The organism is Cellulomonas sp. NPDC058312, from assembly GCF_042880135.1.
Classification (GTDB): domain Bacteria; phylum Actinomycetota; class Actinomycetes; order Actinomycetales; family Cellulomonadaceae; genus Cellulomonas.
Genome location: NZ_JBHVZE010000003.1, coordinates 507,034 through 563,960, shown reverse-complemented (window position 1 = coordinate 563,960; position 56,927 = coordinate 507,034). Strand labels below are relative to the sequence as shown.

At 75.8% G+C, this 56,927-nt stretch carries 46 protein-coding genes (2 of these 46 only partly in view); 18 read left to right on the top strand and 28 right to left on the bottom strand.

What is annotated here, in order from left to right:
* Both ACFVXN_RS11550 and ACFVXN_RS11545 read left to right on the top strand, forming a co-directional pair.
* Positions 1-474, top strand: partial view of a sensor histidine kinase gene (locus tag ACFVXN_RS11550; RefSeq protein ID WP_389232014.1) — the final stretch only. Its footprint begins 495 nt before the window's first position; only the last 474 of its 969 coding nucleotides appear in the window; its start codon lies off the left edge, out of view; it ends in the stop codon at positions 472-474.
* A gap of 221 nt (positions 475-695) precedes the next feature.
* Entirely contained in the window at positions 696-1,232 is a 537-nt protein-coding gene (locus ACFVXN_RS11545; RefSeq protein WP_389232011.1) for a hypothetical protein, read from the top strand.
* Between the two features lie 15 nt (positions 1,233-1,247).
* On the opposite strand, the gene ACFVXN_RS11540 is transcribed toward ACFVXN_RS11545, so the two are convergent.
* Both ACFVXN_RS11540 and ACFVXN_RS11535 read right to left on the bottom strand, forming a co-directional pair.
* A complete protein-coding gene (locus ACFVXN_RS11540; RefSeq protein ID WP_389232008.1) occupies positions 1,248-2,012 on the bottom strand; it encodes a hypothetical protein in 765 nt (254 codons plus the stop codon).
* 735 nt (positions 2,013-2,747) lie between these two features.
* Entirely contained in the window at positions 2,748-3,773 is a 1,026-nt protein-coding gene (locus ACFVXN_RS11535) for a LacI family DNA-binding transcriptional regulator (protein ID WP_389232005.1), read from the bottom strand.
* A gap of 157 nt (positions 3,774-3,930) precedes the next feature.
* Here ACFVXN_RS11535 and ACFVXN_RS11530 point away from each other — a divergent pair, with 157 nt between their 5' ends.
* From ACFVXN_RS11530 to ACFVXN_RS11515, 4 genes are read left to right on the top strand one after another with little or no spacing between them, the layout of a single operon-like run.
* Positions 3,931-5,250: an ABC transporter substrate-binding protein gene (locus tag ACFVXN_RS11530; protein ID WP_389232002.1), complete on the top strand. Its 1,320-nt coding sequence runs from the start codon at positions 3,931-3,933 to the stop codon at positions 5,248-5,250.
* Positions 5,247-6,206 (top strand): carbohydrate ABC transporter permease, encoded by a 960-nt coding sequence (locus tag ACFVXN_RS11525; protein WP_389231999.1) that lies wholly within the window; start codon positions 5,247-5,249, stop codon positions 6,204-6,206. Before ACFVXN_RS11530 ends, ACFVXN_RS11525 begins: the two co-directional genes overlap by 4 nt.
* 5 nt (positions 6,207-6,211) lie before the next feature.
* A complete protein-coding gene (locus tag ACFVXN_RS11520; RefSeq protein WP_389231996.1) occupies positions 6,212-7,036 on the top strand; it encodes a carbohydrate ABC transporter permease in 825 nt (274 codons plus the stop codon).
* Positions 7,033-8,943: a glycoside hydrolase family 127 protein gene (locus ACFVXN_RS11515; protein ID WP_389231993.1), complete on the top strand. Its 1,911-nt coding sequence runs from the start codon at positions 7,033-7,035 to the stop codon at positions 8,941-8,943. The genes ACFVXN_RS11520 and ACFVXN_RS11515 overlap by 4 nt, the downstream gene beginning before the upstream one ends.
* Positions 8,944-9,082: 139 nt before the next feature.
* On the opposite strand, the gene ACFVXN_RS11510 is transcribed toward ACFVXN_RS11515, so the two are convergent.
* The 4 genes from ACFVXN_RS11510 to ACFVXN_RS11495 all read right to left on the bottom strand — a co-directional run bounded on the left by ACFVXN_RS11510 (position 9,083) and on the right by ACFVXN_RS11495 (position 14,247).
* Positions 9,083-11,566, bottom strand: a complete 2,484-nt coding sequence (locus ACFVXN_RS11510) for an MMPL family transporter (RefSeq protein ID WP_389231990.1) — start codon at positions 11,564-11,566, stop codon at positions 9,083-9,085.
* 38 nt (positions 11,567-11,604) lie between these two features.
* Entirely contained in the window at positions 11,605-12,252 is a 648-nt protein-coding gene (locus ACFVXN_RS11505) for a TetR/AcrR family transcriptional regulator (protein WP_389231987.1), read from the bottom strand.
* Positions 12,253-12,322: 70 nt separating this feature from the next.
* Complete coding sequence (locus ACFVXN_RS11500; RefSeq protein WP_389231984.1) at positions 12,323-12,979, bottom strand: response regulator; 657 nt, start codon at positions 12,977-12,979, stop codon at positions 12,323-12,325.
* Positions 12,976-14,247, bottom strand: a complete 1,272-nt coding sequence (locus ACFVXN_RS11495; protein ID WP_389231981.1) for a sensor histidine kinase — start codon at positions 14,245-14,247, stop codon at positions 12,976-12,978. Before ACFVXN_RS11495 ends, ACFVXN_RS11500 begins: the two co-directional genes overlap by 4 nt.
* Before the next feature lie 116 nt (positions 14,248-14,363).
* On the opposite strand from ACFVXN_RS11495, the gene ACFVXN_RS11490 reads away from it, so the two are divergent.
* Positions 14,364-14,975 (top strand): hypothetical protein, encoded by a 612-nt coding sequence (locus ACFVXN_RS11490; protein ID WP_389231979.1) that lies wholly within the window; start codon positions 14,364-14,366, stop codon positions 14,973-14,975.
* Here the strand turns inward: ACFVXN_RS11490 and ACFVXN_RS11485 are convergent.
* Both ACFVXN_RS11485 and ACFVXN_RS11480 read right to left on the bottom strand, forming a co-directional pair.
* Complete coding sequence (locus ACFVXN_RS11485; RefSeq protein ID WP_389231976.1) at positions 14,948-17,644, bottom strand: multicopper oxidase domain-containing protein; 2,697 nt, start codon at positions 17,642-17,644, stop codon at positions 14,948-14,950. The two genes, ACFVXN_RS11490 and ACFVXN_RS11485, sit on opposite strands and share 28 nt — an antisense overlap.
* Entirely contained in the window at positions 17,641-18,768 is a 1,128-nt protein-coding gene (locus tag ACFVXN_RS11480) for a hypothetical protein (RefSeq protein WP_389231973.1), read from the bottom strand. Before ACFVXN_RS11480 ends, ACFVXN_RS11485 begins: the two co-directional genes overlap by 4 nt.
* Positions 18,769-18,852: 84 nt before the next feature.
* On the opposite strand from ACFVXN_RS11480, the gene ACFVXN_RS11475 reads away from it, so the two are divergent.
* The gene (locus ACFVXN_RS11475; RefSeq protein WP_389231970.1) at positions 18,853-19,590 is read left to right on the top strand and encodes a helix-turn-helix transcriptional regulator; all 738 of its coding nucleotides are present in this window, start codon (positions 18,853-18,855) and stop codon (positions 19,588-19,590) included.
* 60 nt (positions 19,591-19,650) lie between these two features.
* Positions 19,651-20,010 carry a DUF2249 domain-containing protein gene (locus ACFVXN_RS11470; protein WP_389231967.1) on the top strand — a complete coding sequence of 120 codons (360 nt, stop codon included), beginning with the start codon at positions 19,651-19,653 and terminating at the stop codon, positions 20,008-20,010.
* 19 nt (positions 20,011-20,029) lie between these two features.
* Here the strand turns inward: ACFVXN_RS11470 and ACFVXN_RS11465 are convergent, their stop codons facing one another.
* Both ACFVXN_RS11465 and ACFVXN_RS11460 read right to left on the bottom strand, forming a co-directional pair.
* Positions 20,030-21,850: a glycoside hydrolase family 2 protein gene (locus tag ACFVXN_RS11465; protein WP_389231963.1), complete on the bottom strand. Its 1,821-nt coding sequence runs from the start codon at positions 21,848-21,850 to the stop codon at positions 20,030-20,032.
* A 61-nt stretch (positions 21,851-21,911) separates the two neighbouring features.
* Positions 21,912-22,946, bottom strand: coding sequence for a LacI family DNA-binding transcriptional regulator (locus ACFVXN_RS11460; RefSeq protein ID WP_389231960.1), 1,035 nt, complete (start codon positions 22,944-22,946; stop codon positions 21,912-21,914).
* Positions 22,947-23,014: 68 nt separating this feature from the next.
* Between ACFVXN_RS11460 and ACFVXN_RS11455 the strand changes: the two genes are divergently transcribed.
* A complete protein-coding gene (locus tag ACFVXN_RS11455; RefSeq protein ID WP_389231957.1) occupies positions 23,015-23,812 on the top strand; it encodes a DUF3800 domain-containing protein in 798 nt (265 codons plus the stop codon).
* Positions 23,813-23,830: 18 nt separating this feature from the next.
* Here ACFVXN_RS11455 and ACFVXN_RS11450 read toward each other — a convergent pair whose 3' ends face one another.
* The 4 genes from ACFVXN_RS11450 to ACFVXN_RS11435 form a co-directional block, all read right to left on the bottom strand.
* Positions 23,831-25,312, bottom strand: a complete 1,482-nt coding sequence (locus ACFVXN_RS11450) for a DHA2 family efflux MFS transporter permease subunit (protein ID WP_389231954.1) — start codon at positions 25,310-25,312, stop codon at positions 23,831-23,833.
* Positions 25,313-25,401: 89 nt separating this feature from the next.
* Positions 25,402-25,887 (bottom strand): hypothetical protein, encoded by a 486-nt coding sequence (locus ACFVXN_RS11445; RefSeq protein WP_389231951.1) that lies wholly within the window; start codon positions 25,885-25,887, stop codon positions 25,402-25,404.
* A 39-nt stretch (positions 25,888-25,926) separates the two neighbouring features.
* Positions 25,927-26,661: an NAD-dependent deacetylase gene (locus tag ACFVXN_RS11440; protein ID WP_389231948.1), complete on the bottom strand. Its 735-nt coding sequence runs from the start codon at positions 26,659-26,661 to the stop codon at positions 25,927-25,929.
* Between the two features lie 10 nt (positions 26,662-26,671).
* The gene (locus tag ACFVXN_RS11435) at positions 26,672-27,532 is read right to left on the bottom strand and encodes a LysR substrate-binding domain-containing protein (RefSeq protein WP_389231944.1); all 861 of its coding nucleotides are present in this window, start codon (positions 27,530-27,532) and stop codon (positions 26,672-26,674) included.
* A 196-nt stretch (positions 27,533-27,728) separates the two neighbouring features.
* On the opposite strand from ACFVXN_RS11435, the gene ACFVXN_RS11430 reads away from it, so the two are divergent.
* The 3 genes from ACFVXN_RS11430 to cydC all read left to right on the top strand — a co-directional run bounded on the left by ACFVXN_RS11430 (position 27,729) and on the right by cydC (position 32,020).
* Positions 27,729-28,118 carry a DUF5997 family protein gene (locus ACFVXN_RS11430; RefSeq protein ID WP_389232610.1) on the top strand — a complete coding sequence of 130 codons (390 nt, stop codon included), beginning with the start codon at positions 27,729-27,731 and terminating at the stop codon, positions 28,116-28,118.
* Between the two features lie 183 nt (positions 28,119-28,301).
* Positions 28,302-30,257 carry an ABC transporter ATP-binding protein/permease gene (locus ACFVXN_RS11425; RefSeq protein WP_389231941.1) on the top strand — a complete coding sequence of 652 codons (1,956 nt, stop codon included), beginning with the start codon at positions 28,302-28,304 and terminating at the stop codon, positions 30,255-30,257.
* Positions 30,254-32,020, top strand: a complete 1,767-nt coding sequence (cydC, locus tag ACFVXN_RS11420) for a thiol reductant ABC exporter subunit CydC (RefSeq protein WP_389231938.1) — start codon at positions 30,254-30,256, stop codon at positions 32,018-32,020. The genes ACFVXN_RS11425 and cydC overlap by 4 nt, the downstream gene beginning before the upstream one ends.
* 146 nt (positions 32,021-32,166) lie before the next feature.
* Here the strand turns inward: cydC and trmB are convergent, their stop codons facing one another.
* The 5 genes from trmB to ACFVXN_RS11395 form a co-directional block, all read right to left on the bottom strand.
* Entirely contained in the window at positions 32,167-32,931 is a 765-nt protein-coding gene (gene trmB, locus ACFVXN_RS11415; RefSeq protein WP_389231935.1) for a tRNA (guanosine(46)-N7)-methyltransferase TrmB, read from the bottom strand.
* Positions 32,932-32,972: 41 nt separating this feature from the next.
* Positions 32,973-33,749, bottom strand: coding sequence for a VOC family protein (locus tag ACFVXN_RS11410; protein ID WP_389231932.1), 777 nt, complete (start codon positions 33,747-33,749; stop codon positions 32,973-32,975).
* Positions 33,750-33,904: 155 nt separating this feature from the next.
* A complete protein-coding gene (locus ACFVXN_RS11405) occupies positions 33,905-35,170 on the bottom strand; it encodes a UDP-glucose dehydrogenase family protein (RefSeq protein WP_389232607.1) in 1,266 nt (421 codons plus the stop codon).
* 212 nt (positions 35,171-35,382) lie between these two features.
* The gene (locus ACFVXN_RS11400) at positions 35,383-37,083 is read right to left on the bottom strand and encodes a glycosyl hydrolase (protein ID WP_389231929.1); all 1,701 of its coding nucleotides are present in this window, start codon (positions 37,081-37,083) and stop codon (positions 35,383-35,385) included.
* A complete protein-coding gene (locus ACFVXN_RS11395; RefSeq protein WP_389231926.1) occupies positions 37,076-38,725 on the bottom strand; it encodes a glycosyltransferase family 2 protein in 1,650 nt (549 codons plus the stop codon). The genes ACFVXN_RS11400 and ACFVXN_RS11395 overlap by 8 nt, the downstream gene beginning before the upstream one ends.
* Before the next feature lie 716 nt (positions 38,726-39,441).
* Between ACFVXN_RS11395 and clpB the strand changes: the two genes are divergently transcribed.
* Both clpB and ACFVXN_RS11385 read left to right on the top strand, forming a co-directional pair.
* Positions 39,442-42,048, top strand: coding sequence for an ATP-dependent chaperone ClpB (gene clpB / locus ACFVXN_RS11390; protein ID WP_389231923.1), 2,607 nt, complete (start codon positions 39,442-39,444; stop codon positions 42,046-42,048).
* A 97-nt stretch (positions 42,049-42,145) separates the two neighbouring features.
* On the top strand, positions 42,146-42,799 hold the full coding sequence (locus ACFVXN_RS11385) for a DedA family protein (protein ID WP_389231920.1): 654 nt from the start codon (positions 42,146-42,148) through the stop codon (positions 42,797-42,799).
* A 32-nt stretch (positions 42,800-42,831) separates the two neighbouring features.
* Here ACFVXN_RS11385 and ACFVXN_RS11380 read toward each other — a convergent pair whose 3' ends face one another.
* The gene (locus tag ACFVXN_RS11380) at positions 42,832-43,923 is read right to left on the bottom strand and encodes an FAD-dependent oxidoreductase (RefSeq protein ID WP_389231917.1); all 1,092 of its coding nucleotides are present in this window, start codon (positions 43,921-43,923) and stop codon (positions 42,832-42,834) included.
* 156 nt (positions 43,924-44,079) lie between these two features.
* On the bottom strand, positions 44,080-46,353 hold the full coding sequence (locus ACFVXN_RS11375) for a glycoside hydrolase family 3 C-terminal domain-containing protein (protein ID WP_389231914.1): 2,274 nt from the start codon (positions 46,351-46,353) through the stop codon (positions 44,080-44,082).
* Between the two features lie 150 nt (positions 46,354-46,503).
* Here ACFVXN_RS11375 and ACFVXN_RS11370 point away from each other — a divergent pair, with 150 nt between their 5' ends.
* Positions 46,504-47,103 carry a TetR/AcrR family transcriptional regulator gene (locus ACFVXN_RS11370; protein WP_389231911.1) on the top strand — a complete coding sequence of 200 codons (600 nt, stop codon included), beginning with the start codon at positions 46,504-46,506 and terminating at the stop codon, positions 47,101-47,103.
* Between the two features lie 10 nt (positions 47,104-47,113).
* Here the strand turns inward: ACFVXN_RS11370 and ACFVXN_RS11365 are convergent, their stop codons facing one another.
* The 5 genes from ACFVXN_RS11365 to ACFVXN_RS11345 form a co-directional block, all read right to left on the bottom strand.
* Positions 47,114-47,767: a DUF4190 domain-containing protein gene (locus tag ACFVXN_RS11365; RefSeq protein ID WP_389231908.1), complete on the bottom strand. Its 654-nt coding sequence runs from the start codon at positions 47,765-47,767 to the stop codon at positions 47,114-47,116.
* A 4-nt stretch (positions 47,768-47,771) separates the two neighbouring features.
* Positions 47,772-48,578, bottom strand: coding sequence for an exodeoxyribonuclease III (locus ACFVXN_RS11360; RefSeq protein ID WP_389231905.1), 807 nt, complete (start codon positions 48,576-48,578; stop codon positions 47,772-47,774).
* 55 nt (positions 48,579-48,633) lie between these two features.
* The gene (locus ACFVXN_RS11355) at positions 48,634-50,910 is read right to left on the bottom strand and encodes a LuxR C-terminal-related transcriptional regulator (RefSeq protein WP_389231902.1); all 2,277 of its coding nucleotides are present in this window, start codon (positions 50,908-50,910) and stop codon (positions 48,634-48,636) included.
* A gap of 390 nt (positions 50,911-51,300) precedes the next feature.
* Entirely contained in the window at positions 51,301-51,627 is a 327-nt protein-coding gene (locus ACFVXN_RS11350) for a hypothetical protein (RefSeq protein WP_389231899.1), read from the bottom strand.
* Positions 51,628-51,662: 35 nt separating this feature from the next.
* Positions 51,663-52,358 (bottom strand): hypothetical protein, encoded by a 696-nt coding sequence (locus ACFVXN_RS11345; protein WP_389231896.1) that lies wholly within the window; start codon positions 52,356-52,358, stop codon positions 51,663-51,665.
* Between the two features lie 220 nt (positions 52,359-52,578).
* Between ACFVXN_RS11345 and ACFVXN_RS11340 the strand changes: the two genes are divergently transcribed.
* Complete coding sequence (locus tag ACFVXN_RS11340) at positions 52,579-55,137, top strand: LuxR C-terminal-related transcriptional regulator (protein WP_389231894.1); 2,559 nt, start codon at positions 52,579-52,581, stop codon at positions 55,135-55,137.
* An 18-nt stretch (positions 55,138-55,155) separates the two neighbouring features.
* On the opposite strand, the gene ACFVXN_RS11335 is transcribed toward ACFVXN_RS11340, so the two are convergent.
* Entirely contained in the window at positions 55,156-55,917 is a 762-nt protein-coding gene (locus ACFVXN_RS11335) for an SDR family NAD(P)-dependent oxidoreductase (RefSeq protein ID WP_389231891.1), read from the bottom strand.
* A gap of 119 nt (positions 55,918-56,036) precedes the next feature.
* Here ACFVXN_RS11335 and pyrE point away from each other — a divergent pair, with 119 nt between their 5' ends.
* Entirely contained in the window at positions 56,037-56,600 is a 564-nt protein-coding gene (pyrE, locus tag ACFVXN_RS11330; RefSeq protein WP_389232604.1) for an orotate phosphoribosyltransferase, read from the top strand.
* A gap of 38 nt (positions 56,601-56,638) precedes the next feature.
* On the opposite strand, the gene ACFVXN_RS11325 is transcribed toward pyrE, so the two are convergent.
* Positions 56,639-56,927: the 3' portion of an HAD-IIA family hydrolase gene (locus tag ACFVXN_RS11325; protein WP_389232601.1), read on the bottom strand. Its footprint extends 479 nt past the window's final position; only the last 289 of its 768 coding nucleotides appear in the window; the start codon falls outside the window, past its right edge — the gene reads right to left on this strand; its stop codon occupies positions 56,639-56,641.

Genomic DNA, 56,927 nt, shown 5'->3' with positions numbered 1-56,927 from the left:
CTCGAGCAGGAGGACGTCGACGTCGCGCAGGTCGTCCACGACGCGGTCGCGGACCTGGGCGACCAGGCCGTCGCGTCGGGGGTGCCGCGGACGATCACCGTCACCCTGCCGCGCGCCCCCTGGCCCCTGCCGCACGTCCGCGGCGACGCGGACCTGCTGTACCTCGCGGTCTACAACCTGCTGGCGAACGCGCTGAAGTTCTCCCCGGCCGACTCGCCGGTGGAGGTGCGGGGCACGGACGACGACGGGGTGGTGGTCGTCGAGGTCGCCGACTCCGGCACCGGCATCCCCGAGCACGAGATCGAGGGGGTGTTCGACGAGCTCGCGCGCGGCGAGCAGGCCCGCGGCACGCCCGGGTCGGGGCTCGGGCTCGCGCTCGTCCGGGTGGTCGCGCACCGGCACGGCGGCACGGTCGTCCTGCGCTCGCGACCGGGCCAGGGCACGAGCGCCCGCCTCCGCCTCCCGTCAACCTGACCCCCCGCCGCCCCCCGCCCCCGCCCGCCCCCGCCGCTGCGCGCCTCTGCTCGCCGAGGGCGTACGCGACACCACGAGGGCGCATGAGATGGCGTACGCCCTCGTGGTGTCGCATGCGCCCTCGGTGAGCAGGCCTGCGGGCACGCTCAGGGGCCAGCGCGCGGCTGCGGCGGGCGGCGGTCTGACCCCGCGCCGGAGCCGCACGTGGCAGCCTGGACCGGGTGACGACCTTCGACGTGGAGACCGACGAGGCCGACGAGCCCCGCACCGACCAGCACGCCGACCACGGCCGGCGCCGACGGGCCCTCGTGGCCGGGCTGGTGGTCGTGGTGCCCGTGCTCGCGGTGGTCGCCGTGCTCGGGATCCGGGCGGCGGACACCACGGAGGCAGACCTCGTGGCCGCCGAGGCCGCGGTGAGCGCCGCTGCCGAGCAGCGCGTCGCGCCCGGGCAGGGGGTCGGTTTCGGCGGCGGCGCGGCGGGGCCGGGTGAGGTGCTGACCGGATCGTCCAGCGTGGCGCCGGAGTCAGGCGTGCTCGCCGTGGGGGTGGTGTGCGCGTCGGTCGACGCGGGTCCCGTGCACGTCGCGGTGCGGTCGCTCGGCGAGACGGTCGCGGAGACGGCCGCCGACTGCTCCGACGTCGCCGACCGCGACGCGCCGCCCGCGGTGACCGAGCTGCCGGGCGTGGAGATCACCGGCCGGTGGTCGGTCGAGGTGACGAGCGAGACCCGGGCGGTGGTCACGGTCGTCGCCTCCTGAGGCCCGGCTCCCGGGTCAGGGGGTGCGGGCGGCGAGGGCGCGGTAGAGCCACGCGGTCGCGGTGAACGTGATCGGGTACGTCGCCGCGACGCCGACCCCGCAGACCAGGCCGCCCACCCAGTTCACGCCGATCGTCGCGAGCAGCAGCAGCGCGACGGTCCCGACGTGCTGCCACGCCAGCCGGAACCCCTCGCGGACGGCTGCGACCGGCCGGACCCCCCGGTCGACAGCGAGGTACACGGCGAGCTGCCCGAGCACCATGACAGCGAGCCCGGGGAGGTAGAAGACCAGGCTCCCGACCGCGCCCAGGGCGGTGACCAGCAGCGACGTGGCGAACGACCGGCCGAGCCCGTGGCCCCGGTAGAGCTCGCGCGCCGTCGGCACCCGGCCGTCGACGAGCAGCAGCCCGAACCTGGCTCCGAGCACCTGGAGCCCCGCGCCCAGGACCGCGACCAGCACGAACAGGACCGCGAGCCACACGATCGCGCCGGTCGGGAACCCGAGCGCGGTGCCGGTGTACGTGCCGGGAGGTGTCGCGGCCAGCGCCTCCTCCTGCAGGCGGACGGCCTCGACGAAGCCCACCACGACCGGGACGTAGATCGCACCGACCGCCCCGAGGAACACCAGGACCGGGCCGAGGAACAGCAGGACCGCGCGTCCCCACACCGGCTGCACCGCGGTCCAGCCGAACCGCAGCGCGTCCCCGACCCCCGGGGCGGAGGGCGCGGGCGGACCCCAGCCGGGACCGGGCGGGTACGGCGGGCCGGGCGGGTACGTCACGGAGGTCTCCTCGGGGGTCGGCGGCGCGCGGCCGGCTACGCGGGACCGTACCGCGAGGTCAGGCCGGGCGTCCGGCGCCCGGTGCCGGCACCGGGCTCGCCGGTCGGGGTCGGGGTCGCCGGCCGTGGGTGAGGACGGGCACCGGCCGCCGGGTGGACGGTGGGGAGGGCACGACGACGTGCGACGAGGCGACGGGGGACGACCGTGGACGACCTGCTCGGTGCGCTGAACGGCGAGGATCGTGACCTGGTCCGGGAGACCGAGCCGGACCGGATGGCCGTGTTGGACGAGGACCAGCTGATCCGCGGCTGCACTCCCGGGTCCGGCGCGCCCGCAAGAAGCACCAGAAGAACTACCGGCGGCAGGCGTCCGCCGGGGTCGCGGAGCACGGCGGTCGGGGTGCGTCCCGTCCGAAGAACGCGCGGGCCGCGCAGAAGGCCGAGGTGTTCGAGGACGCGTTGTCCCGGGTGAGCGGGCTGCTGGAGACGCGCGCGCGGGAGGCCGCCGACGCGCTGCGTGTCGACCGGCTCGCGGCCGCGCGCGCCCACCGGTCCACGGGCCCGGACGACCCGGGCGCCGGGGGCCCGGGGGCGACCGGCGTCGGGCAGGGGGGCGGCCCGGGACCACGCCGGGACGACCGGCGGAGCGAAGCGGGACGCGTCGTCCCAGGCGCAGGGCGCGCGACGTCAGGCGAAGCGCGACAGCCGGTGAACCCGTCCACCCGCCGCTCCGGGGTCAGGTCGCGCGGGGGCCGGTGGAGCCGCGGGGGACCAGGCGGCAGGGGACGACCTCGGTGCCCGACCGGCCGCGGCCCTCGATGGCGTCGAACAGCAGGGCCGCGGCCCGGCGCCCGACCTCCTCGAGGTGCATGTCGACGGACGTCAGCGGCGGGCGGGCGCTGAGCGCGAGGGTCTCCCAGTTGTCGTGCCCGGTGACCGCGACGTCCTCCGGGACGCGGCGGCCGGCCTCCCGGAGGGTGTCGAGGACGCCCCGGGCGATGTGGTCGCTGCCGCACGCGATGGCGTCGACGTCGGGGTGCTGGTCGAGGACGAGCGCCGCCGCGGTGCGGCCCCACTCCTCGGTCCACGCCCCGTAGCGGTCCTCGCCGAGCGGCGTGACGCCGGCGTCGTCCAGCGCGGCGCGCACCCCGGCGGCCCGGTCGTGCGCGGCGCCGTACGAGGGGTCGCCGGTGACGACCGCGATCCGGCGGCGCCCGCAGGCCAGCAGGTGCTCGGCGACGAGCCGGCCGCCGAGCACGTTGTCCGAGACGACCGACATGTCGGCGGGGTCCTGCGAGGGGGCGTAGGCGTACACGACCGGGACGGGCAGGGTGCCGAGCGACGGCCGGGGGTCGGGGCGGGCGCCCACGATCATCAGCCCGTCGACCCGCCGCCCGAGCAGCGCCTGCACGTGGTACTGCTCCCGCAGGGCGTCGCCGCGCGCGTCGCAGAGCAGCACCGACGTCTTGCCCGTGCCGGCGGCGTCCTCGGCGCCCATCAGGGTCGGGATCGAGAACCGGCCCTCGAGGTCGTGCGTGACCAGGCCGATCGTGCCGGACCGGCCGCTCAGCAGGTGCCGGGCCAGCACGTTCGGGGAGAACTGCAGCTGCTCGGCGGCGGACAGCACGCGCTCGCGGGTCTCCGCGCGGACCTGCTGCCGACCGTTGAGCGACTTGGACGCCGTGGCCACGGAGACGCCGGCCAGCCGGGCGACGTCGGCCAGCGTGACGGCCCGGCGCGGGGCCCCCGGTGCGGTCGTCATGCCGGCGATCGTACACACATCACGTTTCGGTGCACCCCCTTGCCAACGGGTAGGAACTGCCGCTACGTTCCCCGAAAAGGGTTTCGGCAGAACCTCAGCGCGGCCCCGCCCGGGCGCCCCGCACAGCTTCGACGGCGAAGTTCACGAGGAGAGCACGATGATCAACCGCACCTTCCGATCGCGCGGGTTCCGCCCGGTCGCCACCCTGGCCGTCGCCGGCCTCGCGCTGGCCGGGCTGGCCGCCTGCGGGTCCGGGTCCGACGGGGACGCCGGCGCCGCGCTGGAGTCCGCCGGCCCCGACGGGGTGGACGACGGCACGACGCTGACGATGTGGACCCGCGCGCCGCTGGAGCGCCAGGCCACCACCCTCGTCGAGGCGTACAACGCGTCGCACGAGAACCAGGTCGAGCTCGAGATCATCCCCAACGACGACATGGAGGGGAAGGTCGGCGGCGCCGCGACCAACGACGAGCTGCCCGACCTGCTGGCCGGCGACGTCGTCCGGCTGCCCTACTGGGTGGCGAACGGGCTGTTCACCGACCTGACCGAGCAGATCGACGGCCTGGAGTTCAAGGACGACATCACCCGCGGCCACCTCGACGCGGGCACCGACCCCGACGGTGCGATGCACACGCTGCCGTTCGTCGAGGACATCTCCGTCCTGGTCTGGAACAAGGACCTGTACCGCGAGGCCGGCCTCGACCCCGAGGCGGGGCCGACGAACCTGGCCGAGCTCCAGGAGCAGGCCGAGGCGGTCGCGGCGCTGGGCAAGCCCGGCGTCTCCGGCACGTACTACGGCGGCAACTGCGGCGGCTGCGGCGTCTTCACCTGGTTCCCGACCATGTGGGCGTCGGGCGACGAGGTGCTGTCCGAGGACGGGAAGACCGCCCAGGTCGCGTCCGACTCGGCGAAGGCGCTCTACGAGATGTACTACGAGCTCAACCAGGCCGGCGCGGTCGGCGCGGGCTCGAAGGAGGAGACCGGCGCGACGTGGACGGCCCCGTTCTCGAACGGCCAGGTCGGCGTCATGCCGTACCCGAACACCGCGGTCTACGCCGCGGTCGAGGCCGGGATCGACGTCGGGGTCACGGGCATCCCCGGCGTCGACGGCGGGCAGTCGACGTTCCTCGGCGGTGACGCGCTCGGCATCTCGAAGGACTCCGACTCCGTCGCCCAGGCGTGGAACTTCCTGTCCTGGATGATGTCGGAGGAGACGCAGCTCGAGGTCATCGCGAAGAACGGCGAGGTCCCCGGACGCAACTCCCTGCTCGACAACGTGTACGCGCAGGAGGACCCGCTCGCGCTGACGATGAACCAGATCGCCGAGTCCGGCCGCACCCCGGTGGCGGAGTTCTTCTCCGAGGCGTTCAACGCGTCCGGCAGCCCGTGGGTGACGCTGATGCGCAACGCCACGTTCGAGGGCACCGACACCGTCGAGGCGGACAACGACGCGATCACCGAGGTGCTGGGCCAGTGACCGTCGCCACCCACGGCCGCGCGGGACGGGTCGCCAGCCCGTCCCGCGCGGGCACGGCACAGCGCCGACGCCGGTCCGCCCGCTCCCGCGGCGCTCTCCAGGGCTGGCTGTACGCGACCCCCACCGCCGTCCTCGTGCTCGTCCTGTTCGTGGTCCCGCTGGTGCTGGTCGTGCTGATGTCGGGCTCCGACTGGTCGCTGCTCGGCGGCCGGCAGGGCACGAACTTCCCGGAGAACTTCGGCGCCGTCCTCGACCACCGGATGTTCTGGCCGTCCGTGCGGTTCACGCTGCTCTACACGGTGATCGCCACGGTGCTGCTGATCGGGCTCGGCCTGGGGCTGGCGCTGCTGGTGCAGGAGAGCTCGCGCTGGCGCGGGTTCCTGCGCACCGCGTTCCTGCTGCCGACCGCGCTCGGCCTGGCGTCGGCGTCGCTCCTCTTCTACGCGCTGTACTCGCCGCAGGTCGGCCCCGTGTCGGGCTGGCTCGCGCGGCTCGGCGTCGGCAGCGGGCAGGTCAACGTCCTCGGCTCCGCGGACGGCGCGCTGTGGGGGACGGTGGCGCTGGTCGTCTGGCGGTTCGCCGGGTTCTACATGCTGCTGCTGCTCGTCGGGCTGCAGGGCATCCCGCACGAGGTGTACGAGGCCGCCCGCCTGGACGGCGCCCGCACCCTCCAGGTGTTCCGCCGGATCACGCTGCCGCTGCTCAAGCCGTCCCTGGCCCTCGCGACGATCATGTGCGTCACCGGCTCGATCCTGGCGTTCGACCAGTTCTACATCCTCACCAAGGGCGGCCCGGACGGCTCGACCATGACCGTCGTCCAGCTGATCTACAACCTGGCGTTCGAGTCCAAGCGGGACCTCGGCATGGCCGCCGCGCTGTCGGTGATCGTGCTGCTGGCCCTGGTGGTCGTGAACGTCGTCCAGCTCAAGGCGCTGCGGCGCTCGCCCGAGGAGTGACCCCCGTGACCGGCATCTCCCGCGTCCTCGGACGCACCCCGTTCTACGTCCTCACCGGCGGCCTGGCCATCCTGTTCCTGTTCCCGATGATCTGGACGACCGCGTCGTCCGTGTCCCCCCAGCCGGGGTCGGCGCAGGTCGACGGGTTCGGGTTCGGCAACTACGCCACGCTCGCGTCGTACCAGGCCGGCGTCGGCACCTACCTGGGCAACTCGCTCGGCATCACCGCCACGGCCGTGGTCGTGACCCTGGTGGTCGCGACGCTCGGCGGCTACGCGTTCGCGCGGTTCCGGTTCCCCGGCAAGGACGCCCTGTTCCTGCTGGTCCTGTCGATCCTCATGGTCCCGTACGCGACCCTGCTGATCCCGCTGGTGATCTGGCTGAAGGACCTCGGCCTGTCCAACACGCTCGTCGGCGTCGGGCTGGTGCTCGCGGTGTTCCAGCTGCCGTTCGCGATGTTCATGATGCGGATCTCGTTCGAGTCCGTGCCCCGCGAGCTCGAGGAGGCGGCCCTGGTCGACGGCTGCGGGTCGTTCGGCGCGCTGCGCCGCGTGATGCTGCCGGCCGTGAAGCCCGGGCTCATCACGATCGGGCTGTTCGCGTTCCTCGCCGCGTGGAACGACTTCATGGTCCCCCTGTACCTGGTGGGCGGCGACAACCAGCCGCTGCCGCTGGCGCTGGTCAACATGCGCCAGCAGGTGATGGGGGTCATCGACTACGGCGCCACGCAGGCCGGCGTCGTCGTCCTCACCGTCCCGTGCGTCCTGCTGTTCCTGGTCCTCCAGCGGCACTACGTGAACGGGTTCATGTCGGGAGCGCTGAAGGGATGACCAGCTCCGTGCACACCTCCACCACCACCCCCGTGACCCCCGTGGTGCCGTCCACCGGCGCCCTGCGACCCCTCGGCCTCGACGAGGTCGTGCTGACCGGTGGCTTCTGGGCCGACCGGCAGCGCGTCAACGGCGCCGCGACCATCCCGCACTGCGACCACTGGGAGACCCGGGTCGGCTGGATCGACAACTTCGACCGTGCGCTCGACGGCACGCTCGCCGAGCACCGCACCGGGCGCGAGTTCTCCGACTCCGACGTCTACAAGATGATCGAGGCGATGGCGTGGGAGGTCGGCCGCACCGGCGACCACGTGCTCGAGGCCCGGATCGCCGAGCTCACCGCGCAGATCGGCGCCGTCCAGGAGCCCGACGGGTACCTCAACACCCGGTTCGGGCGACCCGGTCAGCCGCCGCGGTGGTCCGACCTGGCCTGGGGGCACGAGCTGTACTGCGTCGGCCACCTGGTGCAGGCCGCCGTCGCGCGGCTGCGGACCGGCCACGACGACGAGCTCGTGGCGATCGCCCGGCGCGCCGCCGACCAGGTCTGCGCCGAGTTCGGGCCGGACGGCCGGGACGCCGTCTGCGGGCACCCGGAGATCGAGGTCGCCCTCGTCGAGCTGGCCCGCGCCACCGGCGAGCGCCGGTACCTCGACCAGGCCGCGCTGTTCGTCGAGCGCCGCGGCCGGGGCACCCTGCCGGACATCGAGCTCGGCCGGGAGTACTACCAGGACGACGTGCCGGTCCGGGACGCCGAGGTGCTGCGCGGGCACGCCGTCCGCGCGCTGTACCTGACGGCCGCGGCGGTGGACGTCGCCGTCGAGACCGGGGACGCCGGGCTGCTCGCCGCGGCCCGCGCGCAGTACGAGCGGACGCTCGCCCGGCGGACCTACCTGACCGGCGGGATGGGCGCGCACCACCAGGACGAGGCCTACGGCGACGACTTCGAGCTGCCGCCCGACCGCGCGTACTGCGAGACGTGCGCGGGCGTCGGCTCGGTGATGGTCGCCTGGCGGCTGCTGCTCGCGACCGGCGAGGCCGCGTGGGGCGACGTCGTCGAGCGCTCCCTCTACAACGTGGTCGCGACGTCGCCGGCGCAGGACGGCCGGGCGTTCTTCTACACGAACCCCCTGCACAAGCGAGTCCCCGGCGAGACCGCCGCGGACGACGAGGTCAGCAAGCGGGCGCTGTCCCGGCTGCGCGCCCCGTGGTTCGAGGTGTCCTGCTGCCCGACCAACGTGGCCCGCACGCTCGCGGCGCTCGGCGGGTACGTCGCCGCGGTGTCCGACGACGCGCTGCACGTGCAGCAGTACGCGCCCGCGCGGATCCGCACCCGGCTCGGTGACGGCCGGTCGGTGGGGATCGACGTCGAGACCGGCTACCCGGTGGACGGCGACGTGCGGGTCCGGGTCGTCGACGCGCCCGCGGGGGAGTGGACCCTGGCGCTGCGGGTGCCCGCGTGGGCGGCCGACGGCGCGACCGTCGACGGCGAGCCCGCGGTCGTCGACGCCGGCGAGGTCCGGGTCCGGCGCGCGTTCGCCGCGGGCGACGAGGTGCGGCTGGTGCTGCCGGTCGCCCCGCGGGTCACAGCGGCGGACGCGCGGATCGACGCCGTGCGGGGCTCCGTCGCGGTCGAGCGCGGGCCGGTCGTGCTGTGCGCCGAGTCCGTCGACCTGCCCGGCGGGGCGGACGTGGCCGGCCTGCGGGTCGACGCCGACGTGGCCGTGCGGGCCGACGGGGACGGTGCGCGGCTGACCGGCCGGCTCGTGCCGGCCGCCGACGCCGACTGGCCCTACGGCGTGCCCGGACCCGACGGTGAACCCGTGCCGGTCGACCTCCGGCTCGTCCCGTACCACTCCTGGGCCAACCGCGGCCCGAGCACGATGCGGGTCTGGCTCCCCACGACCTGACCCCCCGAACCGGCCGCCGCCCCCCGCTGCCGACGGGGGACGGCGGCCACCCACCTGATCACCCTGCCGAGTGGACGGTTCCTGCCCGACACGCCCGGCGAGTCGAGCAGGAACCTTCCACTCCGGGAGCTGCCGCGGGTCAGGCCCCGGGGGTCGGGTCCGCCGTGGTGCGGTGGGTGGGGTGGGGGTGGGTGCGCTCGAGCGAGGCCCCCTCCACGTCCACGTCCGGGAGGACCCGGTCGAGCCAGCGCGGGATCCACCACGCCGACTTCCCGGCCAGGTGCATGACGGCCGGGATCAGCAGCATGCGGACCACGAACGCGTCGAGCAGCACGCCGAACGCCAGACCGAAGCCGAGCGGACGGATGATCGCGGACTCCGCGAACACGAACCCGGAGAACACGGCCGCCATGATGATCGCCGCCGCGGTGACGACGACCCGGCCCGCGTGCAGGCCGCGCCGGACGGCGACCCGGGCGTCGACCCCGTGGGCGAACGCCTCGCGCATCCCCGAGACCAGGAACAGCTGGTAGTCCATCGCGAGGCCGAACAGCACGCCGGTGACGATGATCGGCAGGAAGCTCAGCACCGGCCCGGCGTCGTGGACGCCGAACACGGACCCGAGCCAGCCCCACTGGTAGATCGCGACGACGCCGCCGAGGCCCGCGAACAGCGACAGGACGAACCCGAGCGTCGCGGTGACCGGCACGAAGATCGACCGGAACACGAGGATCAGGATGAGCAGCGACAGCCCGACGACGATGCCGAGGTAGCCGGGCAGCGCGTTCGACAGCTTCTCCGACACGTCGATGTTCGCGCTCGTGGACCCGGCGACGCCGAGCCGCACGTCGCCGTCGAGCGGCGAGGCGTCCCGCAGGTCGCGGACCAGCTGCTCGGTGCTCTCGCTGGTGGGGCCGTCGGTCGGCACCACCTGGAACGCGAGGACCGTGCCGGCCTCGTTGGCGCCGATGGGGGCGACCGCCGCGACGTCGTCGAACGCCGCGAGCGCGGTGCCGATCCGGACCTGCTCGCCGACGACCTCGTCCTCGGCGACGGCCTCGGGCAGGTCGGCGACGACCAGCAGCGGGCCGTTGACGCCCGCGCCGAACTTGTCGGCGGTGATCGTGTACGCCTGGTACTGCGAGGACTCCTCCGGCTCCGACGCGCCGGTGGGCAGGCCGAGCCGCATGGACAGCGCCGGGACGGCGATGACGAGCAGCGCGGCGAGGCCGGCGACGAGGGTGAGCACGGCCCGCGAGGTGCGCATCGGCGTGGTGGGGACCGGCTCCGGCTCCTCGTGGCCGATCAGCGCCCGCTGCTTCTTCGGCAGCACGCGCAGCCCGATCCGGGACAGCAGCGCGGGGGTCAGCGTGATCGCGAGGCTGACCGCCACGAGGATGCAGAACGCGCCGACGGTGCCCATCAGGCCGAGGAACGGGATGCCCGTGACGTTGAGCGCGAGCAGCGCGACGAACACGGTCGCCCCGGCGAACACGACGGCGTTGCCCGCGGTGCCGTTGGCCAGGCCGATGGACTCCTCGAGCTCGACCCCGTCGCGCAGCTGGCGGCGGTGCCGGTTGAGGATGAACAGCGAGTAGTCGATGCCGACCGCCAGGCCGAGCATGATGCCGAGCACCGGGGTGACCGACAGCATGTCGACGGCGCCGGACAGCGCGAGCGACGCGACCGCGCCGATGGCGACGCCGACCAGGGCGGAGAAGATCGGCAGGGCCGCGGCGACCGCGGTGCCGAGCATGACGAGCAGCACGATGCCGGCGACCACGACGCCGATGACCTCGCCCGGGCCGAGCACGCTCGGGACGCCCTGGGTGAGGTCGTTGGACAGCTCGACGGAGGCGCCGGCCAGGTCCGCGTCCTCGAGCGACGCGACGACGGCGTCCTTGGTCTCGGTGCTGACCTCGAACTGCGACTCGGCGAACGAGACGTTGCCGATCGCGGCGGACTCGTCCGGCGAGAGGGTCCGCAGCCCGCCGGCGAGCTCGAGCAGGGCGGCGCCGTCCTCGAGCTGCGTGGACTGCGCCTCGAGCTCGGCGCGACCCGCGTCCGCGGCCTGCTGCTGGGCGTCGAGCTCGGCCTGCGCGGCGTCGAGCTGCGGCTGGGCCTGCGCGAGCGCCCCCGCGGCCTCGGCCTGGGCGCGCTGCTGGTCGAGCTGCGCCTGACCGGCGTCGAGCTGGGCCTGGCCCTGCTCGAGCTGCGCCTCGCCCGCGGCGATCTGCTCGCGGCCCGCGTCGATCTGCGCCTGCTGCTCGGCGAGGCCCGCGGTGGTCTGGAACGGGTCGATCACGCCCGCGACGCCGTCGATGTCGGTGAGGTCGGCGAGCGCGGCGCTGATCGCGGCCCGCTGCTCGTCGGTGAACGCCTCGTCGCCGCCGGTGTGGAAGACCACCGTGCCGCTGCCGCCGCTCGCGGCGGGGAACTGCTCGCGGAGCTGGTCGGTGACCTTCTCGGTCGCGGTGCCGGGGATGGTGACGGCCGAGGTGAGGGTGCCGCCGAACGCGAGGTACGCGGCGACCGCGAGCCCGAGCACGACCACCCAGGCCGTGACGACGGTCCAGGCGCGGCGGGCGGAGAAGCGCCCGAGTCGGTAGAGGAGTCCTGCCATGATCCCTGTTCTCTCGGTGGTGGTGGGAGTGCGGGGCGTCAGTGCTCCGGCATGTACCCGGCTCGGACGCTGCGGATGAGCCGGTCGACGAGGGCGTCCCACGCGTCGCGCGCACCGGGCGCCGCGGGGTCGGTGGTGGTGACCCAGTGCATCGCGATGACGGCGACGCCGTGCACCAGGGACGAGACGAGCAGCTGGACGTCGAGCGCCTCGGCCGCGGGGTGCCGCCGGACGAGCTCGCTCGACAGGTGGTCGGCGACGCGGGAGAACGCCTCCTGGGCGAGGGCCTGCGCGCGGGGGTCGTTCCCCTCGGCGATCGGCGCGAGCACGCCGGCGAGGTAGGTGATCGCGGCGGGCAGGTCGGCGCCGCGCAGGGTCAGCGCGAGCTCGTCGAACATCGACGCCCGGCTCCCGTCGCCCACGGGGGTGGCGCTGGCGACGGCCTGCACCTCGTGGATCACGTCGCCCAGCCGCTCGGTGCAGATGGTCAGGGTGACGTCGTCCAGCGACCCGAAGTGGTTGAACACGGTGCGGCGGGAGACGTCGGCGCGCTCGGCGAGCTCGTCGACGCTGAACTGCGAGCCGCCGCGCTCGCGGACCAGCGCGTCGGCGGCGTCGAGGATCGCGCGACGGGAGCGCGCCTTGAGCGCCGCCCGCCGGTCGGTCGATCCAGGGTCGAGTGTCACGCGGAGGACCGTAGGCAGATGGGTGCACTCGGTGCAACCGTGCACCGGGTGCAAACCGGGCAGGTGTGGCTCAGGTCACCAGACCCGCGCGGTGCGCGACCGCCGCCGCCTCGAGCCGCGTCCGGCAGCCGAGCTTCGCGAGCACCCGGCTGACGTGCGTCTTCGCCGTGGTCTCCGAGACGGTCAGGGCGTCGGCGAGCTGCTGGTTCGACCGGCCCTCGCCGAGCAGCACGAGCACCTCGCGCTCGCGGGCGGTCAGCTGGTCCAGCCCCGCGGGTGCGTCCGCCGGCCCGGGCGCGACCGGTGCCGTCGCCGTCATGCCCGCCAGCACCCGGCGGGTCACCTCGGGCGCGAGCACGCCGTCGCCCGCGGCGACCCGGCGGACCGCGTCCACCAGCTCCGCGGCCCCGACCGACTTGAGCAGGAACCCGACCGCCCCGGCGCGCAGCACCCCGAAGAGGTACTCGTCGAGGTCGAACGTGGTCAGCGCCACGACCTGCGCCGTGCCCTCGGCGACGATCCGCCGGGTCGCCTCGATGCCGTCCGTCCCGGGCATCCGGATGTCCATCAGCACGACGTCGGGCCGCAGCGCCCGCGCGTTCGCGACCGCCGCCGCGCCGTCGGCCGCCTCGCCGACCACGGTGACGCCGTCGGCCTGCTCCAGCATCAGCCGCAGCCCCGTGCGGATCGCCCCGTGGTCGTCGGCCAGCAGCACCCGGACCGTCACGCCGTCACCTCCCCGGCCACCGGCAGCACCGCGAGCACGCGCCACCGGTCGCCGTCCGGGCCGGCGGTCAGGGTGCCGCCGAGCGAGCGGGCCCGCTCGGCCATCGTGACCAGGCCGGTCGCGGAGCCGAGCGCCGGCCCGGGGAGCCCGGGCGGGCCGGGGTCGGGACCGGGGTCGCCCAGCGAGCTCAGCGCGCTCAGCACCTCCACCTCCAGCGCCGCGCCCACCCCGGCCACCCGCACGTCGACCCGCCCACCGGCCGGGCCGTGCGCGGCGGCGTTCGTCAGCGCCTCGTGCGCGATCCGGTACGCGGCGTGGTCGACCACGGCCGGCAGCGGGGGGCGCCCCCCGTCGGTCACCCGGACGTCGAGGCCCCGGTCCCGGGCGGTCCCCACGAGGTCGTCCAGGCGGTCGAGGCCGCCCGCCGCTGGGGTGTCCGCGCCGCCGGTGCCCCCGCCGCGCAGCACCAGGATCATCGACCGCATCTCCGCGAGCGACGCCACCGACTCCGCCCGGACCGCCGCGAGCGCGGCCCGGTCCCGCGCGGTCTCCGGCGGTGCGGACAGGGCGGCCTCCGCGTGGATCGCGATGGCCGACAGCCGGCTCGCCACGACGTCGTGCAGGTCGCGGGCCATCGCGGCGCGCTCCTCACGCAGGGCGGCGCCGCGGTCGAGGTCGGCGATCCGCTGCACGTCCACCACGTGCGCGCGCGCCAGGTCCGCCTGCTCCCGCTCGAGCGTCGCGCGCCGCGCCTCGGACGCGGCCAGCTCCGTGCGGCTGCGCACGTCCGACCCCCACCACAGCGGCGTGACCAGCAGTGCGACCGCCTGCAGCAGCGCCGCCAGCACCTCCCGCAGCCCGCCGCCGAGCAGCGCCGCCGCGACCGGGGCGGCGACCGTCAGCGCGACGACCACGGCGACCAGCGCGCGCCGCGCCCGCGGGGCGAGCACCACCGCCGCGGTGTACAGCGCGTCGACCAGCGCGAGCAGCAGGCCGAGGCTCCCGCCCACCACCACGGACCCGAGCGTCGCGGCCGTCACCACCGCGAGCGTCGCCGCGGGGTGCCGGCGCTTGACCGCCAGCGCCACGCAGCCCGCGAGCAGCAGCCCGGCGTGCAGGGCCGTCGCGGCGGGTCCGCGCAGCGGTGCGTCCCCGGTCGTGCTGATGCCCGCGGCGTGCAGCAGCAGTCCGACGAGCAGGTAGGCCAGCGCGACCCCGCGGTCGTCGAGGCGGGGCCACCGGGTCGGCCGCGGCAGGCGGGTGGGCATGCCGACATCCCAGCACGGGCCGGGCGTCGGCGGGTCCTCCGGACGGAGGACGCGCCCGACGCAGATCGTGCGGACGGCCGACGACGCCGACCCCCCGCCGCCGCGACGGTGGGCGCATGGACGCCATCCGCGAGAACCCGGTCGCTGCCCTCGTCGTCGCCTGCGAGATCGCCTTCTGGGTGTTCCTGGCCGCCGCCGTCGTCGCCCGCTACGTGCTGCGCCTGCGGCGGACGTCGACGGTGCTGCTGCTGTGCGAGCCCCTGCTGGAGGTGGTGCTGCTGGTCGCGACCGTCGGCGACCTGCTGCGGGGCAGCGAGGCCACCTGGACGCACGGGCTCGCGGCGCTGTACCTCGGGTTCACGGTGGCGTTCGGCAAGCGGACCGTGCACGCCGTCGACGCGTGGGTGGCGCACCGGTTCTTCGGCGGTCCCGCCCCGGTCCGGGTCCCGAAGCACGGACCGGTGCGGGTCCGGCACGAGTGGGCGCTGTGGCTGCGGGTGCTGCTGGCCTGGGTGGTCGCGTGGGCGGTGCTCGGCGTCCTGCTGCTGGTCGCGCAGGGGTCGGGCGACGCCGCCGCCCAGCAGCAGGAGGTGCTGCTCGGCTGGGGCGCGCGGGCGACGGTCGTGCTCGTGGGGTGGCTGGTGTTCGGGCCGGTGTGGGAGATGCTCACGCCCCGCGGGTCGCAGGACCGCGCCGACGCTCAGGGGGTCACGGCGAACCGCCCCTGAGCGCCGCGCTCGGCGTCGCCCATCACGTGCGAGACGAACGGGTACGTGCCCGCCTCGGGGAACGTCAGCTCCACGAACCCGCCCTCGGCGGGCTGCAGCGCGAGCACCTGCGCCCCGCCGGTCCCGGTGGACCCGCCGTCGCGCAGGACCCAGTCGCCCTCGCGGAACACCGTGTCGAACTGCCCGCCCACCACGTGGAACGACGACGCGCGGTTCGGCCCCGCGTCGAGCACCCACACCCGGACCCGCTCGCCGACGGCGGCCTCGAGCGGGCGGTCGCGGTACTGCCAGGCGTAGCCGTTGAACGCCAGCAGGTCGGGCTGCTGCGCGGCGACCTCCGCCTCGTCCGCGGGACCGCCCTGCGCGCCGAGGTAGAGCTCCTGCTGCACCAGCACGTACTCCCGGTCGACCTCCGGCAGCCCCGGCGGGTCGATCACGACCGCGCCGGTCATCCCGTTGGCGATGTGCAGGCTCATCGGCATGGTCGAGCAGTGGTACATCCACACCCCCGACCGCTCGGCGGTGAACGTGTACGTGAGCGTCTCCCCGGGCGGGATCGTCCGCATGACGTCGTCCGGCGCCAGCGCACCGGCGTGGAAGTCGATCGAGTGGCCGATCGTGCCGTCGTTGACCAGGGTGATGACGAACGTGTCCCCGACCCGCCCGTGCAGCACCGGACCGGGAGCGGTGCCGCCGAACGTCCAGGCGGTGCGGGTCACGCCGGGCGCCACCTCCTGCACCGTCTCGGTGACCGCCAGCGTGACGCGGTGGGTCGTGCCCGGGCCCACCGGGGGCAGGGCCGCGTCCCGGGCCTCGAAGCCGGCGTCCGGCGTCGCCACCGGGTCCACGAGGGCGGCCGCGTCGGGGGCGGCCGCCGTGCCGTCCTCGCCGTGGTGCATCCCGGCGTGGTCGTCGGGCGCTGCCGCGGTCCCGTCGCCGCCCGGTGCGGCGCCCGCCGGTGCGTCCCCGGCCGGCGGGGCGCCGGTGACGACGACGTCGAGCGTCATCCCCATCAGCCGGTGCCCGGCGACCGAGCACCAGCCCGCGAGGTCCGCGCCGACCACGCCCACGTCGACGACCGCTCGGCCCCCGGGCGCCAGCCGGCCCGACGTCGCGCCGCCGTCGAGCACCAGGTCGTGGACGGTGCCGTCGGTGTTCGTGACCTCCAGGACCAGGCGGTCGCCCGCCGGGACCTCGATGCGGGACGGGACGAACGTCATCTCCCGGGCCTCGACCGCGACCGTCGTCGTGCGGCCCGTCGCCCCCACGTCGGCACCCGCGCCGGCGACCGGACCGGTCAGCCCCGCGGCGGTCGGGTCGGCGGCCACACCGAGGGCGACGACCAGCAGCAGCGCGCCGACCCCGGCGGTGGCGGCGCCGCGGTGCCGGGCGCGGACGACGGCGGGGGGCTCGGGCGCGGGCGGCGCGGGCGGCGCGGCGGGCGTGGGTGGCGCGGGTGGCGTCGCTGCCGCGGTCGCCGCCCCGCGGTCCCGGCTCGCGCGCACCGCGCGGACGGCCAGCACCAGGAACCACCCGGCCGCCGCGAGCCCGAGCAGCGACACCCCGACGCGCACCACGCTCGGCGCGGGGGTCACGAACACCAGCAGCGCGCCGTTCAGCAGCACGCAGCGCAGGACGGCGGACCGGTCCAGCTCGGCGGCCGTCCGGCGCGACACCGCGGGTCCGCCGCCGAGCACGACCGGCAGCAGGGCGGACAGCGCGCCGCCCAGCACCTGCGCCGCGAACCCGACGACCAGCGCCGGCACCAGGCCCGTCAGGCGGGGCACCGCCTCGGCCCACGACCCGGCGGCCACGACCACCGCCGCGAAGGCCGCCGTCGTGCCCGCCCACCAGGCCACCGACGCGGCCAGGCTCCACGCCGCGAACGTGCGCGGGGGCGCCGTGCGGGCCTGCTGGACGAGCACGCGCGCGACCAGGCCGGTGCCGACCAGCCCGACCGCCGCACCGACGGCCACGACCGGGCGCAGGTCCACGGCGGCGGCCAGGGCGATCAGCACCGGCCCGGCGGCCAGCAGGGGCAGCGCGCGGCGGGCGTCCCGCTCGGCGCCCGCGACGATCCGGGCGTGCAGCACCGTCGGCCAGAGCACGGCGAGCGTCCCGGCGACGGTCACCGCGACCCAGCCCAGCAGCGTGAGCGCGAGGTGCGCGACGTACCAGCGCGCGTAGCCCTGGGGCCCCGGCTCGAGACGGGCGAGCACCACGCCGCACGCGACACCGGGCACCAGCAGCACCCCGGCGACCAGGTAGTAGCGGACCAGGTGCAGGAACCGGCCGGGCAGGGCGCCGCGCCGCTGCCGGACGATGCCGACCGTCTGGGCGACCGCCGCCCCGGCGACGCCGACCGCCCCGGCCACCACGGCCGGCGTGCTCCCGGCCACGACCCCGCCGACCACCAGCAGCGTGCCGGCGGTGTGCACGCCGAGCCGCACCGCGAGGGCCCGCGGGCCGGCAGGGCGGCGCAGCAACGTGTCCGCGAAGTGCTGGCTCCACACCAGGATCGCGGTGCTCACCCCGCCGAGCAGCAGCAGGTGCACCATCAGCCACCCGGCGTCGGGCAGCGCCCGGTGGGCCACCGCGACCACCGCCGCCGCGGCCAGCCACGCCAGGACCAGCAGATTGGCGCGCAGGTGCCGGTCGGCGCGCCTCACGCGGGGCTCCCGACCGGTGCCGGTTCCCGCGGCGTCCGCGCCCGCACGGGTCCGCGCACCGCGGAGCCGACGGCGACGACCACGAACAGCAGCAGCGCGACGACGTTCCCCACGCCGCCGACCTGCACCGCCACGTCGACGCCGCGCGCGTCCCCGACCAGCACCCGCAGCAGCAGGGTCGCGTGCAGCAGGGCGAGCGGTGCGTACATCACGGGGCGGTACGGCAGCGGTCGGCGCAGCACCGCGGGCAGGATCACCGGGGCGTGGGCCATGATCATCGACAGCACGAACCCGAGGAACACGCAGTGCAGCACGGCGTCGTACGCCGCGCCGGACAGCACCGGGCCGTGCACCAGCCACACCGCGCCGGCGACGGCCAGCCACGCGTACCCGCCGAGCATCGCCCCGGCCATGAACCGTGGCAGCCCCGTGCCGCGGACCGTCCGCCGGGCGACGTCGTACCGGGCGAGCACCGCCACCAGGGCGAGCAGCACCGCGCCCAGCAGGGTCCAGCCCGTGCCGGGGTGCAGCAGGGCGACCGTGCTCGCGACCGCCCAGCCGAGCGACAGCCCCCAGACGGCGGTCTCGACGTGCGCCGACGGGTTGCCGACCCGGAGCAGCTCCAGCCGCTCGCCGACGACGGTCAGCACGAGGAACCCGGCGAGCGTCGGCACCAGGTGCGGCACGGGGACGCCGGCGAGCCAGAGCACCGCCGCCGCGAGCCCGTGCACCGCGCCGAGCACCTGCACCGCGAGGGCCGCCGCGGGCTGCCGCCGCCACGCGACCCCGTAGACGGCGATCAGGAGCGCGGCGCCTGTGACCAGCGCCCCCTGCCCGGCCGCGAGCGGGAGCGGGCCGAGCAGCGCCAGGCCGCCCAGTCCCAGCAGCGCCGGCGACGCGAGCGCCCAGGCGCGCCGGGCGGCGACGGCGCGCTCCAGCGCCACCAGCGTCCCGACGAACCCCAGGACCATCAGCGGCCCGTGCACGTCGGCCCAGCGGTCGTCCGCGACGGGCGCGCCGAGCCCGAGGCGCAGCAGGGCGGCGTCCAGCCCGGCCAGCAGCGCGAGGCCGCCCGGGACGAGCAGGACGACGTGGCGTGGGACCGGGGTCCCGGGATTATTCACGCTTCGAGGGTATTTAATCGGAAGGGCAGCACGGCAGGGACCTCGGTCCCGACCCCGACCCCGACGGCAGAGAGGCAGGCGCGCATGACCACCGGACCCGCGCGCGGCGGACGCCCGCCGCTGCGCCCACGTGCGGCCGTCGCCAGCAGCCGGCTCGAGGTGCTGCACCTGCTCCGGACCGAGGGCGCGACGACGGTGCAGGCGCTCGCGGCCCGCACCGGCCTGCACGGCAACACCCTGCGCGGCCACCTCGACCACCTCGTCGCCGACGGTCTCGCCAGCCGCGAGCCCGAGCAGCGCGCGGTCCGCGGCCGGCCGCGGACCGTCTACCGGGCTGCGACCGACGCCGGCCCGGACGGCCCCGGGACCGGTCTCGACCCCGGCCCCGCGCGCGGGCTCGACGAGGCGGCGGCGCGCGCCGGGCTCACCCGGCTGCTGCTGGCCGCGTACGGCACCCCGGCGGACGACGTCGCCGCCGCGGCCGTCGCGGCGGGGGAGCGGATGCTGGACGTCCTGCCCGGCCCGGTCGCCCGTGCGGCCTCCGCCGCGCAGGCCGCCGCGCAGGCCCAGCGGAGCGCCCTGCACGCGCACCTCGACCGACTCGGCTTCGACCCCGAGCCGGACGCCGACGGGGCCACCGTCCGGCTCTGGCGGTGCCCGTTCCTCGACCTGGCCCGCGCGCGCCCCGAGGTCGTGTGCGCCGTGCACCTCGGCCTCGCGCGCGGTGTGCTCGACCGGGTCGGCGGGCCCGTGCGCGCCGACCGGCTCGTCCCGTTCGCGGGGCCCCGGCGGTGCGACCTGCACCTCGTCGAGGCGTCCTGACCCGCACGCCACCACCCACCCCCGCGCCACGTCGGTGCGGCCCACCGAAGGAGCACCCCCGTGACCGAGCCCGTCGAGATCCTGCGCCACGCCCCCGAGCGGCCCGCCGTCCCGGCTGCCACCGCCGAGCCTGCTGCGACCGCAGGGCCCGCAGGGCACGCGTGCGGCTGCCACGAGCACGACGACGCCGCGCCCGTGCTGGACGTCCGGTCGATCCCGCACGCCATCCGGCACGCGACGGTCCTCGGCGCGTTCGACGCGATCCCGCCGGGCGGCGCGCTCGTCGTGGTCGCGCCGCACCGGCCGCTGCCGCTGCTCGCGCAGCTCGCCGAGCGCGCGCCGATCGACGTCGCGTACCTGGTGGACGGGCCCGACGCGTGGCACGTGCAGATCACGCGCCGGGCCCCCGCCACCGCCTGACCCGCGGCCGGGGCGCGCCTCAGCCCGTCACGACCCGGCCCGTCACGATCCGCCGGATCGTCTCGGCCGGCAGCTTCGGGACACGGTGCTCGTCGCACAGGCCGTTCGTCTCGAGGCCCGTGTCGGTCAGCTGCGTGTAGCAGAACCCGCGCAGCACGGTCGAGGCGTGCACCGCGCCCAGCAGGTCCGCGAGCCGCGCCTCGAGGTCCTCGGGGCTGCGCGCCTCCGAGTAGCCCCAGGACCCCGCGGCGGCCCCGGGCGCGTACGAGACGCCGCCGAACTCCGACAGCAGCACGGGGAGCGTCCCGGGCTCGGGCGCGGGCCGGTCGACCCACATCCGCCGGCCCGCCGGCCCGGTGCCGGCGAGCGTGGCCGCGACCGCGGCGGCGTCGCCGTACCGCGCGGCGAGCGCCGCACCGGTGTCCGCGTAGTCGTGCACGGTGAGCAGGTCGGAGTCGGTGTGCTCCCAGCCGTCGTTCGAGATGACCGGCCGCGTCGGGTCCAGCGCCCGGGTCAGCGCGGTGAGCGCCCGGGTGTACGCGCGCTGCGCGGGGTCGTGCGCGAGGTGCTGCACGCCCCACGACTCGTTGAACGGCACCCACGCGATGATGCTCGGGTGCGAGACGTCCCGGCGGACGACGTCGAGCCACTCGCGGGTCAGCTGCGCGACGGCCTCGTCGCTGAACCGGTACGCGCCCGCCGTCTCCGCCCAGACCGCCAGGCCCAGCACGTCGCACCAGTAGAGGTAGCGGGGGTCCTCGACCTTCTGGTGCACCCGCACCGTGTTGAAGCCGAGCGACAGCGTCAGCTCCACCTCGTCCCGCAGCGCGGCGGGGCTCGGCGGGGTCAGGTGCGAGTCCGGCCAGTAGCCCTGCTCGAGCACCGCCCGTACGAAGAACGGCCGGTCGTTCAGCATCAGCGCGTCGCCGTCGACCGCCACCGAGCGCAGCCCGCAGTACGCGTCGACGTGGTCCAGGACCGTCCCGTCCGCGTCGAGCAGGTCGACGTCCGCGTCGAGCAGCACCGGGTGCTCCGGGGACCAGAGCAGCTGCTCGTAGACCTGGCCGTTCTGCTGCCGGGGGATCGCGACCGTCGCCTGCGCGACCTCGCCGTGCACCGGCACCTCGACCGCGCCGAGGTCCTCGCCGTCGTGGGCCAGGCGGACGCGGACCCGGGTGCCGGCCGGTGCGGTCGCGCGCAGCCGGACCTGCACCTCGACGCGCCCGCCGGGCACGTCGGGCCGCCAGGTCAGCGCCCCCACCGCCACGGCCGGCACCTGCTCCAGCCAGACCGTGCGCCAGATCCCCGAGGTGCGGTGGTACCAGATGACGTGCTGCTCGGGCTGCCAGTCCTGCTTCCCGCGCGGCTGCTCGACGTCGGTGCGGTCGTCCGTCGCGCGCACCACCAGGACGTGCCCGTCGGCGGGCACCTCCGGGTCGAGCAGGTCGGTGACGTCGACGCCGAACGGCGTCTGACCGCCCTCGTGCCGGCAGGCGTGCTGCCCGTCGACCCAGACGTCCGCCGCGTGGTCGACCGCCCCGAGGTGCAGCAGCAGCCGGTCGGCGCCCAGCCCGGCGGGCACGGCGAACACGCGGCGGTACCAGAGCGCGGCGTGGTCGCCGTGGTCACCGATGCCGGACGCCGTCGACTCCGGCGGGAACGGCACCCGGATCTCGCGGTCCAGGCCGGGGGCGCCGGGGCGGTACCAGCGCTCGCGCAGCCCGGCGTCGGCGTCGTCGAACCCGAACGACCAGGGGCCGTCGAGGGACCACCACCGGTCGGGGCGGATCAGCTGGGGGCGCGGGTGCAGGCCTCGGTCGGCTGCTGACGTCGTCGTCATGGTCGTCCTTCGGGGTCGCGGGTCGGTCGCGCCCCACTTTGCCACGTGGCAAAGCCGGGCGTCACCCCGAGTTCGCCACCGCGGTCGACTCCCGCACCGCCAGGGTGTGCGCGACCAGCACGTCCTGCGCCGGAGCCCTACCGGTCGGGTCGCCCAGCCGGGCCAGCAGCCGCCCGACCGCCTCCCGCGCGATGGCGTCCCGGTCCGGGCGTACCGAGCTGAGCGAGGGCGTCAGGTAGCGGGACTCCTCGACGTCGTCGAACCCGATCAGCGCGACGTCCTGCGGCACCCGCACCCCCCGGGACAGGCAGGCCCGCAGCGCCCCCACGGCCAGCAGGTCGGAGAAGCAGAACACCGCGTCGGGCCGGTCCGGGCCGTCGAGCAGGTCGGACATCGCCGCGAACCCCGCCGCCCGGTCGTAGGCGTCGACGTGCCGCAGCAGCCCGGGCTCCGGGGACAGCCCCGCGTCCGCCAGCGCCAGCGCGAAGCCCTCGGCCCGCTGCATCCCGGTCTGCGCGCGCGGACCCGACTGCAACCCGATCGCGCCGACCCGCGACCGCCCGGAGGCCAGCAGGTGCGCCGTCGCCTCCCGCGCCGCGGCGACGTCGTCGATGTGCACGTGGTCGCACGCCGTCCCCGCCGGCCGCTCGCCGAGCAGCACCACCGGCCGGTCCGGGTCGGCGGCCCGCAGGTCCGCCGGGGTCAGCGCCAGCGGGCTCAGCACCACGCCGTCGAACATCGCCCCCCGCGGCCCGCGCAGCAGCTCGCGCTCCCGGTCCGGGTCCCCGTCGGTCTGGTCGACGACCACGGTGAACCCCGCGGCGGTCGCCTCCCGGACGACCGCCCGGGTCAGCTCCGCGAAGTACGGCTGGTCCAGCGCCGGCAGCACCAGGCCGAGCATCCCCGTCCGCCCGGTGCGCAGCGACCGCGCCGCCGCGTTGGTGCGGTACCCCAGGTCGTCGATCGCGGCCTGCACCCGCGCCCGGGTGGCCGGGGCGACGTGCTGGTAGCCGTTCACGACGTTCGACACCGTCCGCGGGGACACGCCCGCGACGCGCGCGACCTCCTGGAGCGTCACCGCGCCGCTGCGAACCATGCGGGGCACCCTAGCGGGCGGCCGGAAGGGCTTGCCGGCCGACTGTGCCGGAGCGCTACGGTCCGGCGATGACGACCGGACCTCGACCCCACCCCGTGACAGGGCAGCTCAGCCGCATGCTGTACGTCGACGACTCGGGGAGCGATCGCAGCGGGCTGGTGATCTACGGCTGGGTCGAGGTCGCGCCGGCGGGCTGGGCGCCCGCTCTGCGCGCCTGGCTCGACCTCCGCAAGTCGCTCGTCCACGAGTTCGCGGTCCCGGTCGCCCAGGAGCTGCACTGCACCAAGTACGTCAACGGCAGGTCCCAGATCTCCACCGAACCGCCGGTCCGGTTCCGGCGCAGTGGCGCGGTCCTGTGGAAGGACCTCGGGCGCGCCGTCGCGGTCCGGTGCCTCGAGACGCTGGCGGCGTGCGAGCACCTGCGTGTCGGGGCGGTGTTCCGGCAGGTCGGCGCCCACGCCGGCCGGCGCTACGGGGCGGCGAAGTTCGCCGCGTACGCCGACCTCGTCCACACCCTGGACGACGAGCTCCGCAGGGACGCGACCTACGGGCACGTCACGATGGACGGCGACGACCGGCACTACCGCGATGCGCACCGGAGCCTCAGGCTCGACGAGCGGCACGTGATCGAGGATCCGGTGGCGCACGACAGCAGGCTGTCGCAGTGGACCCAGATGGCCGACCTCGTGGCCTACGCGGCCAACCTCACGCTCGACCGGTACCCCGGCAACGCCTTCGGCTGGGACTGGTACCCGAGGTACCTCGCGCAGCGGGACCCGCACGGCGGCCCTCGCCTGCTCGCCCCCCGGACACAGCTAGACCCGCCTGGTCCACGAGAGTGGGGCGGGTCCGCGCGGCCAGCATAACCCTCCGCGGGCGTCCCGTCAGCGGCCGACGTGGACCCGCGCGTCCGCGCCCGCGCGCTGCGGCGCGGCGAAGAACGCGACCACGACCGCCCCGACCACCGCGATGCCCGCGGGCAGCAGCAGCGATTGGGCCATCGCGTCGGAGAAGCCGCCCGCGATCGCCTCGGGCAGCGTGCCTGCGGCCTCGGCGGCCGAGGTGGAGCCGGTGGCCTGCGGGCCGAGCTCGGCGACCAGGCGCGCCTGGATCAGCCCGGCGATGGCGGCCGACCCGAGGACGGAACCGATCTGCCGGGTCGTGTTGAACACGCCGGACCCGGCGCCGGCGAGCTCGCGCGGCAGGTTGCGGGTGGCGGTGGAGGAGATCGGCGCCCAGAGGCACGCGTTCGCCACGCCGAGCAGGGCGCTCGGAAGCAGCAGCCGGACCCACCGGTCGGCGTCGGGCGTCAGCCAGAACGTGAACCAGACGAGCGCGACCGCCTGCAGCAGCATCCCGGCCAGCGCGATGGTGCGCGGGTTCGCGGTGTCGACGCGGCGGCCGATCACCGGCGACAGCACCAGCGTCATGACGGCCATCGGCGCGAGCATCAGGGCCGAGCGGGTCGGGGAGAAGCCGAGCACCAGCTGGTAGTAGAAGACCAGCGGCAGGGACATCGACGTGACCGTGAACCCGAGGGCGCTGATCGCGCCGTTCGCGAGCGCGAAGTTCCGGTCGCGGAACAGGCGCAGCGGCAGCAGGGGCTCGCCGCGCATCCGACCCTGGTGCCACACGAACACCGCGAGCACCAGGACGCCGCCGCCGACGAGGCCCCACACGGGCAGCCAGCCGCCGATGAGCCCCCAGTCGTAGGACTCGCCCTCCTGGATGCCGAACACCAGCAGGAACATGCCGACCGCGGACAGCACCACGCCGACGACGTCGAACCGGTGCGGGCGGGTGTCGAGCCGCGGCACGAGCCGCCACGCCAGCACGAACGCGACGACCCCGACCGGCACGTTCACGAAGAAGATCCACTCCCAGCCGAGCCCGTCGACCAGCACGCCGCCGAGGATCGGGCCGACGAGGGTGGCGACGCCGGCGACCGCGCCCCACAGGCTCATCGCCTTGCCGCGGCTGTCCGGCGGGAACAGCCGGGTGATGACCGCCATCGTCTGCGGCGTCATCAGCGCGGCCCCGAGGCCCTGGACGGCGCGGGCGGCGATGAGCATCCCGATGGACGTCGAGAGCCCGCACGCCGCGGACGCGACCGTGAACACCGTCAGGCCGGTCAGGTACACGGGCTTCGGGCCGAACCGGTCGCCGAGGCGGCCGGTGACGAGCAGCGGCGCCGCGTAGGTCAGCAGGTACGCGCTGGTCACCCAGATGACCGCGTCGATGTCGGTCTCGAGGCCGCGCATGATCGCGGGGTTCGCGACGGACACGATGGTCGTGTCGACCAGGATCATGAAGAACCCGACGACCAGCGCCCACAGAGCGGGCCAGGGGCGGACGGTGCTGGACATGCGGGAGCCTCGCAGGGGACGGCACGGGGTGGGGAGGGGCTGCGTGACCTTACGACACCTGTGCGGTACACGAAAGCGGTGGGGTGTGCTCAGGGTGCGCTGAGATCAGCGGTGAGCCGCACCAGGGTCGTCGACCCGAAGGGGGTCGCGGGGAGCGCGGCGGCGTCGGTCTCGCGCCACGCGGTCAGCTGGACCGTCCGCCCCGCCACGAGGCCGACGGCGTCCGCGCCCACCGACCCGTGCCGCCCTGGCGGGGCGACCGTCGTGAGCACGTCCTCGGCGACGCCGCGCAACGCGGTGCCGAGCTCGTCGACGACCTCCTCGGGCAGCGCGGTGACCCGCCAGCACCGGTCACCGGACCCCGCGACGGGGTCCGCGTCGCACGACACGGGGTCGTACCGCGCCGGGAGGTCGACCGCCAGGAGCGCCGACTCGATCTCGGCGCGCTCGCCCGGCCACCGACGCTCGGCCGCGAGCTGCCGGCCGGCCTCCCACCACGAGGGCGCCGCGTAGACCACCGTCCCGACGACGAGCGCGGCGAGGACGAGCGCGGGGACGATCCGACGAGGGGTCACCCGGTCGACATCGGCACGGGCAGATGCCGGGATGAGCGGTCAGTCCCGGGCCAGCAGCTCCGTGACCAGCGGCGGCAGCGCGACCTCGATCGGCTCGCGCACCACCCGCTCCGCGAGGTGGTCGTACGGGGTGGGTTCGGCGTTGACCACGATCAGCTCGGCGCCGGAGTCGACGGCCAGCGCCGCGAGGCTCGCGACGGGCTGGACCGTCAGGGTCGTGCCGACCGCCAGCAGCACGTCACCGTCCTGAGCCGCCGCGATCGCGCGCTCGAGGGCGCGGTCCGGCAGCCGCTCACCGAAGTACACGACGTCGGGCTTGAGCACCCCGCCGCAGACGGTGCACGGCGGGTCGGGCTCGGCGTCGAGCCGCGCGAGCACGTCCCGGGTGGGCTGCCGGTCCCCGCACGCCAGGCACGACGTCGTGCGCAGCGTGCCGTGCAGCTCGACGACGTCGGAGGGGTCGGACCCCGCGGCCTGGTGCAGGCCGTCGAAGTTCTGGGTGAGCAGCGCCTGCAGCCGGTCCGCGGCGGCGAGCTCGACCAGGGCGAGGTGCCCGGCGGACGGCCGGGCGTCCCACGCCGGGTGCGCGCGCCACATCGCCCAGCCGCGACGCCGGACGTCCGGGTCGGCGACGTAGCGGCCGATCTCCAGCAGCTCGGCCTGCTCGGGGTGCCGCGTCCAGGTCCCGGCGGGTCCGCGGAAGTCGGGGATGCCGGAGCCCGTGGAGATCCCGGCGCCGGTGAGCACCGTGACCCGCAGGCCCGGGGCGGGCATGTGCACGGGCCTACCTGCCCCGGCCGCCGCGACCGCCGGACCTGCCGCCGCCGCCCGCCCCACGCCCGGGGGCCTTGCGTGCGCCGCGGTTCTGCCCGGGGGCACCACCGGAGCGGCGGGGGCCCTTCGGGGGCTCGGACGCCTTCTTCTTCCGCGCGTCCGGCTCGGCCGCCGGCGTCGCGGCCCGTCCTCGGGAGCTGTTCGCGGTCCGGCCCCGGACGATGCCGATCATCTCCTCGACCAGCGGGTCGCCGTCGCGGTCCGCCGGCCAGGCGAGGGCGGCCTGCGAGCCGGGTGCCCCGGTCAGCGGGCGGTAGGTGAGGTCACGCCGGTGGTGCAGCCGCGCGAGCGACTGCGGGACCAGCAGCAGCCCGACACCGGAGGCCACCAGCGCGACGGCCTCCTCGGTGGTCGCGGGCGGCGGGAGCAGCGACGGCTCGCCGGGAGCGTCGGCCCAGCGCAGCACGTCGTCGGCGGGGGTGATCAGGGTCTCCTCGGCCAGGTCGTCCGGGCCGACCTCGGCGAGCGTCGTCAGCTCGTGGTCCTTCGGCAGCACGACGACCGTGGTCTCGGTGTACAGCGGGATCGCGGACACCCGGTCGCGGTCGACGGGCAGCCGCAGCAAAGCCGCCTCGGCCCCGCCCGCCGCGAGCACGTCCTGGGCGTCGGCGGCGGGGGCGTGCACCAGCTCGAGCGGCACGTCGGTGACCCGCTCGCGCCAGGTGCGCACCCACGACGCGGGCACGACGCCCGGCACCAGGAGCAGCCGGAACACGGCGCCGTCCGGCGGCCCGTCGACGGCGGCGACGGACGGCTCGGGGGGCGGGCCGGCCAGCTCGGAGGGGTCGGCGGCGGCGGGGTGCTCGGACATCGCGGCCAGCGTAGCCGCGGGGCGCCGGGCGGGTGCCGCGCGGGCGGCGACGCGGGGCGCCCACGGTCCGTATCCTGGTGCGGTGACCTCCGACCCGCAGGACAGCCCCGCCGCCCCGGCCAGCCCCGCCGAGCAGGGCAGCACCACCGAGCAGGCCGGCGCCGCGCCCGCCCGCCGCGCGCGCACCACGCAGACCATGAAGCCCGCGACCGCGGCGGCGAAGCTCGGCGTCTACCTGCCCGCGACGCCCGCGGAGTTCCAGGCCGGCCCGGTGTCCCGCGAGCAGCTCGACGCCCTGCAGCGCACGCCCCCGGAGTGGCTCACCGAGCTGCGCCGCACCGGACCCCACCCCCGCTCCGTCGTCGCCGCGCGGCTGCGCATCTCGACGTCGGGCCTCGGCCGGGCCGGGCTGACCGACCCGCTGACCACCGAGCAGATCGACGCGATCATCGCCGAGAGCCCCGAGTGGCTCCACCGCGAGCGCGCGACCCAGGCCGAGGTCAAGCGCGAGGAGCAGCGCCTGCGCGAGCGCGACGCCGCCCGCGCCGCCGAGCGCTCCACGCCCCCGGACGCCCCGCGCGCCTGACGCCCCCGCGCCCCTGACGCCCCCGCGAGGGCGTACTCGCCGTTGCGACGGCGTATGAGGCGGGATGCGCCCTCGTGGTGCCGGATGCGCCCTCGGCGAGCGGGACCGGCGCGGGTGGTGGCATGGTGCTGACCGATGAGCCCCACCCGCACGGGGCCGCGAACCCTGCACGGAGGCTCCCGCATGACCGCACCGCACGCCGCCACCGGCCGTCCGGCAGCGGGTGGGCGACCCGGCGGGCACCCGGGACGTCCGGGCGGCGGGCACCCCGGCCAGGCCGGCGGGCATCCGCGGCACCCCGGCGGTCACCCCGGTCACCCCGGCGGCGGGCACCCCGGTCGCCCGGGTGCCGGGCCCGTCGGCCCCCCGGTCGTCCCCACCCCGCCGCTGCCGCGGCGCACCGCCGTGCTGCCCGCGCTGCTGACCTGGGTGGTCGCCGCCGGCACGACGACCGTGTACCTGGCGCTCGGCGCGGTGCTCGACGGCGCGCGCACCGGCGCGGGCACCTCGTCGGGCACGGTGGTCGCGCTCGTCCTCGGCGTCGTCGTGATGGCCGCGGCGGCGTTCGCGGGCCCGCGGGTCAGCCTCGCCGCAGTCGGTCCGCGCGAGGCCCAACGCCGCGACGTGCTGCTGGACCAGGTGTTCCGGCTCGGCGTCGCGTTCCGCACGCAGGAGCGCGCAGGCCGGTTCGTGTCGACGGCGACCGACGGCGTCGAGCGCGCGGCGTCGTACGAGGTGACCTTCCGGTTCCCGATCCTCGCCTCGATGACGGTCCCGGTGATCGCGCTCGTCGCGCTCGGGGCGGTCGTCGACTGGGTGCTCGCGGGCTGGCTCGCGCTGCTGCTCCCGGCGATCCCGCTGCTGGTCGGCGGGTTCCAGAAGGCGTTCCGCGGCGTGTCCGTGCAGTACCGGACGACGGCGCGACGGTTCGCGGCCCAGTTCCTCGACGCGATCCAGGGCCTGCCGACCTCGACCGCGTACGGCCGGGCCGCCGCGAAGGGCGCCGAGCTCGCCCGCGGCGCCGAGCAGCTGCGCCGGATGGTGATGCGCCTGCTGGCGCGCAACCAGCTGGTGCTGCTGGTCATCGACTCGTCGTTCTCGCTCGCGATGGTCACGGCGGCCGCGGGCCTGGCGATGGCGCGGCTGCGGGACGGGGCGATCACGCCGGGCCAGGCGGTCGCGGTGGTGCTCGTGTCGACGGTGCTGCTCGAGCCGCTCGACCGGGTGGGGTCGTTCTTCTACGTCGGCATGGGCGGCCGCGCCGCGGTGCGGGAGATCGACACCCTGCTCGCGCAGCACGCGGTCGCCGCCGACGCGCCGGGCGTCCGGGCCCCCGCGACGAGCACCCTCGTGGGCCCGGCGGCCGACCCGGCACCCGGGGCCGGCGCCGTGGCGCCCGAGGCCGTCGCGCTGGAGCACGTCTCGTTCGCCTACCCGGGCGGGCGCTCGGTGCTCGACGACGTCTCGTTCACGGTGCCGCGCGGGGGCCGGGTCGCCCTGATCGGCCCGTCCGGCTCCGGCAAGAGCACGGTCGCCGCGCTGCTCCAGGCCCACCTGCGGCCCGGCTCCGGGCAGGTGCGGGTCGGCGGGCACGACGCCACCACCGTCCCCGTCGCCTGGGTGCGCGCGCAGACGGCCGTCGTCGCGCAGAGCACGTACCTGTTCACCGGCACCCTCGCCGACAACCTCCGGCTGGCCGCGCCCGACGCCGACGACGACCTGCTGTGGTCGGTGCTCGCCGAGGCGAACCTCGCCGACGACGTGCGCGGGTTCCCCGACCGGCTCGCGACCCGGGTCGGCGAGCGCGGGCTGTCGCTGTCCGGCGGCCAGGCCCAGCGGCTCGCGGTCGCCCGGGCGCTGCTGAAGGACGCGCCCGTGCTGCTGCTGGACGAGCCCACCAGCCAGGTCGACGCCGCGTCCGAGCGGGCGCTGGTCGAGGCCCTGGACCGCGCCGGCGAGGGCCGCACCGTGGTGGTCGTCGCGCACCGGCTGAGCACGGTCCGCGGGGTGGACGAGGTGCTGGTGCTCGCGGAGGGCCGCATCGTCGAGCAGGGCCCGCCCGACCGGCTCGGCGCGCTCGACTCGTACTACGCCCGCGCGCTGGACCTGTCCGGCACCGCCCAGGAGGTCACGCCGTGAGCACCGCCACCGCCCGCCCCACGGCGACCCCGACCTCGACCGCCACCCCGCTCAGCCGCACGGCCGTCTCCCGCCGGCTCGTGCGGTTCGGTCGCCCGGTCCTCGCGCCGCTCGCCGCGTCGCTGGTCTGCCGGGTGCTGGCCCAGCTGCTCGGCATCGGCCTGCTCGGCGTCAGCGCCTGGGGCGTCGCGCGGGTCGCCCAGGACCCGGACGCCGCCGTCGCCCCGGTGGTGTGGACGCTGGTCGTGATGTCGCTGGCCAAGGGGGTGCTGCGCTACCTCGAGCAGTTCTCGGGGCACGGCGTGGCGTTCCGGGCGCTCGCCCTGCTGCGGGTCGACTTCTACGACCGGCTGGCCCCGCAGTCGCCGGCGGGCGTGCTGTCCCGGCGCACCGGCGACCTGGTGAACCGCGCGACCAAGGACGTCGACCGCGTCGAGGTGTTCTTCGCGCACACCCTCGTGCCCGCGGTGACGGCCGTGGTCGTGCCGGTGGTGGTGCTCGTCGTGCTCGCCGTCGGCTACGACCCGGTGCTCGCGCTGGTCCTGCTGCCGTTCCTGGTCCTCGTCGGCGCCGTCGTGCCCGGCTGGGGCCGCACCCCCAGCGCCGCCGCCGCGACCCGCGTCCGCGCCACCCGCGGCCGCGTCGCCCAGCTCGTCACCGAGTCGCTGCAGGGCGTCCGCGAGGTCCTGGCGTTCGGCGCGGCCGACCGCCGCCGCGCCGACGCCCGGGCGCTCGCCGAGGACGTCGACGCCGGTCTCGGCACGCTCGCGACCTGGACCGCGCGCCGCCGGGCGGCGAACGGCGTGCTGCTGGTCGGTGCCGTGGTGACGGTCGCGCTGGTCGGTGCCGGGCGCGTCTCCGCGGGTGCGCTGGCCTGGGGCGACTACGCGGTGGCGGTCGTGCTCGCGCTGGCGGTGTTCACCCCCGTCCTGGCCGTCGAGGGCGTCGCCCCCGACCTGGAGCAGGCGTTCGCGTCCGCCCGCCGGATCTGGCGGATCACCGACGCCGCCCCCGCCACCACCTCGCCCGCGCACCCGGTGCCGCTGCCCGACGGGCCGCTCGACATCCGGTTCGAGGGCGTCGCGTTCACCTACCCGCAGGTGGAGGTCGACCCCGACGACCCCGCTGCCGTCGCGCTCGCCGGCGGCAGCGCCCCCGAGCGCCGCCCGGTGCTCACCGGCCTGGACCTGCACGTGCCGGCGGGGGAGACCACCGCGGTCGTCGGCGCCTCCGGCTCCGGGAAGTCGACGCTGGTCAACCTGCTGACCCGCGCGTGGGACCCCGACGCCGGCCGGGTGCTGCTGGGCGGGGTCGACGTCCGCGACGTGTCGCTCGACGAGCTGCGCCGGCACGTGGCCGTCGTGTCGCAGACGACCTACCTGTTCAACGACACCCTCGCCGCCAACCTCCGCCTCGCCGCGCCCGACGCGACCGACGAGCAGCTCGTCGAGGCTTGCCGTCGCGCCGCGCTGCACGACGCGGTCGTGGCGATGCCCGACGGCTACGAGACCCGGGTCGGCGAGATGGGGGAGCGGCTGTCCGGCGGTCAGCGGCAGCGGGTCGCGATCGCCCGCGCGCTGCTCCTGGACGCGCCCGTGCTGGTGCTCGACGAGGCGACCAGTCAGCTCGACGTCGCCACCGAGGCCGAGATCCAGGACGCCCTGGCCGAGGCCGCCCGCGGCCGCACGGTCCTGGTCATCGCCCACCGCCCGGGCGCGGTCCGCACCGCCGACCGCGTCGTCCGCCTCCCGCCCCGGGCCTGACCCGCACCCCGCACCCCGCACCCCGCACCCTCGCGCGCGCCGGCGACGAGAGGTCACGACACGCTGGGCGGCGCCCCGGTGCGCCAGCGTGTCGTGACCTCTCGTCGGCCGGGTGGGCGCCGGGGAGGGTGCGGGAGTCGGGCGGGTCAGCGGGTGCGGGTGGCGACGAGGTCGTGGACCGGGCGGCCGGCGTCGAGGGCGCGGCGCTCGAACTTGGTGACCGGGCGGTGCGCGGGGCGCGGGGCGTACCCGGGGTGCGCGTTGGCCAGGCCCTCGTCGGCGGTCACGACCTCGAGCATCTGCTCCGCGTAGGGCGCCCAGTCGGTGGCGAGGTGCAGGGTGCCGCCGAGCACGAGCCGGCTGCGCAGCAGCGCGACGTGGGCCGGGGCGATGATGCGCCGCTTGTGGTGGCGGGCCTTGGGCCACGGGTCGGGGAAGAACACGTGCACCGCGTCGAGCGAGCCGGGCGCGACGACCCGGCGGACCAGGTCGAGGGCGTCCCCGTGCGCGACGCGGACGTTGGTCAGCCCGCGGTCCTCGACGAGGGTCAGCAGGTGCGCGATGCCGGGCAGGTGCGCCTCGACGGCGAGGTAGTCGCGGGCGGGGTCGGCGGCGGCCATCTCGGCGGTCGCGTCGCCCATGCCGGAGCCGATCTCGAGCACCACCGGCGCCGTGCGGCCGAACAGCCGCGCGGCGTCGAGCGTCCCGTCGGGCCCGGTCGGCGCGAGGCCGAGGTCCGGGTCGTGCACCGAGAACCCGAGCGCGGGCCAGAGCCGGTCGAGGGCGTCGCCGCGGCGGGCACCGAGGGTCGCGCGGCGGGGGTGGAACGTGCGGACGGACTCGCCGGTCGCCTTGGACGCGTGCCGGAACGCGTCGCCGGGCCGGGCGGGGTGGTCGTCGGGTGCTGGCACGGCGTCGAGGGTAGTCGCGCGCCGCACCCGCACCGGTGCGGTCAGGGTGCCGCGGGGGTGCTGGCCTCGTCGGTCGACATCAGCCAGAAGCGCTCCCCGAACGGCCCGACCACCCACGCGAGCCGGCCGTAGGTGCTGTCCTGCGGGGCGAGGGCCACCGCACCGCCCAGCCGCTCGGCCGCCGCGGTGGTCGCGTCGGTGTCCGTCACGCCGAAGTAGACCTGCCAGCCGGGGGCGTCGTCCCAGGCGCCGATCCCGCCGACGGCCCGGTCGCCGCGCTGCAGCGTCGCGTAGTCGAAGCCCGGGGCGCTCATGTCCTCGAGCGTCAGCCCGAACGTGCCGGTGTAGAAGTCGCGGGCGCGGGTCCAGTCGCCCGACATGTGCTCGTTCCAGATCATCGTGCCGGGCTCGTTCACGACCTCGGCGCCCAGCGACGTGCCGGCCTGCCACACCGCGAACGGCACCCCGACCGGGTCGGCGAGCACCGCCATCCGCCCGAAGCCCATGACGTCCACCGGCCCGGCGAGGGCGACGGCACCGGCCGTGGTCGCGCGCGCGGCGGTCGCGGTCGTGTCGGCGGCGGCGAGGAACGTCAGCCACGACACGGGCGCGGTCGGGTCGGGCCGGTACCCGTTGAGCGCGGCGACGCGCCGCCCGCCGACCAGGCCCTCGCTGTAGTAGCCCGTCTCCGCGGACCCGATCGCGAACTCCCACCCGAGCAGCTCGCCGTAGAACCGGCGGCCGCGCTCCAGGTCGGGGACCGCGAGCTCCGCCCAGCAGGGCGTCCCCTCGTCCCAGGGCTCCTCGCGCACGCTCATGGTCGTCCCCCTCGCGTCGGTGCGGGTGCGGGGGCGCGAGCCGCCCGCAGCCCCCATCAGACCACCGCCCCCCGACACGCGGAAGGGGCGCCCCGGCAGTCCGGCGCCCCCTCCGCGCGCCGTGCTGCCGGGACGCCCCCGACCGTGGCCGCCTGTCAGGCGGCGGTGCGACCCAGCCCGGCGAACTGCCAGCCGGCGTCGCGCCAGCGCGCGGGGTCGAGCCGGCCGCGCGCGTCGACCACCCGGGCGTGGGTGGCCAGCGGGGCCAGCTTCTCGGCGTCCGCGTTCGCGAACTCGTCCCACTCGGTGAGCACGAGCACGACGTCGGTGCCCTCGACGGCCTCCTCGATGGAGGTCGCGTAGGACAGCGTCGGGAACGAGCGGCGGGCGGTGTCGCCGGCCTCCGGGTCGAAGACGGTGACCTGGGCGCCGCGCAGGTGCAGCGCCGCCGCGACGTTGAGCGCCGGCGAGTCGCGGACGTCGTCGGTGTCCGGCTTGAAGGCGGCACCGAGGACGCCGATCCGGCGGTTCAGCACGGAGCCGCCGCAGGCCTCGACCGCCATGTCCAGCACGCGCTCGCGCTGGCCCATGTTGATCTCGTCGACCTGCTGGAGCAGCGCCGAGGCCCGGTAGGCCCCGAGCTCGTTGGCGCGGTGCATGAGCGCGCGGATGTCCTTCGGGAGGCAGCCGCCGCCGAACCCGAGGCCGGCGTTGAGGAACTGGCGGCCGATCCGCACGTCGTGCCCGAGGGCGTCGGCGAGGACGGTGACGTCGGCACCGGCGGCCTCGCACACGGTGGAGATCGCGTTGATGAACGAGATCTTCGTGGCGAGGAACGCGTTGGCGCTGACCTTGACGAGCTCGGCGGTGGGCAGGTCGCAGACGACGACCGGGGTGCCCTCGGCGATCGGCCCGGCGTAGACCTCGCGGAGCGTGGCCTCGGCCTGGGCGCTGGTGCCGCCGAGCACGATGCGGTCGGGGTGCAGCGTGTCGTCGACGGCCTTGCCCTCGCGCAGGAACTCGGGGTTCCAGACCAGCTCGGCGGAGCGGCCCGCGGGGAGCTCGGCGGCGATCAGCGTGCGCAGCCGCGCGGCGGTGCCGACCGGGACGGTCGACTTGCCGACGATCAGCGCGTCCTTGGTGAGGTTCCGGGCGATGGTGGTCGCCGCGGACTCCACGTACGCCAGGTTCGCGGCGTGGCTGGTCTTCATCTGCGGCGTGCCGACGCAGATGAAGTGCACGTCGCCGAACCGTGCGGCCTCCTCCAGGTCCGAGGTGAACCGCAGCCGGCCGGTGGCGAGGTGCTTCTCGAGCAGCGGGTCGAGCCCGGGCTCGTAGAACGGCACCTTGCCGGCGGCGAGGGCGTCGACCTTGCTCTGGTCGGTGTCGGCCCCGAGGACCTCGAAGCCGAGCTCGGCCATCGCGACCGCGTGGGTCGCGCCGAGGTAGCCGGTGCCGAAGACGCTGATCTTCGGCGCGCCGTCGCGGGCGCCGCCGCCGGTCGTCTCGTCGGCGGTGAGGTCGTCGGTGGCCAGGGTCTCGGCGGCCAGGGTGGCGGCGGAGAGGGACGCGTCGTTCATGGCAGTGCTCCTCACGGTGGTGCGCGGGTGGCGGGGAGTGCGGGTCCGGCGGTTCACGGTGCGGCCGTCGGGGTCGGGGTGGGCGTCGCGCTCGGCGTGGCCGAGGGGGCGGGCGACGCCGTGGGGGCGGGCGACGCCGCGGGAGCGGGCGCCGTGGTGGGCGTCGGGCTCGGTGCCGGTGCGAGGGCCTGCGCGGGCGCCTGCTCCTCGGCTCCGGACCCGGCCTCCGGCGGTGCGGTCAGCAGCGTGCCGCCGAAATTGCGCGCCGGGTCGGCGAGACCGGTGCGGAACGCCTCGAGGCTGTTGGCCCGCGAGTCGACCCGCCAGTCGTTGGTGACGAGCTGGCCGCCGGAGTAGGTGGTGATCGCGAGGTTGAACCAGGCGAACCCGATGACGTCGTCGTTCGCGCCGGGGTCGAAGCCCTGGAAGAACGACTGGACCCACTGCGGCTTCGTGCCGCCGACCTCGGAGGCCGCGACCTCCGCGAGCAGGATCTTCTTGTCCGTGATCGCCCGCAGCTGGTCGAGCGTGCGGTCGTACGTGTAGGAGAACGTCGCGTCGTTGTCGGCCTTGTAGGGCGGGCGCTGGTAGCCGGAGACGCCGACCCAGTCGACGTAGGCGTCCCCGGGGTAGAGCGCCGCGAGGTGGTCCTGGCCCTGGTGCACGGCCGGGAGGTTGTTGATGATGTTCGGGGCCCAGACCCAGATCACGTACTGGTTCGCGCCGTTGGCCTCGAAGATGTCGTGGACGTGCCGCCACATCGTCACGTAGTCGCCCACGCCGTTGCCGTTGATCGGCGCGCCGGACGAGGTCTGCTCCGCCCAGGGGTACCAGACGCCGTTCATCTCGTGGTCGAGGCGGATCGCGAGCGGCAGGCCGGTCGCGGCGATGTCCCGGGCGTACTGCGCGAGGTAGGCGTCGAAGTCGCCCGCGATGATCTTCGGCAGGCTGTACGCCGGCTCGTCGACGACGTCGTTCTTCGACGCGATCGGGCGGGACTCCCAGGTGAGCATCGGCAGCATGTCGCGCTGCCAGGCCCGGGTCACGGCGTTCGCGCGGTAGGGCTCGTCCCAGCCGCCGAAGTAGCCGACCAGGCTCTGCTGCCGGCCGACGTCCTGGGCGGCGTCGTCGAACGTGGCCCAGTTGAACGGCGCCTGCTCGGTGTACATCCCGAAGTAGCGCTGGCTCGGGTCCAGCAGCTCCGCCTTGGACGGCGCCGTGGGGGCGACCGGCTCGGCGGGGGTCGTCGGGTTCTCGGGTCGAGGGTTGCTCGGGTTCGCCGCGCCGGCCCCGGTGGTGGGCGCCTTGGCGCCGCTGGTGCCCTTGCCGGACGAGCTCGTGCTCTTCCTGGCCGACGACCGGCCCGAGGACTGCGAGGAGCCGGAACCGGCCTGCGCCTGCTGGGCGGCCTCGGCGTCGCGCTGGGCCTGGGCGGCGGCGCGCGCCTCCTCGCCCTTCTTGCGGGCGGCCTGCTCGTCGGACAGGACGTCGCGCAGCGCGTCGGCCTGGGAACGGCTGGTCTCGAGCTGCGCCTCGAGCTCGGCGTTGCGGGCCTGGAGCTCGAGCTCCGCGGCGGTGGGCTCGTCGGCCTGGGCGTTGACGATCGAGGACACGGCGGGCGTGTTCCACACGACGAGCGTGATGGCGAGCAGGGCGATGGCGATGGTGGCCGTGGCGATGCGGGCGCGGACGGTCATCCGGCCCATCGTCGGGGCCCACCAGGCCTTGCCGTGGGGGTGCTGGGCGTCAGACATAGAGCAGGGCCTCCAGGGCGAACAGGATCACGGCGATCCCGTAGGGGATGGCGGCGAGCGGGTTGAGCCGTCGGCGGGCGGGTGCGGGGGCGGCGGCGCGGGCCTGCCGCCGGGACGCCTCGGCCGCGGGGGCGGTGCCGGGCTGCGCGGCGGTGGTGGCGTGCCACGCGGGTCCGGCGGCCGGGGACGTCCCGGCCTCGGCGTGCAGGGCCGGGGCGCCGACGGGCACCGGGGTGCCGTGGTCGCCGCCGTCGTCCGCCGCGTGGTCGCGCTGCGTCGGGAACCCGCCGGAGCGCGCGTCGCGGTCGACGACGTCGACGGGCGCCGGGCGGGACATCAGGTCGAGCTCGGCCTCGAGCGAGGCCGAGTCGGCGTCGTCGCTCTGGCCGGGGTCGCCGCCGGCGTAGGCACCGGCGCGGGTGCCCCAGCCGGAGGCGTGCGCCATCCGGAGGAACCCGAGCAGGCGGACCGGCATCAGGAAGAACGTCGAGACGATGATGAAGATCGGCAGCCGGAAGAAGTCGCTGGGGACCTCCTGCAGGTGCCGGATCTGCCGGATCGCCATCGAGAGCACGGACGACACCACCATGAGCGCGATCACCCAGAACCAGCCCGCCTGCGCGCCGTAGGTCTCGAGCATCGCCTCGTAGAGGTTGACGCCGGTGCCGGTCACGGACCGGTAGACCCAGCCGGCGATCGTCCCGACCAGCAGGAACGGCAGGATGATGTCGGCCAGGAAGAAGACCGACAGCACGGGGGCGTGCCCGAGCATCCAGGGCAGCATCCGCAGGGTGTTGTACTGCGAGCCGCGCGCCCAGCGGAGCTGCTGCTTGAACAGCTTCTTCACCTGCAGCGGGGCGTCCGTGTAGACCAGGCTGGTGTGCTGGTAGACGGTCCGGTACCCCTGCTTGAGGGTGAGGTTGGTCAGCGTCCGGTCGTCGGAGACCTCGAGGAACACGCCCATGAACCGCTGGGTCATGAAGTCGTGCATGACGTCGATCAGGATGTGCCGCCGGAAGGCGATGGTGCGCCCGGGGAGGCAGCCCACCTGGCCGAGGACGGACTGCGCGGGCATCGAGTAGAGCGAGCGCGAGTTCTCCAGCCAGTCCGCCCAGCGGGTGATCCAGGAGCGCGAGGGCTCGAGGATGCGCTGGCGGGTGGTGACGCCGCCGACGTTCGAGTCCTTGAACGGCTTGATGAGCTCGGAGAGCGTGCCGGGGGTCCAGACGGTGTCGGAGTCGAGCAGCACGGTGATGTCGTACTTCGAGAGCTCGGTGCCGATCTTCACCGCGTTCCGCTTGCCGGGGATCGGGGTGTGCACCCAGCGGACCAGCGGCGCGAACTCGTCGCACACCGCCTCGAGGTCGGGGTTGCGGGCGCCGTTGATGACGACGATGACCTCGTCGGGGTGCTGCTCGGTGACCCGGGTGAGCACGTCGCGGAACAGGTCGAGCGGCTCGTCGACGACGGGGACGATGACGCTGGTGGTCTCGTGGTGCTCGGCGACCCAGGGGCGGTACCGCCGCGACAGGACGACCTTGAGGATCCACAGGGCCCAGACGAGCCCGGAGAAGACGGTGAAGAGGTACAGCTCGGCGTGGTCGTCGAGCATGTGCCGGATCTGCAGGATGAAGATGAACATCGCTCACCTCGGCGCGGGTCGTGTCGGAAGAGCCGGCGGCGACGGTGACGCGGCAAGGAGGGGGCAACGCGGGTGGGGCGGTGGGCGGTGTCCGTCCGAGCTGGCTGCTCGAGGGTCCGTCCGTTGTGACTCGGCGGGCGGGCGGCTGTTGACTGAGGGTCACCCGTTCGAGCGGATGGAGGGTCCGGTCGGGGGGTTTCCTGTGAGCCGGATGTGATCCCGGCGGGAGTGGTCCAAGAGTGTTGGGCGGGGCTGGCGCAGCGCAACTCCCTTCGGGCGAATCGGACACGTTTTGTGAGATGGATCACGTCTGCGTGGTCCGGATTGCCGTAAATGTCCAGATCACAGTCGTGCAAGTCGGATATGTCCGGAGGTATCTCCGGGCAGCGGTGTCGCTGCTCAGCGCGGGTGCCCGGTGTTGCGGCAGCGCGTCGGGCGCGTGTCGGTGACGTGAACCTGGTCACAACGAGTCATGACGCGGGTCAGAGTCACAGTGCGCTATGACGAGCCGTCCGGAGGAGGCTCGGGTAGGGGCGGAGTCGCCCGCGCCGCCGCGCGCCCGCGCATCGCGTCACCGGGTGCGAGGGCTCGCCACGCAGAGTTGAGCGGAATAGGCTCAACTTGGGCCGGGTTGCACCGGACGGAACCTGAGAGCACCTGACCACCCCCGCGGGCACCCGCGGGACCGCACGCACGAGGCACGCACGGAGGGGACGTTGGACGCGAAGCTCACCACCAAGTCGCAGGAGGCCATCGGCGACGCCATCCAGCAGGCGTCGGCCGCCGGGAACCCGCAGCTGGAGCCGGCCCACCTGCTGAACGCGCTGCTCGCCCAGGAGGGCGGGGTCGCGAACGGCCTGCTCGACGCCGTCGGCGCGGACCGGACGGCGCTCGGGCGGGCGGTCCGCGCCGTCCTGGTCGGCCTGCCCACCGCGAGCGGGTCGTCCGTCGCGCAGCCCACGGCGTCCCGCGCGACCGCCGCGGTCATCGAGGCGGCGTCGTCCGAGGCGCGGACCCTCGGCGACGACTACGTCTCGACGGAGCACCTGCTGCTGGGACTGGCCGCCGGGCAGACCGGCGTCGCCGACGCGCTGCGCGCCCAGGGCGCCTCCCGGGACGCGCTCGCCGCCGCGCTGCCGTCCGTCCGCGGTTCGTCGCGCGTGACCAGCCCGAACCCCGAGGGCACCTACAAGTCGCTCGAGAAGTACGGCGTCGACCTCACCCAGCGCGCGCGGGACGGCCGGCTCGACCCGGTGATCGGCCGCGACGCCGAGATCCGCCGCGTCATCCAGGTGCTGTCGCGCCGCACCAAGAACAACCCGGTGCTGATCGGCGAGCCCGGCGTCGGCAAGACGGCCGTCGTCGAGGGGCTCGCCCAGCGCATCGTCGCCGGCGACGTGCCGGAGTCCCTGCGCGGCAAGCGCCTCATCTCGCTCGACCTCGCGGCGATGGTCGCGGGCGCGAAGTACCGCGGCGAGTTCGAGGAGCGGCTCAAGGCCGTCCTGGAGGAGATCACCTCGTCCGAGGGCGAGGTCGTCACCTTCATCGACGAGCTGCACACCGTCGTCGGCGCAGGCGCCGGGGGCGAGGGTGCGATGGACGCCGGCAACATGCTCAAGCCGATGCTCGCCCGCGGGGAGCTGCGCCTCGTCGGCGCCACCACCCTGGACGAGTACCGGGAGCGGATCGAGAAGGACCCCGCCCTCGAGCGCCGGTTCCAGCAGGTGTTCGTCGGCGAGCCCTCCGTCGAGGACACCGTCGCGATCCTGCGCGGCCTCAAGGAGCGGTACGAGGCGCACCACAAGGTCACCATCGCCGACGCCGCGCTCGTCGCCGCCGCCGCGCTGTCCGACCGGTACATCCCGGGACGCCAGCTCCCGGACAAGGCGATCGACCTGGTCGACGAGGCCGCGTCCCGGCTGCGGATGGAGCTCGACTCCTCGCCGGTCGAGATCGACCAGCTGCAGCGCGCCGTCACCCGCCTGGAGATGGAGGAGGTCGTGCTGTCCGAGGCGGACGACCCGGCCTCCCGCGACCGGCTGGAGAAGCTGCGCGCGGACCTCGCCGACCGCCGCGAGGAGCTCGCCGGGCTCACCGCCCGCTGGGAGAAGGAGAAGGCCGGCCACAACCTCGTCGGCGACCTCAAGGCCCGGCTGGACGAGCTGCGGTCCACCGCGGACCGGCTGCTGCGCGAGGGCGACCTGTCCGGTGCCGCGCGCATCCAGTACGGGGAGATCCCGGCCGTCGAGCAGGAGATCGCCGCCGCCGAGGAGCGCGAGCGCGCCGAGGCCGGCGCCGCCCCGCGCGACGAGGCCCCGATGATCGCCGACAAGGTCGGGCCCGACGAGATCGCCGAGGTCGTCGCCGCCTGGACCGGCATCCCCGCGGGCCGGCTGCTCGAGGGCGAGACCGCGAAGCTCCTGCGGATGGAGGAGGTGCTCGGGCAGCGGCTGATCGGCCAGCACACGGCCGTCGCCACCGTCTCCGACGCCGTCCGACGCTCCCGGGCGGGCGTCGCCGACCCCGACCGCCCCACCGGGTCGTTCCTGTTCCTCGGCCCGACCGGCGTCGGCAAGACCGAGCTCGCGAAGGCGCTCGCGGACTTCCTGTTCGACGACGAGCGCGCGATGGTGCGGATCGACATGTCCGAGTACGCCGAGCGGCACTCGGTGGCGCGCCTGATCGGGGCGCCCCCGGGCTACGTCGGCTACGAGGAGGGCGGCCAGCTCACCGAGGCCGTCCGCCGGCGCCCGTACTCCGTGCTGCTGCTGGACGAGGTCGAGAAGGCCCACCCCGAGGTGTTCGACATCCTGCTGCAGGTGCTGGACGACGGGCGGCTCACCGACGGCCAGGGGCGCACGGTCGACTTCCGGAACGTCATCCTGGTGCTCACGTCGAACCTCGGCTCGCAGTTCCTCGTCGACCCGACGCTCGACGACGCCGCCCGGCGCGACGGCGTGATGGGCGCCGTCCGGGAGGCGTTCAAGCCGGAGTTCCTCAACCGGCTCGACGACGTCGTGCTGTTCGACCCGCTGTCGCTCGACGAGCTCAGCCGGATCGTCGACCTGCAGGTGGCGTCCCTGGCCGGGCGGCTGCGGGACCGGCGGATCGTGCTCGACGTCGACCCCGCCGCACGCGAGTGGCTGGCGATCGAGGGGTTCGACCCGGCGTACGGCGCCCGCCCGCTGCGCCGGCTCGTGCAGCGCGAGATCGGCGACCGCCTCGCGCGGCTGATCCTGGCCGGCGAGGTGCACGACGGCGACACCGTCCGGGTCACGCGCGCCCCCGACGGCGGCACCGGGCTGGTGCTCGAGCGCGCCTGACCTGCGCCGGGCCACCGCCGACGCCCGCCCGTGCGACCCGGTCGCCGGGCGGGCGTCGTGCTGCGGGCGTCGTGCCGCGGTGCGACCATCGGGCGTGATGACCGCCACCGCCGTGCTCGCCGCCACGCAGGACCCCGCCGAGCTCACCGGCCTCGCCGGCTGGGTGGTGAGCGTCGTCGAGGCGCTCGGGCCCGCGGGCGTCGGCCTGCTGGTGGCGCTGGAGAACGTGTTCCCGCCGATCCCGTCCGAGGTCGTGCTGCCCGTCGCGGGATACGTCGCGAGCCAGGGGAAGATGCCGCTCGCGTGGGCGGTGGTCGCGGCGACGGTCGGCGCGGTCGCCGGCGCGTGGCTGCTCTACGGGCTCGGCGTCTGGCTCGGTCGGGAGCGGCTGCGCCGCTGGCTCGAGCGGATCCCGCTGATGGAGGTCGAGGACCTGGACCGCGCGGAGTCGTGGTTCGAGCGGCACGGCGGCGCCGCGGTGCTGATCGGTCGCTGCGTACCGGTCGTGCGGTCGCTGGTGTCGGTCCCGGCGGGCCTGGAGCGGATGCCGCAGGCCCGGTTCCTCGCGTACACGGCGCTCGGCAGCGCGGTCTGGAACACGGGCCTGATCGTCGCGGGCTACGTCCTGGGCGCGCAGTGGGAGGACGTCGGCCGCTACTCCGACTGGATCAACTACGCGGTGTACGCGGCGATCGCGGTCGTGGTGGTCCGGTTCGTCTGGACCCGCCTCCGCCGCCGCCGCGCCGCCTGACCCGCGCCAGGTCGCACCCCGGGGCCGGGGTGTCAGCCGAAGAGCTCCGCCATCGCCGTCGAGTAGAGGTCCGCGCCCTTCATGCGGCTCGTCTCCTCGGCGCCCAGGACGTGCCGGGTGCCGTCGTCGGCCATCAGCTGGCTCGCGCCGCCGGTGCGGCCCAGCGGCAGCACGATGCGCTCGGGCGCGGGGGCGTACGTCGCCGCGGGTGCGCGGCCCTCGATGCGGGCGCGGATGTTCGCCGCGACCACCTCGGCGTGCGCCCGGGCGGCGGACGCGCGCTTGGACTCCCGGACGTCGGTGATGTCCCCGACCGCCCACACCGACGGGTGGCCGACGAGCGCGAGGTGCGCGTCGACGCGCACCTCGCCGAGGCCGTTGCGGGTCGACGCGAGGTCCCCCGCGAGGTAGTCGCTCGCGGGGACGTTGCCGTAGCAGCGGAACCACATCTGCGCCTCGACGCGCACGCCCGCCTCGGTCTCGACGACGAACGGCTCGTACGTGCCGACGTCCGAGGGCGGCAGGTAGCCGAGGCGCGACCCGAGCACGAAGTCCACCCGGCCGTCGAGCTGCGCGTGCACGGCGGCGCGGAGCTCGGGCAGGTAGTCGCCCGTGGTCAGGGCGTCCGGGGCCTGGTCGACCGCCGTGACCCGCAGGTGCGGGTAGGCGTCCAGGAGCTCGCCGGCCAGCTCGAGCCCGACCGCCCCGGCGCCGACGACCAGCACCCGCTCCGTGCGGGCGAGGCCCTCGCGCATCCGGGCGAGCCGGGCGCGCGCGACCGCGGTCTCCGACTCGATGAACTTGGACGGGAACGGGTAGGACGTGCCGGTGGCGAGCACCAGGTGGTCGGCCTCGAGCGTCGTGCCGCCGGCCAGCTGCACGCGGTCCGACGTGGCACGCTCGACGCGCTGCTGCACGACGCGCCCGCGCTCGAGCAGGTTCCCGTAGCCGAAGAACACCCGGTCCTCCCACGCGGGGTCCACCGCGGCGCGCAGGGCGGCCGAGGCGTGCACGAACGCGTCCTTCGGCTCGACCAGCACCACCTCGGCGACGTCGTCGAGCAGCGCGGCGACCAGCGCCCCGCCGTACCCGCCGCCGACCACCACGACCCGGTTGCCTGCCATCGAAGAACCCCTCTCGCCCGTGCGTCCGCGCTGGTCGCGCCGACGCGTCCAGCCTGCCACCCGGGCGCGCGGCCGACCCGGGACGCAGGCCCCAGACGAGCCGACGGCCCGCCTCGCCGCAGGGGCGGGGCGGGCCGTCGGCCGGTGCGCGGGGGGTCAGGCCGCGGCGACCTCGTCGACCATCGCCGCGAGGCCGTCCTCGTCGAACCCGCCCATCCCGAAGCCCGCGACGACGCGCATCGGCATGTCGCCGAGCATCGCGAGCATCGTGGCGTCCAGCTGCCCGGTGGCCTCGCCGAACGAGGGTGCGAGCACGCGGGCGCCGACGGGGTGCGCCAGCCACTCGGCGACGGTGGAGTCGCCCGTCAGGTCGCCCCACAGGGGCTCGCCGGTGACCGCGACCTCGACGGTGCCGCGGATGTCGCGGGACGACGACCCGACCTCGACGACGGTGCGACCGCCGCCGACGACCCAGCGGTGCAGGCCCGGGTGCCAGTAGGACAGGTCGCGGGCGGACAGCGTGAACGTCAGCGTCCGCGAGGCCCCGGGCGCCAGCGCGACCTTGGCGAACGCCTTGAGCTCGCGCGTCGGGCGCTGCACGGCGGCCTCGGGGTCGCCGACGTAGACCTGCACGGTCTCGGCACCCGCGACGGCGCCGGTGTTGGTCACCGTGACCGAGACGTCCACCGCGGCGTCGGCCCCCTCGCCGCGGACGGTCGCGGTGGCGTCGGAGTAGCCGAACGTCGTGTACGACAGGCCGTGGCCGAACGGGTAGGCGACGTCGACCAGGCGGGTGTCGTACCAGCGGTAGCCGATCAGCACGCCCTCGCCGTACCGGACGTGCCCCAGCTCGCCGGGGAAGCTCCCGAACGCCGGGGTGTCCTCCACACGGTGCGGGATCGTCTCGGCGAGCTTGCCCGACGGGGTGCGGACGCCGAGCAGCAGGTCGGCGACGGCCGAGCCACCCGCCTGGCCACCGAGCCACGTCTCCAGCACCGCGGCCGCGTCGTCCTGCCACTCGACGGTCACCGCGGAGCCGTTCGCGAGCACCACGACGACCCGGGGGTTGACCGCGGCGACGGCGCGCAGCACGGCGACCTGGTTGGCCGGCAGGCCGAGGTGCGTGCGGTCGTAGCCCTCGGACTCGTCGGGGGCGGGCAGCCCGAGGAACAGCAGCACCGTCCCGGCGTCCCGCGCGGTCGCGACGGCCTCGGCCAGCAGCGCGGCGTCGTCGGCGTCCTGCGACCCCTCGACCCCGGCGACGGAGAACCCGGGGGCGAACGGCAGCTCCGTGCCCGTGGCGGCGCGCAGCGCGGTGAGCGCGTCGTCCAGGCGGGTCGGGTTCACCTGCGAGGACCCGGCGCCCTGGTACCGCGGCGTGCGGGCGAACTCGCCGATCACCACGGCCGAGGCGGCGTCGGACGCGCTCAGCGGCAGCACGGGCGCGCCGTCGACAGGGGCGTTCTTCAGCAGCACCGAGCCGTCGGCGGCGGCCTCGCGGGCCAGCTCGTGGTGGGCCTCGACGTCGACCTCGCCGGGCTCGGCCAGGGCGGGCAGCGCGCGCGCCACCATCCGCAGCACGCGGCGCACCGCGACGTCGAGCACGGCCTCGTCCAGCTCGCCGTTCTTCACCGCGTCGACGACGAGCGCGTCGGTCCGGCCGCCGGTGGCGGGCATCTCGAGGTCCAGGCCCGCGGCGACGGCGGCGACGCGGTCCGCGACGGCGCCCCAGTCGGACACGACCAGGCCCTCGAAGCCCCACTCGTCGCGCAGCAGCCCGGTCAGCAGCCACGGGTCCTGCGAGGCGTAGACGCCGTTGATCTTGTTGTAGGCGCACATGACCGTCCACGGCTGCGCCCGCGTCACCACGCGCTCGAACGCGGGGAGGTAGATCTCGCGCAGCGTGCGCTCGTCCACGTCCGCGGAGACCCGCATGCGGTCGGTCTCCTGGTTGTTCGCGGCGAAGTGCTTGAGCGACGTGCCGACGCCCTGCGACTGGATGCCGGACACCAGGGCCGCGCCCAGGTCGCCGGCCAGCGCCGGGTCCTCGGAGAAGTACTCGAAGTTGCGCCCGCACAGCGGCGACCGCTTCATGTTCACGCCCGGGCCGAGCAGCACCGCGACCTCGTTGCCGCGGGTCTCGCGGCCCAGCGCGCGACCGACCCGGTCGAGCAGGTCGACGTCCCAGGTGGAGGCGAGCGCGGCGGCAGGCGGGAAGCAGGTCGCGGGCACGGAGTCGCCGATGCCCAGGTGGTCGGCGCTGGTGGCCTGCTTGCGCAGGCCGTGGGGGCCGTCGGTCACCATCACGGCGGGCACCCCGAGGCGCTCCACCGCCTGGGTGTGCCAGAAGTCGGAGCCGGACGTCAGCGCGGCCTTCTCCTCCAGGGTGAGCTCGGCCAGGACACGCTCGACGTCGAATGCGACGGACATGCGGGGCACCTCCTCGTGCGATCGGACTTTCCCCCACTGTAGCCCTGTTGCCTACCGGGTGGTCGGGTTTGCGTCGAGACTGCAAGCCCGCTGTGAGACGCTGTGCCCCGGCACCACGGCGGTGCCACCGGTCCGGCCAGGGGGAGTGCCATGAGCGTCGAGGTCCAGCGGGGCTACGCCAAGGGGCGCGCGAAGCGGCGCGAGATCATCGACCAGGCGATGGCCCTGTTCGGCGAGGTCGGCTACCGCGGTGCGTCGCTGCGGGAGATCGCCGCCCGCTGCGGCATCTCGCACCCCGGTCTGCTGCACCACTTCCCGACCAAGGAGTCGCTGCTGCTGGCCGTCCTCGAGCACCGCGACGAGGTCGACATCGCCTGGGTCGGGCTCGACCAGACCGACGGCGTCGTGACGCTGCGCCGGCTCGTCGAGCTCGTGGAGCTCAACGCCGGGCGCCGGAACATCGTCGAGCTGTACGCGGTGCTGTCGGCCGAGGCCACCTCCGCCGAGCACCCCGCCCACGGGTTCTTCGTCGAGCGCTACCAGACCTCGGTGGGCGCCGCCGTCGCCGCGTACCGGCAGGCGGGCGACGCGGGCCAGCTCCGGCCGGAGGTCGACCCCGAGGTCGCGGGCCGGCAGCTGATCGCCGTGATGGACGGCATGCAGGTGCAGTGGCTGCTCGACGGGGGCCGCACGGACATGATCGGGGCGGTGCGGGCACTGGTGTCGTCGCACCTGACCATCGAGCTCTGACCCGCCGCCGTCACCGCCCGCCGACGTCCAGCAGCGACCCCGTCCCGGGCTCCGGCAGCACCGCGAGGCACAGCCCTCCGCGGTCCCCGCTCGCCCAGGAGCGCTCGGTGGGCGCCCACGCCACCGCGTGCAGCCCGCGCTCCTGCTCCGCGGCGGTGAGGTCGCAGGCGGCGGCGACCGTCGCGCTCGCGCGGTCCTGGCCCGGCCACGGCAGGTCGTCGGCGAACGTGTACGCCGTGACCACCTGCGCCCCGTGCACGTCGGCGCACGGCACCACGCGCACCCGGTCCACCGGCCCGTCGGCGGGCAGCTCCGCGACGCAGCTGCCCGTGACGAGCTGGACCGCCCGCGCGTCCACCGGCTCGGCCACGTCGCCCGGCAGGGGCCGGGTCGCCAGCGCGGTGCCGACCCCGACCGCCGTGAGCGCCGCCCACGCGAGCACCCCCAGCCCGCCGAGAACGACGCCCGCGACCGCGAGCCCGCGACCCCGTCGCCGGCCCGGCCGCGTGCGGGGCAGCGCGACGAGCCCCAGCACCAGGGCGACGGGCCCCAGGCCCAGCAGCCCGGTCACGAGCGCGGCGACCGCCACCCCGTCCGTCCGCGCGGGCGTCGCCCCCCACCCGGGCGCGTAGTACGCCTCGGGGTAGCCGGCGGGCGTCGTCACGGGCTCAGGCCGCGTCGGCGATGTCGAGGATCACCGGGACGTGGTCGGAGGCGCCCTTGCCCTTGCGCTCGTTCCGGTCGATCTCGACGCCGGTGACCCGGGGTGCCAGCGCCGGCGACGCCCAGGTGAAGTCGATCCGCATGCCCTCGTTCCGGGGGAACCGCAGCTGCTGGTAGTCCCAGTAGGTGTACGTGTGCTCGGCGGGAAGGTGCGTGCGCGAGACCTCGGTGTACCCGGCGGCGGCGAACGCGGCGAAGGCGTCCCGCTCGGCCGGGGTGACGTGGGTGCGGCCCGCGAACAGCCCGATGTCCCACACGTCCGTGTCCAGCGGGGCGACGTTCCAGTCGCCGACCAGCGCCACCGGCAGGGCGGGGTCGCCGGCGTCGTCCTCGATCCAGCGCGCCGCCTCGGTGCGCAGCGCCTCGAGCCAACGGAGCTTGTAGTCGAAGTGCGGGTCGCCGATCTCCCGGCCGTTCGGGACGTACAGGCTCCACACGCGCACCCCGCCGCAGCTCGCCCCCAGGGCCCGTGCCTCGGTCACCGGGTCGTCGCCCCAGCCCGGCTGGCCGGCGAACGCGTGCTCGACGTCCGTGATGCCGACCCGGGACGCGATCGCGACGCCGTTCCACTGGCTGAACCCGCTGGTGACGACCTCGTAGCCGGCGGACTCGAACGTCTCGCGCGGGAACTGCTCGTCCTTGCACTTGGTCTCCTGCATCGCGAGCACGTCGGTGCCCGACCGCTCCAGGAAGGCGACGACGCGGTCGACTCGGGTGCGGACGGAGTTCACGTTCCAGGTGGCGAGGCGCATGCCCGGCAACCTACCGGCAGCCGCCCACGCGCGGAGCAGCCGGGGACGGGCGCGCTCACAGCTCCGACCAGAAGTCGAGGTCGGCCCGGGTGGTGCAGCCGAGCTTGCGCAGGGCACGGCTCATGTGGTTCTCCACGGTGCGCACGCTCAGCACCAGACGGTCGGCGATCTGCCGGTTGCTCAGGCCCGCCCGCGCGAGCAGCGCGACCTCGCGCTCCCGGTCGGAGAGCACCTCGACCTGCAGCGACAGCCGACCGGGCTCCTCGGGCACGGGGACGCGGGCAGAGGGCGGCCGCCCGGGGGGCGTGCGTGGCGTCCGGGCGCCGCGCGGGTCGCCGGCCGCGGCGCGAGCGGAGCGGGTCAGCCCGGCGGCGATCCACGTCCGTCCGGTGGGGAGCGCGGCCAGCGCGGCCTCGGCGTCGTCGGCCGCCAGCGCCTCGTGCAGCCGGAGGAACGGATCGAGCAGGGGGAGCTCGGCCTCCGCCCACGCGGCACGTACCCGGGCCAGGCGTGCGGGAACCATCGGGACCGCCGAGAGCAGCCAGCACAGCAGCGCCGGCTGCAGCTGGCCGTCGCGGGCGTACTGCTCGCCGCGTTCCCACATCCGGTCGGCGGCGTCGACGTCGTCGCCCTGCGCGATCTCCAGCGCCGCGTGCGCGAGGACCCGCAGCGAGCGGATGAGCGGCCGCGACCCGCGGAGGATGCCGTCGAGCTCGGCGATGAGGATCTGCGCCACCGGCAGCGCACCCGACCGCACCTGCAGGGTCGCGCTCAGCACCAGCGTCCGCCGGTAGTAGGAGTCCTCGAGCGGTCCCGGGGGCCCGAGGCGCAGCGACGTGCTGATGGCCCGCCACGCGTGGTGCGGCCGCCCGGCGAACATCAGCACCTGCGCGAGGACGCAGGCGTGCACCCGGATGCCGGAGGTGTCGAGCGCGTCGAGCGCGCGTTCCAGGTGCTCGCGCGCCACGCGCTCCGATCCCCGCAGGTCCCCGAGCATCAGCATGGCCTCCGCGCGCAGGCCGGTCAGGTGGTGCCGCACCTCCGCCTCGACCTCGAGCCGGTCGAGCTGCGCGCACAGGCGCAACGCGACGTCGGGACGGCCGGCCTCGAGCGCGCCCGCCGCCTGCGCGACACACGACAGGCCGCGCAGCTGCGGCGGGAGCCGTGCCTCCTCGTCGGGCGCGATCGGCACGGGCGCGTCGCCGTGGCCGGCGCGCAGGGCCGCCACCGTCCGGTCCCGTCGTTCGTGCAGCGACAGGAACGGCTCGAGGTCCCGCGCATCCGCACCGAGCCGCCGCCGGATCTCGGTGAGCGGCTCGCCCAGGAACGCGGCCCACCTCGCCTCGTGGAGCCGGAGCGCGGTCGTCGCCTCCGGCGGGTCGTCGTCGCGGGGCCGGGTGTCGCGCAGGACGGCCTCGACGAGGTCGGACGCCGGCCTGCGCAGCAGGAACGTCAGGTACGTGGTGGCGTGCGGGACCGTGGGCGCTCGCAGCCAGTCGGCCCGAGCGGCCGACTCCGAGAGCGCCGAGCGCTCCTGCACGAGCGACGTGAGCTGGGCGGCGACGCGCCAGTAGTCGGCGTCGTCCGTACCGCGCTCCGTCAGGAGGAGTCGCCCCAGGCCGGTCGGGGCGCGGCTCGGAACCTGTTCGACCAGCGTGCTGACACCGCGACGGTGCCGCTGCCGCAGCGCCGAGGCCAGGGCCGGGGGAGAGACGACCAGCGTCCCCGGACCGTCCCCTCCGGGGTGGGCGACGAGCCGGCCGCGCGCGAGCAGCCGGGCCACCGTGGCCGGGTCGAGCTCGTCCTCGGCCACCGTGCGGCGCAGCGCCACGTGCTCCAGGACCTCCACCTGGGCCTCGTCCAGGCGCGGCAGCAGCGTGTGCGCGACCGCGTCGAGCGGCGCCTCGTCCAACGGACGCACCTTCGTCCACCGCCCGTCGACGCACCGGATCGCGCCGGCGAACCGCGCGGCGCGGACCAGGGCCTGCGCCACGCGCGGGTTGCCCGCGGACCGGGCCGTGACCGCCGAGACCAGGGGGACGTCCGGTGCGGCCCCGAGCGTCGTCGAGACCAGGCCGGTCATGGCGCCGAACCCGAGCGGGAGCACACGGACCTCGGCGGGGGCGCAGTGGGCGAGGAGCGCGGCGACGGTACCCGCGCCGGGTCGGGTCAGGTCGCGGCCGCACGACATGACGACGGCGCACCGCGTCCGGCGGACCGCCTCGAGGACCACCGTGGCCGTCCCCGCGTCCAGCAGGTCGACGTCGTCGAGGATGAGCAGCGCGTGCGGCCCGCCCAGCTCGTCCGTGAGCCAGTCGACGAGGGACTCCATGGTCCTGGCGGTGCCGTCGCGTGGAGCGGAGGGGTGCCCGAGCAGCGGCGCGAAGCGCGTCCGGCCGGCAGCGCGCAGGACCACGGCGGCGATCCTGCGGTGCGACGTGGCGTCGCGCACCGCCCCCAGCGCGCTCGATCGCCCCGACCCGTCGTCACCGCGGACCAGCACGTCCTGCCCGGTGGCGAGCCACCGTTGGACCGCGTCCACGGTGCGCCGCGTGCCTTCGATGATCGTCCCCGTCCGCTCGAGCTGAGGAGCCGAGGATGCGCGCACCGCGCCGCGCGGCACGGTGCGGCGCGGCCGAACCCCGTAGTCACGGTCGGCATCTGGGTAGGCGTCCGGCCCGGCGTCCGTAGGGCCGCCGGGCCGCCGCGCCGTCGCCGGGCATCAGGTTGCGGAGTCGTCGTCCACCGCGTCGGGGGTCGGCTCCACGACGTCGACCGTCACGCCGTCGTCCGTCGGGAGTGCCTCCGGGGCGCCCTCGGTCCCGGCCGGCCCCGGCGGCACCGGCACGGGGTCGCCGGCGGGCGCGGACGGCTCGGCGGGGCCGGAGGCGACCACGCCGGCCACCAGTGCGAGGTCGAACCTCGCCGTGTCGTGGAACGCGCCCGAGGTGGTCGGGGTGCCGGCTGCCAGCGCGGTGACGCCGAGGAGCGCCGCCAGCGGCAGGGCCCGGGCGACCGCCTCCCGCGCCCGCGGGTGATTCCGGTCCATCGGGACGTCTTCTCTGTGTGTCGGGGGGCGGTGCGTCAGCGGGAGGCGCCGTCGATCCGCAGCTGCAGGTGGGCGCCCTTGCCGTTCAGGCTGTTGTCGTCGTACGACGCGCCGGACTGGCTCTGCGGCAGCAGCCTGACGTTGATCGCGATGACCGACTCCTCGCCCGGGGCGAGCCCGTTCATCTGGAGCGACTGCACCTGGTCGAAGGTGAGGTCCTGGAGGTCGCGGATGTTCGGGTCGGCTGTCGTCGCGCCCATCGCGACGCTGAACCGCAGGCTCGCGAGGTAGTCCGGGTCCGTGACGCGGCCCGCGCCGGCGTCGTCCGCCAGGGCGTCCACCGACACGGAGATGGTCGAGGCGAACGTGGGCGAGTCGTTCCGGACCGGGATCTCGGTGCCGGCGCCGGGATCGCCCGGGGCGAGCCGGTCGGCGTTCACGAACGCGAGCGGGACCCCGGCGAGGTCGTCGGCCTCCTGCCACTCGCCCGGGACGAGCGCACCGGCGGCGTCGGTCGCGCCGACCTGGATGTTGTAGCTGCTGGCGGCGCCGCCGAGGCCCTGGGCCCCGACGTTGAGCCGGGCGACGTCGGTGAAGGCGGCGGTCGTGACCAGGGCGGCGACACCCGCCAGGGAGCCCCAGGCGAGTGCGGCCCTGCGTCGGCGCCGACGGTCCTCGGCGGGGCAGGTCGTCGCGGTGGTGGTGGCGGGGGTGGTGGACTGCGTCTGCACGGTTCTCGGGTCCTCTCGGGGTCGGGCTCCTCGGAGCCGGGGTCCGCGGTCCCCGGTGCGTGCCCGCCCGGTGTCCGCGTGCCCACACGGTCCCCTCCGGCGCAGTCGACTCCCGCGCGCGGAGCCCCGCGTGAGTACCCCGGGGCGGGGTCTGAGTACCCGCGGTGAGTGGTCGGGGGGTGGCGGGGTGAGTGGTCGGGGGGTGCGTACCGTCGGCTCCGTGCAGAGCCCCGCGTGGTCCGGACCGACCGTCGAGCTCGCCGCGGCGGAGGAGGTCACCGCCCTGCTCCTCGAGGGGCTGTGCGTGCAGCTCGTCGGGCGGCACGGGTCCGGACGGTCGCGCGTCACCCGCCGGGTCGGTGACCTCCTCGGCGACGCCGGCGTCGCGACGGTGCACCTGCCGGGCGTCCGGGGTCTGCGCGACCGCCCGCTCGCGGTGGCTGCCGTGTCCGGCCTCGGCCTGGTCACGCCGGGATCGCCCCCGGCGTCGTCGGTCGTGGCGGACGCGCTCGTCCGGCAGCTGGCTGCTCGGCGGTCCGTGCTCGTCGTCGACGACGCCGACGAGCTGGACGCGGTCACCGCGGGGGTCGTGCACGCGGTCCGCCGTCGGACGGACGTGCCGGTGCTCGCGGTCTGCCGGCCGACGGCTCGCCACCGGCCCACCGGGCTGCTCGCGGCCGGCGCCCTGCCCGGACTGCGGGTCGCCGTCGAGCCGCTGCGCTTCGCGCAGGTGCACGCGCTCGTGCACGAGATGCTGGCGGGGCCGGTCGACCCGGTGGTGGTCGCGCGGATCGCCACCCGCACCTGCGGGCTCCCGGGGGTGGTGCGGGCGGTGGTGGACGAGGGTCGGCGTGGCGGCAGCCTCCGGCTCGACGACGACCTCTGGACCGCGGTCGGCGACCTGTGGAGCCCCAGGCTCGCGCCCACGCTGGAGCCGCTGCTCCACGGGTTGCGGGACGAGGAGCGCTCCGCCCTCGGCGTGCTCGCCGTGGCCGAGGTGACCCCGGTGACCCGGGCGGTCGAGCTCGCGTCCCGGGCCGTCCTGACCACGCTCGAGGAGGTCGGCCTGGTCCGGGTCCGTGACGGGAGCCCGGAGCCGGTGCTCTCGGTGTGCCCCCCCATCCTCGCCGAGCACGTGCGCCGCACGGCGCCGTCCCTCGAACGGCACCACGTGGACGCGCTCCTGGCGAGGCACGTTGTGCCGCGGCAGCGCCCGGCAGGCGCCGGAGACGTCGCCGCGGCGCACGCGACCGGCCTCGCGGCCCGGCGCGCCGCCGACCACTGGCGGGCCGAGGCCACGCGTCGGCTGGGCGACTGGGAGGACTCTCCCGGGCCCACCACGGCCGTCCCGCTGCTGGCCGCGCTGCACGACGCGTCCGCGGCGCCCGCCGAGGTCGAGGACGTCCTCGACCGCACGCCCCGGGACCGTTCCGACCCCCGGGAGCTCGCGCTCCTCGCCGCGTGGGAGGGCGTGTTCCGCGCGCTGCGCCTCGGCCAGCCCGAGCGGGCGAGGTCCGGCCTCGTGCAGGCGTGCGCCCACGCCCCCGCGCTCGAGCCGTTCCTGCGTGCCGTGCAGGCGCACCTCGACCTCGTCCGGGGTGACCCGGGCGTCGCCGTGCCCCTCGACGAGGTCCGGCCCGGTGCCGATCCGCTCAACGAGCACGCCGTGACGGCGGTCCGGGTCGAGCAGGACCTCGCGGCGGGGCGGGTCGCGCAGGCGTGCCGGCGGCTCGAGGACCTCGACCCGGAGCTGCCGGCGCTGCGGCACCACGGGGACGTGTGCCGCGGCCTCGCGCTCGTGCTCGCCGGTGACGTCGAGGCGGGCGTGGCGTGGGCGCGCGCGCGGCTGACCGCCCTGCAGGACGGGGTGGAGGCCGGCCCGATGCAGTCGCACTGGTACGTCGCGGCGCTGGGCCTGACGCTGCTCGGGCGGTTCGACGAGCTCGACGAGTGCGTGAACGCGGCGCTGGCGTCGACCCACGTCCTCGCGATCCAGCGGCACTACCAGGCGGGGCTGCTCTCGCTCGCGGGGATCGTCGCCGGCTGGCAGGGACGGCAGGGCTACGCCCGCACCCTGGCGATCCAGGGCGGCGCGCTGGGGCTGGAGCGCGGCCCGTTCCCCGGCATGCTCCCCGGGGCGCTGCTCGCCCTCGCGCGCGGCGGCGACCAGGTCGACGAGGCCGACGTCCTCTGGCGCGCGGCCTCCAGCGCGCTCGCCGGCGGGGACGTCGCCGTCGGCGCGATGGCCGCCGTGGCCTCCCTCGAGCACCGGCCCGACCCGGCCCGGGCGGCGGTGGCGGCGGAGGCGGCCGAGGGCGCCGACTCACCCCTGGTCCGCGCCTGGGTGCAGTACGCCGTCGCCACGGCGGCCTGGGACGAGCGCGCGCTGGTCGCGGCGTCGGACGCGCTCGACGCCGCGGGGGCCCCGGTCTACGCCGTGCGCGCGCTGGTGACCCGTGCCCTGGTGCTCCGCGAGCGGGACGACCCGGCAGCGGCGTGCGCCCAGGCCGACGAGGCGTGGGCGGTGGCGGGGGAGCGCGGCGTCGACCGCCGGGGGATGTTCGACCGGCTGGTCCGCGCGGTGAGCCTGACCCTGCGGGAGACGGAGGTGGCCGAGCTCGTCAGCGCCCGGATGCCCAACGCGGACGTCGCGCAGGCGCTCGGCCTGAGCACGCGCACCGTCGAGACCCACCTGATGAACGCGCACCGCAAGGTCGGTGTGGACAACAGGGACGATCTCGCCCGCGCCGTCCGGACCTGGCTCGAGCTCGGGGGCTGAGGGCCGCCGCCGGGTCGGTCAGCGGCGGCGTGCCGCACCCAGGCGGCGCACCGCCGAGCGCGGCAGGGTGCGCAGCACCCCCGAGGCGACGCGGTAGCGCAGGCTCGGGGTCGAGAGCACCGCACCGCGACGCACGTCCGCCAGGGCCTCGGCCACCACCCGGTCCGCGCTCAGCCACGCCAGCTCGGGGTAGCTCTCCGCGCCGGGCAGCCCCGCGCGCTCGTGGAACTCGGTGTGGGTGAGACCCGGGGACAGCGCGGTGGCGGTGACGCCGGTCCCCGCGAGCTCCACGGCGAGCCCCTCGGTGAAGGACCGCACCCACGCCTTGTGCGCCGAGTACGTGCCGGACGCCATCAGCGCCGCGACCGACGCGACGTTGAGGATCGCGCCGCGACCCCGCTCGACCATCGCGCCGGCGCCGGCGTGCGACAGGACGAGGACCGACCGGACCATCAGGTCGAGCGCGGCGACCTCGCGGTCCAGGTCCCCGCCCACGAACCGCTGCCCGAGCCCGAGCCCCGCGTTGTTGACCAGCAGGCCGACGGGACGTCCGGCAGCGCGCAGCCGCTCGGCGACGCGACCGAGGTCGCCGGTGTCGGTGAGGTCGGCCACCAGCACCTCGGCGTGCACGCCCGCGGCGGCGCGCAGCTGCGCGGCGAGGCGCTCCAGGCGCTCGGCGTCCCGCGCGACGAGGACGACGTCGTGACGCGCGGTCGCGAGCTGCCAGGCGAACTCGAGGCCGAGACCGGCGCTCGCCCCGGTGATCAGTGCGGTTCCCATGCGGGTCACCCTACGGACCCGCACGGCTCGTTGTCGCCGCGTGGGAGTCGCCGCGCGCCACGGGGAGCGAGGACGGCGACGGCTCGGTCGCTACCCTGGCGGGCGTGACGAACTCCCCGATGTCCCCCACCCCGCGCGAGCAGCTGCGCGACCTGATCGTCGAGCTCGCCGTCGTGCGCGGCCGGGTCACGCTGTCCTCCGGGCGCGAGGCCGACTACTACGTCGACCTGCGCCGCGTGACCCTGCACCACCGCGCCGCCCCGCTGATCGGCCACGTGCTGCTCGACCGGCTCGAGGAGGTCGGGCTGGGCACGGCGGAGGTCGACGCCGTCGGCGGCCTGACCCTCGGCGCCGACCCCGTCGCGACCGCCCTGCTGCACGCCGCGGCGTCGCGCGGGCAGGACCTCGACGCGTTCGTGGTCCGCAAGGAGGCGAAGGCGCACGGGATGCAGCGCCGCATCGAGGGCCCCGACGTCGCGGGTCGCGCCGTCGTCGTGCTGGAGGACACCTCGACCACCGGGGCGTCGCCGATCGCCGCCGTCGAGGCCGCGCGCGAGGCGGGCGCCGACGTGCGCGGCGTCGCCGTCATCGTGGACCGCGACACCGGCGCGCGGGAGAAGATCGAGGCGCTGGGCGTCCCGTACCACTTCCTGTTCGACCTGACGGACCTCGGCCTGGCCTGAGGGGTCCGCCCGGTCGACGTCCGGGCGAGCAGCCGGCGTCAGGCGGGTGGGGTGACCGCCCACTCCGGGACCCGGTCCACGAGGTCGGCGATCGAGTCGAGCACGTGGGTCGGGCGGAACGGGTAGCGCGCGACGTCGTCGGGGCGGGTCGAGCCCGTGAGCACGAGGAACGTGCGCAGGCCCGCCTCGATGCCCGCGACGACGTCGGTGTCCATCCGGTCGCCGATCATCGCGGTCGTCTCGGAGTGCGCGTCGATCCGGTTCAGCGCCGAGCGGATCATCATCGGGTTCGGCTTGCCGACGAAGTACGGCTGACGGCCGGTCGCG

What these genes read in the sequence shown, in the direction of transcription:
- ACFVXN_RS11450 (WP_389231954.1), bottom strand. Translation starts at nt 25,312, where the DNA reads ATGTCCAGCACCGTCCGCCCCTGGCCCGCTCTGTGGGCGCTGGTCGTC.
- ACFVXN_RS11405 (WP_389232607.1), bottom strand. Translation starts at nt 35,170, where the DNA reads ATGGCCGAGCTCGGCTTCGAGGTCCTCGGGGCCGACACCGACCAGAGC.
- ACFVXN_RS11465 (WP_389231963.1), bottom strand. Translation starts at nt 21,850, where the DNA reads ATGACGACGACGTCAGCAGCCGACCGAGGCCTGCACCCGCGCCCCCAG.
- ACFVXN_RS11440 (WP_389231948.1), bottom strand. Translation starts at nt 26,661, where the DNA reads ATGCCCGCCCCGGGCCTGCGGGTCACGGTGCTCACCGGCGCCGGGATC.
- ACFVXN_RS11460 (WP_389231960.1), bottom strand. Translation starts at nt 22,946, where the DNA reads ATGGTTCGCAGCGGCGCGGTGACGCTCCAGGAGGTCGCGCGCGTCGCG.
- ACFVXN_RS11455 (WP_389231957.1), top strand. Translation starts at nt 23,015, where the DNA reads ATGACGACCGGACCTCGACCCCACCCCGTGACAGGGCAGCTCAGCCGC.
- ACFVXN_RS11490 (WP_389231979.1), top strand. Translation starts at nt 14,364, where the DNA reads ATGGACGCCATCCGCGAGAACCCGGTCGCTGCCCTCGTCGTCGCCTGC.
- ACFVXN_RS11515 (WP_389231993.1), top strand. Translation starts at nt 7,033, where the DNA reads ATGACCAGCTCCGTGCACACCTCCACCACCACCCCCGTGACCCCCGTG.
- ACFVXN_RS11370 (WP_389231911.1), top strand. Translation starts at nt 46,504, where the DNA reads ATGAGCGTCGAGGTCCAGCGGGGCTACGCCAAGGGGCGCGCGAAGCGG.
- ACFVXN_RS11435 (WP_389231944.1), bottom strand. Translation starts at nt 27,532, where the DNA reads ATGTCCGAGCACCCCGCCGCCGCCGACCCCTCCGAGCTGGCCGGCCCG.
- ACFVXN_RS11410 (WP_389231932.1), bottom strand. Translation starts at nt 33,749, where the DNA reads ATGAGCGTGCGCGAGGAGCCCTGGGACGAGGGGACGCCCTGCTGGGCG.
- ACFVXN_RS11535 (WP_389232005.1), bottom strand. Translation starts at nt 3,773, where the DNA reads ATGACGACCGCACCGGGGGCCCCGCGCCGGGCCGTCACGCTGGCCGAC.
- ACFVXN_RS11375 (WP_389231914.1), bottom strand. Translation starts at nt 46,353, where the DNA reads ATGTCCGTCGCATTCGACGTCGAGCGTGTCCTGGCCGAGCTCACCCTG.
- ACFVXN_RS11395 (WP_389231926.1), bottom strand. Translation starts at nt 38,725, where the DNA reads ATGTTCATCTTCATCCTGCAGATCCGGCACATGCTCGACGACCACGCC.
- ACFVXN_RS11350 (WP_389231899.1), bottom strand. Translation starts at nt 51,627, where the DNA reads ATGGACCGGAATCACCCGCGGGCGCGGGAGGCGGTCGCCCGGGCCCTG.
- ACFVXN_RS11385 (WP_389231920.1), top strand. Translation starts at nt 42,146, where the DNA reads ATGACCGCCACCGCCGTGCTCGCCGCCACGCAGGACCCCGCCGAGCTC.
- ACFVXN_RS11425 (WP_389231941.1), top strand. Translation starts at nt 28,302, where the DNA reads ATGACCGCACCGCACGCCGCCACCGGCCGTCCGGCAGCGGGTGGGCGA.
- ACFVXN_RS11510 (WP_389231990.1), bottom strand. Translation starts at nt 11,566, where the DNA reads ATGGCAGGACTCCTCTACCGACTCGGGCGCTTCTCCGCCCGCCGCGCC.
- ACFVXN_RS11335 (WP_389231891.1), bottom strand. Translation starts at nt 55,917, where the DNA reads ATGGGAACCGCACTGATCACCGGGGCGAGCGCCGGTCTCGGCCTCGAG.
- ACFVXN_RS11400 (WP_389231929.1), bottom strand. Translation starts at nt 37,083, where the DNA reads ATGTCTGACGCCCAGCACCCCCACGGCAAGGCCTGGTGGGCCCCGACG.
- ACFVXN_RS11475 (WP_389231970.1), top strand. Translation starts at nt 18,853, where the DNA reads ATGACCACCGGACCCGCGCGCGGCGGACGCCCGCCGCTGCGCCCACGT.
- ACFVXN_RS11380 (WP_389231917.1), bottom strand. Translation starts at nt 43,923, where the DNA reads ATGGCAGGCAACCGGGTCGTGGTGGTCGGCGGCGGGTACGGCGGGGCG.
- ACFVXN_RS11355 (WP_389231902.1), bottom strand. Translation starts at nt 50,910, where the DNA reads ATGGAGTCCCTCGTCGACTGGCTCACGGACGAGCTGGGCGGGCCGCAC.
- ACFVXN_RS11495 (WP_389231981.1), bottom strand. Translation starts at nt 14,247, where the DNA reads ATGCCCACCCGCCTGCCGCGGCCGACCCGGTGGCCCCGCCTCGACGAC.
- pyrE (WP_389232604.1), top strand. Translation starts at nt 56,037, where the DNA reads ATGTCCCCCACCCCGCGCGAGCAGCTGCGCGACCTGATCGTCGAGCTC.
- ACFVXN_RS11360 (WP_389231905.1), bottom strand. Translation starts at nt 48,578, where the DNA reads ATGCGCCTCGCCACCTGGAACGTGAACTCCGTCCGCACCCGAGTCGAC.
- ACFVXN_RS11530 (WP_389232002.1), top strand. Translation starts at nt 3,931, where the DNA reads ATGATCAACCGCACCTTCCGATCGCGCGGGTTCCGCCCGGTCGCCACC.
- ACFVXN_RS11430 (WP_389232610.1), top strand. Translation starts at nt 27,729, where the DNA reads ATGAAGCCCGCGACCGCGGCGGCGAAGCTCGGCGTCTACCTGCCCGCG.